Source organism: Streptomyces sp. NPDC021100 (assembly GCF_044333095.1).
Classification (GTDB): domain Bacteria; phylum Actinomycetota; class Actinomycetes; order Streptomycetales; family Streptomycetaceae; genus Streptomyces.
Genome location: NZ_JBIRQH010000012.1, coordinates 99897 through 156620, shown reverse-complemented (window position 1 = coordinate 156620; position 56724 = coordinate 99897). Strand labels below are relative to the sequence as shown.

Genomic DNA, 56724 nt, shown 5'->3' with positions numbered 1-56724 from the left:
GAGGCCGTGCCCGGGCTGGAGTCCGGCGACGGCGACGAGCTGATCTACGCCCTCATCGAGGCCGGCGGCCACGACCAGGAGTGGCTCACCGAGGAGCAGCTCGCCCGCAACCCCGTCCGCATCCCCGCCGCCGACTACAAGCGCTGGTACGACCGACTCCCGGCGGAACTGCGGGAAGCCGTCGAGGAGCACTGGGGGCCCGCCCCCGGCGAGATGTTCCTCGACCGCAGCCGCAACCCCGAGGGCGACATCGTCCTCGCCGCCCTCCGCCGCGGCAACCTGCTGATCCTCATCCAGCCGCCGCGCGGCTTCGGCGAGAACCCCATCGCCATCTACCACGACCCCGACCTGCCGCCGTCGCACCACTACCTCGCCGCCTACCGGTGGATCGCCGCCTCCCGCGAGGACGGCGGCTTCGGCGCCGACGCCATGGTCCACCTCGGCAAGCACGGCAACCTGGAGTGGCTGCCCGGCAAGAACGCCGGCCTGTCCGCCGCCTGCGGCCCGGACGCGGCCCTCGGCGACCTCCCACTCGTCTACCCCTTCCTCGTCAACGACCCGGGCGAGGGCACGCAGGCCAAGCGCCGCGCCCACGCCACGCTCGTCGACCACCTCGTCCCGCCGATGGCCCGCGCCGAGTCGTACGGCGACATCACGCGTCTGGAGCAGCTGCTCGACGAGTACGCACAGATCTCCGCCATGGACCCGGCCAAGCTCCCGGCCATCCGCGCCCAGATCTGGACCCTCATCCAGGCCGCCAAGCTCGACCACGACCTCGGCCTGCAGGACCGGCCCGACGACGACGGCTTCGACGACTTCCTGCTGCACGTCGACGGCTGGCTGTGCGAGGTCAAGGACGCCCAGATCCGCGACGGCCTGCACGTCCTCGGCGGCGCCCCCACCGGCCCCGAGCGCGTCAACCTCGTCCTGTCCATCCTGCGCGCCCGGCAGATCTGGGGCGGTACCTCCGCCCTGCCCGGCCTCCGCGAGGCCCTCGGCCTGGACGAGTCCGCCGCCACCCGCACCACCGCCGACGAGGCCGAGGCGCGCGCCCGCGCCCTCGTCGAGGCCATGGAGGCGGCGGACTGGAACCCGGACGCCGTCGCCGGGGTCTGCGCCGAACTCCCGGAGGGGCAGCGCGACGGCGTCGCCGCCGTCCTCGCCTTCGCCGCCCGCGAGGTCGTCCCCCGCCTCGCCGCCACCACCGACGAGCTCGACCACGCCGTGCACGCCCTCGCCGGCGGCTTCGTCCCGGCCGGCCCGTCCGGCTCGCCGCTCCGCGGCCTCGTCAACGTCCTCCCGACCGGCCGCAACTTCTACTCCGTCGACCCCAAGGCCGTCCCCAGCCGGCTCGCCTGGGAGACCGGCCAGGCCCTCGCCGACTCCCTCCTGGAGCGCTACCGCGCCGACAACGGCGACTGGCCCACGTCCGTCGGCCTCTCCCTCTGGGGGACGAGCGCGATGCGCACCGCCGGTGACGACGTCGCCGAGGCGCTGGCGCTGCTGGGCGTCCGGCCGGTGTGGGACGAGGCGTCCCGACGCGTGACCGGACTCGAAGCCGTCCCCCTGGAGGAGCTGGGCCGGCCGCGCATCGACGTCACCCTGCGCATCAGCGGCTTCTTCCGCGACGCCTTCCCGCACGTCATCGGCCTTCTCGACGACGCGGTACGGCTCGTCGCCGCCCTCGACGAGCCCGCCGAGCTCAACTTCGTCCGCGCCCACGCCCAGGCCGACCTCGCCGAGCACGGTGACGAACGCCGCGCCACCACCCGTATCTTCGGCTCCCGCCCCGGCACCTACGGCGCCGGTCTGCTCCAGCTCATCGACAGCCGCGACTGGCGCACCGACGCCGACCTCGCCGAGGTCTACACCGTGTGGGGCGGCTACGCCTACGGCCGCGGCCTGGAGGGCAGGCCGGCCCGCGCGGACATGGAGAGCGCCTACAAGCGGATCGCCGTCGCCGCGAAGAACACCGACACCCGCGAGCACGACATCGCCGACTCGGACGACTACTTCCAGTACCACGGCGGCATGGTGGCCACGGTGAAGGCCCTGCGCGGCAAGGCACCGGAGGCGTACATCGGCGACTCCACGCGGCCGGAGACCATCCGCACCCGCACCCTCGTCGAGGAGACCTCGCGCGTCTTCCGCGCCCGGGTCGTCAACCCCCGCTGGATCGAGGCGATGCGCCGCCACGGCTACAAGGGCGCCTTCGAACTCGCCGCCACCGTCGACTACCTGTTCGGCTACGACGCCACCACCGGCGTCGTCCCCGACTGGATGTACGACAAGCTCACCCAGGCGTACGTCCTCGACCCCGAGAACCGCGCCTTCCTCCAGGAGGCCAACCCCTGGGCGCTGCACGGCATCGCCGAGCGGCTGCTGGAGGCCGAGAGCCGCGGCATGTGGGCCAAGCCCGACGCCGAGACGCTGGCGGCCCTGCGCCAGGTGTTCCTGGAGACGGAGGGCGAGCTGGAGGGCGGCGCGGACGGGGAGTAGTCCCATCCGCGGGGTCCCGGGGCGAACGGCCGCCCCGGGGCCTCCGCACGGCCGGGCTCCCTCATCTCGCGTCCCTATGACGCCCGTTACACCTACAGTCCCTTCATGGACGGAAAGAGGCAGCGGCACGACCCGGCGCTGGGCGTCACCTTCACCCGGCTGGCCGGTGAGCCGTTATGGAAGCGGCTGCTCGACGAGGGGCGGACGCGCCGGCACCGGGCCGGTGAGACGCTGCTGCGCCAGGGCGACACGGGGACGCACGTACTCGCCCTGGTCGAAGGGGTGGTCAAGGTGACCCGGGTGGAACGCGACGGCCGCATACGGGTGTTGGCGTTCCGGGGCGCCGGTGACGTGGTGGGCGAGGCCGCGGTGCTGGAGGAGAGCGAACGGCGGCTGGCGTCCGTGTCGGCCATAGGGGACGTCACGGTCGTCGTGGTGGAGGGGCGCCGGTTCCGGGGCTTCGTCGAGCGGCACGATCTGTCGCCGGTCCTCACCCGGCACGCCCTCACCCGGCTGCGGCAGTCCGACCGCGCCCGCGGGGGCTGCTGTTCGCGGGAGCGGGTCGCCCAGGCGCTGCTCGCCCTCGCCGAGGCGGCGTACGGCGGACGGACCGGCGACGGGGCGCACGTGTCGGTCACCCGCACCGAACTCGCCCAGTACCTCGGGGTGTCCCGCAACACCGTCAGCGCGGCCCTGTGCGAGATCGGCGACCGGGTGGTCGGCGCCGAGCGCGGCGGTGTCGTCGTCCACGACCTCGGCGCCCTGCGGGCGGCGGCCGCTGTGACGGATGAGCCGTACGCGGACGCGTGACGCCCGTCACGTTTCCTGTGCACTCGTGGTGCACACCGACCAGTGCGACTCCAGAAGGATCCGAGGTGAGCCCGGCACCCCTCCGGGGGGAATGGGGTGCCGGGTGCCACCCCAGCGGATCGTTCCGCCCACCTCACCACCGAGGAGTCGCCCCTATGTCCGTCACGGACACCCCCGCCACCGGCCCGGCCCCCTGGAGCGTCAGCCGCGACCTGCCGCCCTACCGGGGGATCCTCGCCGTGGACGCGAAGGACTTCACCGGCCGGCCCGCCGCCGAACACGCCTCCCTCACCACCGTCATCCCGCAGCTCCTCGGGCAGGCGTTCGTCCGCTCCGGGCTCGAACAGCTCTGGCTGGAGCGGAAGTTCGCCAACAACACCGGCGACGGCTTCGCCATGGGCTTCGACCCCGTCGCCCTGCCCCGGGTCATCCACCCCTTCCTGCACGAACTCCAGGAAGTCCTCACCGACTACAACATCCACGCCACCGCGACCGGCCGCGTCCGGCTCCGGGCCAGCCTCCACGTCGGACCGCTGCCCGACTCCGGCGCCCCCGGCGACGGCAACGGCACCCCGCGCAACGACACCCACCGGCTGCTCGACTCCCGGCCCGTCCGCGCCATCCTCGCGGCGTCCAGCGAGAGCATCACCCAGGTCGCCGCGATCCTCTCGCAGCGCGTCTTCGAGGACGCGGTCCTCTCCGGCTACACCCGCCGCCACCCGGACCAGTTCATCGAGGTGCCGGCCACCGTCGCCGGCAAGAACTTCCAGCAGCTCGCCTGGCTGTACGTGCCCGCGCCCTCCGGCAACCTCTACGACCGCAGAATCCTCGGCGAACGGCCGGAGGACGAGGAGCCGGCGCCCGCGACCGCGCCCGTACCCGAGCGGCGGGACCGGCCCGCGCCCGCCGCGTCCCACGGCACCACCACCATCAACAGCCAGGGCAACCGCGGCTTCCTCAACAACGGCTCGGTGCAGGGCGGCCAGCACGCCTCCTTCGGCGCCGACCCGCGGGACGACGCACGGGGAGCGGGCCGGTGAGCGAATCCGTCCTCGTCGACGAGTCGGAGGCGCCCGCCTCCGACGCGGCGCCGCCGCACGGCGATCCCGCCCCCGCTTCCGAGCCGGCTCCCGGCCCCGACCCCAGCCCCGACCCGGGTCCCGACCTCGGCGAGCAGGCGGCCGAGGAGTTCGGCCGCCGCTTCCAGGTCGTCAACATCTGGGACAACCGCGGCTTCCTGAACATCTCCGACCTGGTCCGCGGCGGCCAGCACTACGACGCCGCCGGCGACGGCGAGCCGGCCGGCCCGCGCGGCGACGGCGTCGAGCCGCGCGAGGGCGACATCCCCGCCGAGCGGACCGCCCTCGCCCTGGAGGGCTTCGCCGAGCCCGCCTGGTTCGCGGACGCCCTCGGCCGGCTGCGCGACGACCGCCTCCTCTTCCTCGCCGGACAGGACGGCACCGGCCGCCGCACCGCCGCCCTCAACCTCCTCCACCGGCAGACCGGCTGCTTCGCGCTCCGGGCCCTCGACTCCGACAGCGACCTCACCACCTGGGCCCCCGGCACCGCCCCGGCCCGCGGTTACCTCGCCGACGGGCTCCTCGAACCGCGGCTCACCGCGCTCGACACCATCGCCCTGGACGGACTGCGCGCCCGGCTCGAACGGGCCGACGCCCGCATGGTCGTCGTCATCCCCTGCACCCCGGCCGTCCTGGCGCACCTCGGCGACACCCTGCACACCCCGCCGGTCCGGGCCCTGCCGCCGGAGCCGCGCGCCGTCCTCGACGCCCGGCTGGCCGCCGTCCTCGGCGGCCCGGCCGACGTCGGCCCGGCGCTGGCGGCCCTGCCGCCCGGGCTGCTCGACGAGACCCTGCAGCCCGGGCTGCGCCCCGCCCAGGTCGTCGAGATCGCCGCCGAGATCGTCCGGGTGGTCCGGCGGGGCGCGGACCCGGAGAGCGTCCGGGAGCACCTGAGCTTCCACGCGGCCGACCGGGCGCCGCGGCTGCTGGACGCGCTGCGCGACAGCCCGGAGGACCTCGCCCTGCTGCTCGCCGCCTGTGTCTTCGAGCACTTCGACCAGACGCTCGTGGAGGAGGAGGCCGGGCGCCTGCTGCGGATCGCCGACGGGCGGCTCGGCGGCACCGCGCCCGCCCCCGACACGGACGCGGAGGAACCGCCCCGGGCCGTCTTCCGCCGGTCCCGCAGCGAACGGCTGGAGGCGATCGGCGCGTACGTGGCCCCCGCCGAGGTGCACACCACCTCCGCCTACAGCTACCTCACCCGGCCCGTGGCGTTCACCCGGCACCTCCAGGGCCGCGCGGTCCTGGAGCACGTGTGGCGCGAACACCCGGAAGCGGCCGTGCTGTTGGTGGAGTGGCTCGGCACCACGCCGTCGGAGCACGGGCGCGGCGACCGCGCCGGGTTCGTCCTGGGCCAGTGTGCCCAGTGGAGCTCCGGGCGCCGGGCGCTCGGCCCGGTCGAGGAACTGGCCGCATCCCCCCGGCCCGCCGACTGGCGGCTGGCCGCCCGCGCCCTGGGCGCCGCCTCCACCGACCCCGTGCTCGCCACCGCCGTCAAGGCCCGGCTGCGCGGCTGGAGCCGGCAGGCGTCGGTCTCCCGGCGCTGTACCGTCGCCCTGGCCTGCGCCACCGAGTTCGGGCTGGCCCGGCCCGGGACCGCGCTCACCCTGTTGCGGACCGTCTGCGACGGGCCGCGCGACGGTACGGGCGCCGTCGCCTCCGCCGTCCGCCGGGCGCTGCTCTCCCTGTTCGCCGAACCCGCGGGCCGGGCCGCCCTGCTCGACGGGCTGGTGCCCTGGTGCCGCGCCGGCGGCGCCACCCGGCAGGCCGCCTGCACCGCCACCGCCCACCTGCTGCGCGCCGCCGCCGCGGCCCGCGAACCCGCCGAGTGGTGGACCCGCCACCTGCTCGGCACCCGGGCCGGCGCCCGACCCGGCGAGGACCCGCCCGGCCTGGAACTGATCCGGTGCGCGCTCGCCGAACCCGACACCTTCCCCGCCGTGCGCGCCGCGCTCCTGGACTGGCAGCGCCGCGCGGCCGACGACCCCCGCCGCGCCCCCTTCGTCGAGCACCTCGCCGACCGGCTGGGCGCCGCGCCGCGCGGCGGCGCGCTGCGGCTGCTCAGCGCGTTCGAGGCGGCCCGGCCGGCCCCCGGCGGACGGCGGGCGGCCGAGGCACTGGCCGCCTGGCGCCAGGCCCTCTGACACTTCGGAACACCAGCAGGAGAGAGACCGGCATGACCCTCACCCCGTACCCGGCCACCGTGACGGACACCCCGCCGTGGCGCCGGGGGACCCGCAGCCCCTTCGGGGAGCTCGTCCGCTTCCGCCTCGCGCAGCCCGGCCAGCAGGCCCTGGTGCTGCTGGACGGCGAGGGCGGTACCGTCTGCGAGCCCGGCGGCCACGGCTCGTTCGTCCGCGCCGCGTTCGGCGGCTACCGCGAGACGTACCTCGTCGACACCGCGCCCCGCACCGGCACCTGGGCGCTGCCGCCGGGCTGTGCGCCCGCGGCCCTCCAGGTCGCCTGGTGGGTCGCCGACCCCGCCCGCGCGGTGCTCGGCGGCGGCCCGCCGGAGGGCTGCTGGGCGGCTGTCGTCGGCCACTTGGACCGGCGGTTCCAGACCCTGGCGGCCCGCGCCGAAAACGCCGCCGAGCAGGCGTCGGCCCAGCACCTCCTCGAACTGCTCGCCCAGCCGCAGCCGGTGGACGCCACCGGGCTGGCCTGCTGCCTCGCCGCCGCCCAGCCCGCGGCCGAGCCGCCGCGCCCGGCGGACAAGGGCGCGCCGCCGCTGCTGTGGTCGCCGCAGCGGCGAGAGGAGTACGAGTTCTACCTCCAGGCCGTCCGCACCGGCCCCGACGCGCTGGCCGCGCTCTGGCTGCTGCACCGCCCCGAGGAGGTGCGGCAGGTCCTGGAGTGGGTGACCGCGCACCCGCCGTCCGGCGACCGGCCCGGCGCGGACGGACGGGACGTCACCCTCGCGCTCCTGGACGGCCTCTCCCCGGAGGAGCGCGAGCAGCTCGCCAAGGCCGTCACCGAGCGGGTGCACGCCATGGCGGCCCCGGAGCCGCCGCCGTGGCAGCCCGGGGCGTGAATCCGTTGTCGGTGCCGGGCCGTAGGGTGTTACCTCGAACATCAGCACTGACAGAAAGCATGAGTGGCACCGAATGAAGCGCAAGCACGGCATCGCCATGACCGCCGTCGGCATGGCGGCGGTCCTGGGACTCTCCGCCTGCGGCAGCGACAGCAAGGACGACAAGGGAGACAAGGGGGACAAGAAGCCCGCCTCGGCGGCCGGTTCCGCGCCCGCCAAGGACGCGCCGTCCGGCAACGGCGTGGAGAAGCTGTCCGGCAAGGAGATATCCGACAAGGCCAAGTCGGAGCTCAGGAGCGCCACCTCGCTCCGGTTCAAGATGTCGGGGACGGAGGGCGGCGAGCGGATGGACGTCGACCTCGCCCTGGACAAGCAGGGCAACTGCGCGGGCACGGTCAAGACGGCCGACACGGGGACCATCGAGCTGATCAAGCTCGGTGACCGGGTGTGGATGAAGGCCGACGAGAAGTTGTGGCGGACGAAGGCCAACCCGCAGGCGGCCGAGCTGTTCAAGGGCCGCTACGTCACCGGTCCCACCAGTGAGCCCAGCCTCAGCAGCATGACGAAGGGGTGCGAGCTGACGGCGCTGCAGACCAAGGTCGGTCAGGACGACGACGGCTCGGTGACGATCACCAAGGGCGCGCCGACCACGGTCGACGGGCAGCAGGCCGTCCCGATCAGCGCCAAGGGCACCACCATCAGCGTCGCCACCACCGGCCGCCCTTACCCGCTGAGGATCGAGGACAGCAAGGACAAGAGCGCCGTGACCCTGACGGACTGGAACAAGCCGGTCCCGGCGAAGGCACCGCCGGCCGATCAGACGATCGACATCACCAAGCTCAAGCAGTCCAAGCAGCAGGGGCTGTGACCGCCGCCGGCTTAGCCCGCCCCCCGGCGGGAGGGACCGGGGGACGGACCGAGGGCACCGGGACGCGCTCCCGGTGCCCTCACGCGCTTCCTGACGCCCCCGCGGTGCCTCCCGCTCCCGCAACTCCCGTTTTGAGTCGGCCGCCTGTGGGTCACTAGGATCTTCGGATGATCATCACAAGACGGCTGGCGGCGGGCGCCTGCGCTCTGCTCGCCGCACTGGCCGGAGGTGTCGTGCCGGCGCAGGCCGCCGACGGGCCCTCCAAGGATTCTCCGAAGGTCGAGCTCGTCCTCGACGTCAGCGGTTCGATGCGGGCCCGCGACATCGACGGCCAGTCCCGCATGGCCGCCGCCCAGCAGGCGTTCAACGAGGTCATCGACGCCACCCCGGAGAGCGTGCGACTCGGCATCCGTACGCTCGGTTCCCGCTACCCCGGGGACGACAAGGCGGTCGGCTGCAAGGACAGCACGCAGGAGTACCCCGTCGGCCGCCTCGACCGGACCGAGGCCAAGACGCGCGTCGCCACCCTGCGCCCCACCGGCTGGACGCCCATCGGCTACGCCCTGCGCGGCGCCGACCAGGACCTCGGCGAGGACGGCGGCACCCGCCGCATCGTCCTCATCACCGACGGCGAGGACTCCTGCGGCCAGCCCGACCCGTGTGACGTGGCGCGCGAACTCGCCGCCAAGGGAACGCACCTGACCATCGACACGCTGGGCCTGGCGCACGACGACAAGACCCGCGAGCAGCTCACCTGCATCGCCGAGGCCACCGGCGGCACGTACACCACCGTGCGGCACACCAAGGAGCTCTCGGGCCGCATCAAGCAGCTCGTCCGCCGCTCCGAGACGCCCGTCGACGACACGCCCAAGCCCACGAAGGGCGCGGACGCCTGCTCCGCGGCGCCCGAGATCGGCGCCGGCGTGTGGACCGACCGTGAGACCTTCGGCGAGCACCGGTGGTACAAGGTCAAGGTCAAGCCCGGCCAGGAGCTCCGCGCCGCCGCGAGCGTCGGCGCCGACCGGCCCGTCGACCGTGACTACGGCATCCTCGTCAGAGCCGTCGGCGACGGCGGCCAGGAGCTCGTCCGCGGCTCCGACGCCGGCAACGGACGCACCGACGTGATGTCCTCCGGCCTGCGCTACCCCGTGAGCAAGGGCAAGAAGGACGCCAAGGACGACGCGCGGACGGTCTGCCTGGAGGTCTCGCACTCCTTCTCCGCCCCGGCCTCCGTCAAGCGCGACCCCGGCCTGCCCGTCGAGCTCGCCGTCGACCTGGTGAAGTCCCCGGACAAGCCGTCCGACATGGCCGCCTTCGGCCTGGGCCGGGGCTGGGTGCTGCTCGCCGTCCTCGTCGGCACCGGCCTGGTCGCCGGTCTGCTGTGGGGCTGGCTGGCCCGCTGGCGCGTCGCGATCTGGAGGGCCAACTGATGAGGATCACACGGGTCGCACGGACCCTGACCGCCGGGCTGCTCGCGGCCGGCGCGCTGTTCACCGTCTCCGGCGCGGCGGCGGCCGACGCCCCCGCCGGGACCAAGGGCCAGAACGGCGACCCCACCGAGGCGGGTACGTCGTTCCGTACCGCCACGGCCGTCAAGCAGGACCAGAAGGCCACCGCCGACGGTACGACCGGTGACTACCTCTACTGGCAGTTCCCGGCCGGAGCCGGACAGCGGCCCACCGCCAAGGCGACGGTCAAGCTGCCGGAGGCGAGCGCCCGGCACGGCGCCGCCACCTGGCAGCTCGACGTCTTCGACGGCCTGCGCCGCCGCCAGGCCTGCGCCGAGGGGGAGCAGACGAAGCGGGTGTCCCAGCAGGACACCACCGTCACCCTGAGCTGCACCCTGCGCGCCGTCCGCCCGTACGCCGAGCGCTGGTCCAACGACCCGCTGCCCGGCGCGTACTACATCCGCCTCACCGTCGCCGACGGGCCCGACCAGGACATGGGCCTGCCCGTGCACGCCGAGGTCGAGGCGACCGCCGAGGACGCCGGCGGCAAGTACGCCGAGGGCGGCGAGCTCGGCGCGCCGCTGCACGCCGGTGCCGTCTCCGAGCCGGAGGACGGCTGGAACGGGAGCTGGTGGTCGGACCGCTGGCTGTGGACCGTCGGCGGTGCCGTGCTCGGCGCGCTCGCGGCCATCGGCGGCTACACGCTGACGCGGCGCCCGCGCCGCGCCTGACTCGCGCGCCGTGCACGGGAAGAGGCCCCCGGGGATCCGTCCCCGGGGGCCTCTTCGCGTCCTCAGCCCGCCGGCGGCTCGCCGTGCACCGCGTCGACGTACAGGTCCAGCAGGTCCTCGGTGAAGTAGGAGCTGTAGGAGATGTCCGGGGTGTCACCGCCCGTGTGGTAGCCGCCGATCACGCCGATCAGCGTGTACCCGCCCGTCGCGCCGCGGATCAGGAACGGACCGCCCGAGGTGCCGCCGACGTACCCGGCGCAGGCGATCTCCAGGAAGTCGCCGGGGGCCTTGGGGTCCGTACTCGTGTAACGGCGGGTGGTGGAGCGGCAGTCGAGGGGCTTGGGGTACTTGGCGTCGCTGTTGCCCGGGTAGCCGATCAGCCGGACGTCGGAGTGCCGGTAGCCGGGGTGGAAGGCGAGGTCGAAGCCGCCCGTCACGCGCTCGACCGGGATGCCGTCCGCGCGGTCGCCGAGCCGGACGACGGTGTAGTCCCAGCGGGCGCCGCCGTCCGTGCCCAGGTCGTAGTAGCGCTGGTCGATGTAGATCGCCTCGACCGGGAAGACGCCGTGCGGCTTGAGCCCGTCGTGGTACTGCGGCACGAACGACAGCCGCCGCTTGGGGTCCGGGCGGCGCAGGCAGTGCGCCGCGCTCACCACCAGGTTGCGGTACGGGCTGCGGACCACCGTCCCGCCGCAGAACCGGCCCTGGCCCTGGCCGTCGGTCCAGAAGAAGGTGCCCACCTGGGGCAGCCCGTCGAAGGGGTGGCTCGGCGGGACGGGCGCCTTGCGGGCGTCGGGTGGGGCGGACTCGGCGCGGCGCGCGGCCTCGGCGGGGAGGGCGGAGGCCATCCGGTCGGCGGTCCAGTAGGCGTCGGCCGCGGCGGCCAGGGCGCGCTGCCCGGGGTCGGCGGCGGCGCGGCCGCCGGGGGAGAGGGCCGTGAGGCCGAGGAGGAGTGCTGCGAGAGCGGTTACGGCGAGGGGTCTGCGCATGGGCGGGTTCCTCTCCGGTGCGCGGGGGCACATACGAGGTGAGCGTGTCATCCTCCACCCGGCGGGAGGGGTGTGGCGAGAGGCGGACGCGACAGGATTCACCAGGACGCCGGAGCGGGCCGCTACCGGCTCCGCCGCCTGCCCAGGGCTTCCTGACCTGCCATCAACCGACGGTTAAGTCCTTCACCCGCTCGTAATCCGGAACGGACTAGTGCTTCGCGTCCGCGCGTGACAGGATGCCCATCGCGACCCTTCAGGGCTTAACCGGCCGTGAGGCGGCCGTGCGAAACCAGGCACCTGGAACGGGGGGACACATGGCGGTCAGGGGGGACAGAGCGACGGGAGACACGGGCAGCCCACTGGCGGGGCGGCTCAACTACCTGTTCGCCAACATGCACCCGCCGGGTGCGCCGTACACCAACGCCCATGTCGCGGAGGAGATCAGCCGCGGCACGGAGGAGTACGGCGGGGTCACGCTCACCGAGCAGTACCTGTCGATGCTGCGCAACGGGAAGCGCGCCAACCCCAGCCCGGACGTGCTGCGGGCGCTGGCGAAGTTCTTCGCCGTGCCGGTCGGCTACCTGATGGGCGACCTGTCCGCGCCGCAGACCGCCCGGGTGGAGGAGGAGGTCCGCTTCCTCGTCGCGATGCGGGACCAGCGGGTACGGGCCATCGCCCTGCGCTCGGTGGGCCTGCCGCCCGAGGTCCAGGACAGCCTGACCACCATCATCTCCCAGTTCCGGCAGCAGATGAACCTGCCGTCGGACCCGCCCGCGGCGGGGGGTGAGGAGCGCCCGTGACCGTCGTGGCGGACGACCGGCTCTTCACCCACTGGCGGCGTACCGAGGATGAGGACGGTGCAGTCATGCGGGTGGGGCGGATTCGCCGACGGTGCAAGCAGCTCATCGCCGAGCTCGCGCTGCCGGCCTCCACCGATCTCCGCGGCCTGTGCGACATCGTCGCCCGCCGCGTGGGACGGCCGATCCACCTGGTGCCGATGAGCCTCGACGGCGTCGTCTCCGGGATGACCGCCACCACCGACGACGGCTACTGGGTCGTCTACGAGCTCAAGACCTCGCCCTGGCACCAGGTCCACATCGTGCTGCACGAGATCGGGCACCTGCTGCTCGGCCACGACCAGGATCCGACCGTCACCGAGGACGCCCTCAAGGTGTGGACGCCGTCCGTCGACGTCGCCACCGCCATGCGCCGGATGGGGCTCACCATGGGGCTGGCCCGGCACCACTGCTACGACAACCTCACCGAGCGCGAGACCGAGATCCTCGGCACCCTCCTCATGGAGAAGGTCGTACCGCCCCCGCCCGGCCAGGAGCAGCCGCTGGAGGGCCCGGCCGCCGAACTCGCCGCCTCCCTCGGCCCCGCGCTCCAGCACGTGCGCCGGGCCCGGGCCGACGACGGCGCCGGCGGAACGGACGGCGGTGGTGGTGCCGGTGTTTGACGCCCTCTACCTCACCTTCTCCGCCGTCACCTGGGTCATCGTCGCCTACAAGGCCCGCGCCTGGTTCCGCGACCGCGGCAACACCGACCTGGGCCTGACCGCGCTCATGACCGCCGGCGTGCCCGTCGTCTTCCTGTTCTCCGCGCCGAGCGTCTACCGCGCCTTCGACCGGCTCACCGGCGTCGCCAACCTGGCGATGGTCTTCCTCTACTCGGCCGTCGTGCTGTTCGCCTCCGGCGCCACCGTGCTGCTGCTCCGCTGGACCAGCCGCGGCGACGCCTCGGCGCACGCCCGCGCGGTCGGGCGGTCCCGGTTCGCGGTGGCCGCCGTGGCGGCGGCCTGGACGGCGGCGATCGTCTGCTTCGCCGTCGGCCGCCCGGACGCCGTCGAGCACCCCCGCGACTTCAGCACCGCCTACGCCGACGCCCCCGGCGTGGTCGCCTTCCTGACGCTGTACCTGGCCATCTTCGGCACCAGCCTCGCCGGGCTCGGCGTCCTGTGCCCCCGCTACGCCGCCACCCTCGGCCCGTCCTGGCTCTCCAAGGGGCTGCGGACGCTCGCCGCGGGCTGCTGGCTGGGACTGCTCTACTGCGCCTGCAAACTCGCCGGGTTCGTCCTCACCTGGGCCGGCCGTGACGTGTACTGGCTGTCCAACGGCGTGGCCCCGATGAGCGCCTCGGTGGCGGCCCTGCTCGTCCTCCTCGGCTTCTCGCTGCCCGCCGTCGGCCCGCGCGCCACCGCCTGGCGCCGGCTGCGCCGCCTCCACCCGCTCTGGGAGGAGGTCACCGCGCACGTCCCCGAGGTGACCATCGGCACCTCCCGCTGGGTCTCCCGCTGGCCGCTGGCCGACCTGGAGTGGCGGGCCAACCGGCAGATGGCCGAGATCCGCGACATCCAGCGCGGCGTCCGCCGCCATGTCGAGCCCGCCGCCCTGGAGATCGCCCACCGCAGGGCGGACGCCGCCGCGCTGGACGAGCGCCGGCTCGCCGCCGTGGTGGAGGCCGCGGCCTTCCGCCGGGGCCTGGCCAACCAGGCGACCGGCCACGTCCCGGTCCCGCACGCCGACAGCGTGGTGGTGACCGTCAGTTCCGACCCGGCGGCCGAGCACGAGCACCTGGCGCTCGTCGCCGACGTCTTCCACGACCAACTGGTCGACGCCGTGCTCAAGGAGTTACGGGAGACCAGTGCGGAGCGCCGTCCCCACTGAGGACGCGCGACCCACAGACGTGGCGGCCATGGACGGGGGTCACGGCCGCCCGCGGCGCGGGCCGGCGCCGGTGCCCGTACTCACGGGACCGATGCCGGCCCGCGCCGAACTCTTTCGACGGGAAGGCGAGGGCCGGGCACCGCGGCCTGCCGCCGCCCCCCTAGGGTCGACGGCATGCGACGACCCATCGACGTGCGCCCCCTCATCGCCGACCCGCACGGCACCCTCGCCGCCCTCCGGGAGGCCGGCCCGGTCCACCGCGTCCAGGGCGCGGACGGCAACCCCGCCTGGCTGGTGACCCGTTACGAGGACGTCCGCCGGGCGCTCGCCGACCCGCGGCTCTCCCTCGACAAGCGCAACGCCAAGCCCGGCAACTACGCCGGCCTCTCCCTGCCCCCGGCCCTCGACGCCAACCTGCTCAACATGGACCCCCCGGACCACACCCGCGTCCGCCGCCTGGTGGTCAAGGCGTTCACCCCCGGCCGGGTGGAGAAGCTGCGCGGGCCGGTGCGCCGCCTCGCCGACGGACTGCTCGACGCCGTCGAACCGGCGGGCGCCGCCGACCTGCTGGCCGTCTACGCCGGCCCGCTGCCCATCATGGTCATGTGCGACCTGCTGGGCATCCCGGAGGAGCGGCGGCTGGACTTCCGGGCCTGGACGGACGCCCTGATCACCCCCGACCCGGCCCGTCCGGAGGCGGCCCGCGAGGCGGTGGGGAGCATGATCCGCTTCTTCGCCGGCCTGCTCGCCGCCAAGCGCGCCGAGCCCGCGGACGATCTGCTGTCCGACCTGATCGCCGTCCGCGACGGCAGTGACCGCCTCTCCGAGGACGAACTGACCTCGCTCGCCTTCCTCCTGCTGTTCGCCGGCTACGAGAACACCGTCCATCTGATCGCCAACTCGGTGCTGGCCCTCCTGGACCACCCCGAGGAGCTCCGCGCCCTGCGAAAGAATCCGGACGGACTCGCGGCGGCCGTGGAGGAGCTGAACCGCTGGGACGGCCCCGGCCCCCTGGCCATCCGCCGCTTCCCGCTGGAGGACGTCGAAATCGGCGGCGTCACCGTCCCGGCCGGCGAAACCGTCCTCCTCTCCCTGGCCTCCGCCAACCGCGACCCCGCCCGCTTCCCCGACCCCGACCGCCTTGACCTGCGGCGCAACAACACCGGTTCGCTGGCCCTGGGCCACGGCATCCACTACTGCCTGGGCGCCGCGCTCGGCCGCATGGAGACCGAAATCGCCCTGGCGGCCCTGCTCGAACGCTTCGAGAAACTGGAACTCGCCGTTCCGAGAGAGGAACTGAAGTGGCGTCCGTCCATTCGCGCGCGTGGCCTGATTTCGCTCCCCGTGCGCTGGTCGGCCGCAAGCCGAACACGTTTTTGATGCATAACCCATCCTTGATGAGGTAGAACTGTCTTCGAGCCCGCCCGGTGTGCATCCCCCGTCGCACCGGGCGGGCCTTCGCATGCCCGGATCCGGGCGCACGACGAACCGGCCCGCCGCGGTGACGGGCCGGAGGGCCGGGGGACGCTCCGCGCGGCGCCGGAGCGCCGGGAGCCGCCCGGGGCGGCGCTCGCTCAGCCGCTGCCCGGGGGGAACTTCAGCAGGGCCACCGCCGCCAGCATCTGGATGCTCACCGCCGCCACCGCCTTGTGGGTCGGCAGGTGGTGCTGGCCGCGGATGAGGAGGGTGGCCAGGGCGCAGCCGAAGACGGCGGAGGCCGCGGCGGTGGCGCGGACGGGGATCGAGGCGCTCGGCAGGCAGGAGTCCAGGACCAGCCGGGGGAGGTCGGTGGTCCAGAAGACGAGGACGAACAGGCTCGCCGTCGGCCCGGGCCGGCCGTTGCCGCCGAGTCGGCGGGCGATGGCGTGGGTGACCAGGCCCAGCAGCACGCTGGCGAGCAGGACGACGCCCGAGCCGATGGCCATGGCCTCCAGGGCGAGTGCGGGGCTCACGTCCCACTGGGCCCAGAACGAGTCCTTGGCCATGGTCCCCAGCGCCCCGCAGAGCAGGCACAGGAACATGGCGGCGCCCCAGACGCTCCGGTCCCGGGCCTCGTCGAGCACTTCGACGGGCCGGTACCAGAGCCCGAATATGAGCCGGTGCCAGAGCAGCTTGCGCCGTCCGGAGTCCGGGGGGCGGGGGGACGTCGTGGTGGTCAGGGGCATGGGGACGATTCTCTCACCGCTCTGGGAGGTGATCCCGGGGCGGGCGTGGCGGGCCTCTGCGGACGCCGCCGTCCGACGGGGCGTCAGGTGGTGCGTCAGGCGGGCGTGGGCTCCACCGGGCCGGTGCCGGCGTCCGGTTCCGGGGCGGCGCCCTCACCCGCGCCCTCATCCGTGTCCCCGCCGGCGCCCGGCAGGTACTCCTCGCTGATCTCCCGCGGTCCGAACGGCCAGACCCGCTCCACCCGCGCCCACAGCAGGAAGGCCAGGCAGCCCGCGGCGAACCAGGCGAGCGACCACTCGATGGGGTGCCGCCCGGGCGAATTGCGGTCCGCGTAGCCGTAGATGACGAGCCACCCGACCAGCGCCACCAGGCTCGGCAGCGGGTAGAGCCACATCCGGTACGGGCGCGGCAGGGCCGGCTGGCGGCGGCGCAGGACGGTCACGGCCGCGATCTGCCCCAGCGCCTGGACCAGCACCATCACCGTGGTCAGCAGCTGGATCAGCGTCGCCAGGTCCGTATGACGGCCGATCAGGAACCCGACGCAGCCGATCGCCCCCATGCTCACCAGGCCGAGGACGGGGAAGCGGTGGCGGGGGTGCAGGGTGCCGAACGCGCGGAAGAACACCTTCTCCCGGGCCGCGTTGTAGGGGATCCGGGAGGCGCCCAGGAGACCGGTGAAGACCGACGCCACGGCGGTGATCAGGACGAGCACGGTGACGGCGTCGGCGGCCCCCCGCCCCCAGGTGCGTTCCAGCACGGCGGAGGCCACGGAGGACGAGGCGACGTTGTCCGCGTCGAGCATGTCCCGCCAGTCCACGACGCCCAGGGTGCCGATCTGCAGCAGCAGGTAGATGCCCATGATGCCGAGGATGGAGTAGATGATGGAGCGCGGGATCGTACGCCCGGGGTCCTTGATCTCGGCGCCCATGTAAGCGGTCGTCCAGTAACCGCCGTAGTCGTAGATGCCGATGGTCAGCCCCGCCGCGAAGCCGATCCAGAAGTGATCGCTCGTCAGCTCGAAGGCGTGCGACGGGTAGGTGAACGCCCGGTCCGGACTGAAGTGGGTGAACGCGGCGGTGATCACCAGCACCACGGCCGCGATCATCACGCCCCAGAGCACCGTCGTGATCCGGGCCATGTTCTCCACCCGTCCCCACAGCAGCGCCACGACGACCACGATGAGCGCCAGCCCCGTCAGGTCCCCCTGCGTCGGGGTCATGCCCGGCCAGAGGTACCCCAGGTACTGCACGAAGCCCATCACGCCGCTCGCCATGGCCAGCGGCACGTAGAGCATGGCCGTCCAGACGAACAGGAACGGCATCAGCCGGCCCGTCCGGTACTGGAACGCCTGCCGCAGGTAGACGTAACTGCCGCCCGCGCCCGGCAGGGACGCGCCGAGCTCGGCCCACACCAGGCCGTCCGCGAGGGCGAGCAGCGCGCCCGCGAGGAAGCCGATGACGGCCTGCGGGCCGCCGAAGGCCGCGACCATGAGCGGGATGGTGACGAACGGGCCGATCCCGCACATCTGGCTCATGTTGATGGCGGTGGCCTGGAACGGTCCGACGCGGCGGACGAATCCGCCCTGACCGTCCGGCCCGTCGGCTCTCTCGCCCGCTCTCTCCGCCATGGCGGCCACCCTTCCCGTCGGCGCGATACCTGCACTCGTACACCGGCCCGCCCGGCCCGTCCATCACCCCGGACGGGGCGGGCCGGACCGGTGCGCGGCCATCGCCCGAACAGCGCACGGGAGTTGGGGCCCGTGGGCCGGACGCGATGCTGGGTGACTCTGGCCGGGCGCTCCGCGCCGAGTCAAGACCCGGGGCGCACGGGACCGGAGCGCGGCAGGGGACGGAAGCCGGTACCGCAACCGGAGCGCCCCCTGAGGCAGGACATGACAATCACCACTCTCGGTGCATCCGCACTGGCAGGGGCGTTACAGTGACCCGGCCGTGGTGTTCGGGAAGACCGGTGCAGGACCCTCCCAGGGGGATCCGATTCCGGAGCGGCCCTCGCCACTGTGATCGGGGAGTGACCGTCCCGTTCCGCGCGCCACCGGGCGCGGGGAGCCACTGGCCGCAGCCGGCTGCCGGGAAGGCGGGGGCGGACGCGAACGAACCCGTCAGCCAGGAGACCGGCCACGGCATCTCAGTGAACCGATCCACGAGGTGCTGGAGCGTGAACCCCCAAATGACCCTGCCCACCGACGCGCCCACCGGCGTGTCCGCCCAAGCCGCCGCCGGGCCGTCCGCCGCCTTCCGCTGGCGCCGCGAGGACACGATGCGGACCGCCGGCCTGCTCGCCGTCATAGCCGCCCTGCACGTCGTCGCCTTCGGCGTGCTCTTCCTGCTCGTCGTCCCCAACGACTACCACGTGGGATCCAAGGTGTACGGCGTCGGCCTCGGCGTCACCGCCTACACCCTCGGCATGCGGCACGCCTTCGACGCCGACCACATCGCCGCCATCGACAACACCACCCGCAAGCTGATGGCCGACGGCAAGCGCCCGGTCTCCGTCGGCTTCTGGTTCGCCCTCGGCCACTCCAGCGTCGTGGTCGTCATGGCCGCCCTGGTCGCCGGCGGCACGCACATGGCGAGCACGCTGATGGACGAGGAGTCGTCCACCCACCAGACGCTCGGTATCGTCGGCACCAGCGTCTCGGGCGGCTTCCTCTACCTCATCGCCGCCCTCAACCTCGTCGCCCTGGCCGGCATCCTGCGCATCTTCCGCGCCATGCGCGAGGGCCGCTACGACGAGACCGAGCTGGAGAAGCAGCTCGACTCGCGCGGTTTCATGAACCGGATCCTCGGCCGGTTCACCCGCTCCATCAGCCGCCCCGGCCAGATGTACCCGCTGGGCTTCCTGTTCGGCCTGGGCTTCGACACCGCCACCGAGGTCACCCTGATGGTGATGGCCGGCAGCGGCGCCGCCGCCGGACTGCCCTGGTACGCGATCCTCTGCCTGCCGCTGCTGTTCGCCGCCGGCATGAGCCTCTTCGACACGCTGGACGGCACGTTCATGAACTTCGCCTACCAGTGGGCGTTCTCCAACCCGGTCCGCAAGGTCTACTACAACCTCACCATCACCGGCCTGTCGATCGCCGTCGCCTTCCTCATCGGCACCATCGAACTGGTCGGCGTGCTGCACGAGAAGCTGGACATGGACGACGCGGTCACCGGCTGGATCGCCGGCCTGAACCTCGACAACGTCGGCTTCGTCATCGTCGGCCTGTTCGTGGTGGTCTGGGCCGCGGCCCTCGCCTACTGGCGCCTCGCCAAGGTCGAGCAGCGCTGGGCCGCGCGCGGCGCGACGGCCCCGGCGGCGGAGGGCTGACGGCCGGGCCCCGGCGGCATCCCCCCTCCGTCCCCCGCCCGGCCGGTCTTCCCCGGGGCCGGGACGGGAGGACACCGCCGGGGCTACCGTGAGAACGGAAGCGTCCGCCCTTCGGCGAGGAGGCCCATGGACCGCGAGAAGATCACCCTCACCGGCGTCCAGGAAACCCTCCTCGCCACCCTCTACGCCCGCGCCCTCGACAGCCGCTCCCGCCACTCCCTCCTGCACGACGAGACGGCCCTCGACACCGTCCGGCGCCTCGACTACGACTTCCGCGGGATGGGCACGACGTCCGTGGACGCGGCCGGCGTCGCCCTGCGCGCCCACTGCCTGGACGGCTGGACGGCCGAGTACCTGGCCCGGCGCCCCCGGGCCACCGTGCTCCACCTGGCCTGCGGGCTCGACACCCGGGCGCACCGCCTCGCCCGGTTCCCGGAGACCCGCTGGATCGACGTCGACCTCCCCGAGGTCGTCGCCCTCCGCGACCGCCTCCTCCCGGCCCCCGGCGGCGACCACCGCACCCTCGCGGCCTCCGTGACCGCCGACGGCTGGCTGGAGGAACTCCCCGCCGACCGGCCCGTGGTGGCGGTCTTCGAAGGGCTCTCCATGTACCTGCGGCCGGACGAGGGCGAGCGCCTGATCCGGCGGATCACCGCCCACTTCCCGGGCGGACAGCTCCTGTTCGACTGCTTCAACGGCCTGGGCATCCGCATGCAGAGGCTGGTGCCCTGCCTCCGCAAGACCGGCGCGCGGGTGCACTGGGGCATCGACGACCCCCGCGCCCTGGAACGCCTGCACCCCGGCCTGACCTGCCTCGACGCCATCCGCGGCTGCGACCTCCCCGACGTCCGCCGGGTCGCGCCGCTCGCCCGCCTGGAAGCGCGCCTGACGAGCCGTGTCCCCGGACTGCGGGACGTCCTGCGGATGACGCGGTTCGAGTTCCCGGGGGCGGCGGGCTGACGGGGGTCAGAGGGCCCCCGCCGCCCCTGCGGGCAGGTACCGGCCGAAGAAGGAGCGCACCAGCCCCCGCACCGCCGGAACGGACCGTTCCGGCCCGGCCGGGCCGACGAGGGCGTTCCGGTCCCGGGCCGGCATCAGGGCCGCCGCCTGGAGCCGGGGCGCCAGGGCCGCGTAGTCGGTGAACACCCAGTGCGCGGCGCCGTGGAGGAGGCGGCGCCGGGCCCGGCCGCCCGAGCGGGCCAGTACGGCCGGCCAGGAGCGCTCGAACCGCTCGTTCCGGAAGCCGTCCGTGCCGGCCAGCAGCAACGGCCGGTCCGTACCCTCCCGCGCCACGGGGAACAGTTCCCCGGGCCGGCCGTCGGCGGCCGGCGGGTGGTCGAGGTACCCCTCCAGGTTGACGGCGGCCCGGATCCGGCGGTCCGCGCGCAGGGCCTCCGTCACCGCCGTCCCGCCCAGAGAGTGCCCGTACGCGCCCACCCGCCGCAGGTCGAGGGCCGCACCGAGCCCTCGGGGCAGCGGGCGCCCGAGCGCGTCCGGGGACCGCCCGGCCGCCAGGGCGGCCAACTGGTCCAGGACGAACCGGAGGTCGGCGATCCGGGTGTCGACGAGGAGGTCGAAGAGGTCGGGACCGGGCGGTCCGGCGAGGACGGTCGGCCGCACCCGCTCGCGCCCGGGCATGTCGGCCGGGAACTCCACCTCGCCGGCGTCCCCCGGGTGGTCGACGGCGACCACCACGTAGCCGTGGCTCGCCAGGTCCTCCGCGAGCCCGGTGCCCATGGTGCGCGGGTCCCCGCCCCCGGGGCTGTACAGCAGCACCGGCCGGCGCCCGGGGAGGGCGGGCGCGTCGGCGTACGCGTGGGTGCGGGTGGCGGCCCAGTCGACACCCGTCGTCGGCAGGTGGTGCACGTGGACGTCGATCTCCGCGAACAGCGCGGCGGCGCCCGGCGTCATCTGCCGCGCGCGGATCCTGCCCCGGACGGACGCGGCCGGGTGGAACACGGTGACCATCACCTCCCGGACCGGGATCCCCGGCGTCAGCGGGTCCTTCCGGGAACGGTCGACCAGGTACAGCACCGTCGCCCCCACCGGATGCGGACCGGTCGGCGCCGGCAGCCGCAGGGCCACCGGGCCGCTCCCGGCGGCGGCCCGCGCCGGTACGGCGGCGGCCGCGCCCCCGGACAGCAGCAGCCCGGCGGCGGCCGCCGAGGCGATGACGGACCGTCGGCTCACGGTCGCGCCCGGACGTGTGTACGACATGATGCCTGCCCTTCGTTCGACGGCCCCCGCGAACGCGCGGCGGCCACGACCGGCATGCTGGTCGCCGACGGCCGGTCCGGACGAACGTTCAGGCTGGGACCGAAACGCTGGCCCCGAGCAGCAAGCGCCAAGCACCAAGCGCCAAGCACCAAGCGCCAAGCACCAAGCGCCAAGCACCAAGCATCAAGCGCCAAGCGCCAAGCGCCAAGCGCCAAGCGCCAAGCGCCAAGCACGAAGGAGGGGGAACGCGATGCTCCGCGTCCACTTGACGGCGGGCGACCTCGCCCGGGTGCGGTTCGCGCCCCGCCCGGCCCCGCTCCAGGAGCTCAACGCGGCCCTGAGCATGCTCGTCCAGCCGCGCGACGCGCTGCTGTTCGGCCGGTGGCGGCACCGGGTGCTCCGCACCCTGCCGGCCGCCGCCGAACCGCTCGCGGACCTGGCACCACTCGGCGCCGCACCCCGCTTCCTCGACGTCTTCCACGACACCCTCGCCGACGGGCTGGACGCCGTCCGGGCCGCCCCGGGCCTCGTCCGCCCGGAGCTGGAACGCGTCCACGGCGGACGCCCGCCGACGCCGTGGGTGCGGGAGCTGCACGCGGACGCCCCCGCCGCGTGGCGGCTCCTGCGCCGGGCCCAGCGGGCGGCCTTCGACACCGTCCTCGCCCCGGTCTGGCCGCTGGTCCAGGACCTGCACCGGGCCGAGTTCACCCGCCACGCGGTGACCGCCGCCGAGCACGGCACCGGCGCGGCCCTCGCCGCCCTGGTCCCGGGCGGCCGGCTGCGCGGAACGGTCTGGGAATTGCCGTCCTCCGTCGACCGGGACCTCCGCCCGCTCGGCCGCGGCCTGCTCCTCCTGCCCACCTTCCACTGGACGGGCCACCCGCTCGTCGCCGACCTCCCCGACGGCCCCCTCGGCCTCACCTACCCGGCCGGCCCCGGCCTCCCGCTCGTCCCGGCCGGGGCCGAGGACCCGCGGGAGGCGCTGGCCGCGGTCCTCGGGCGGACCCGGCTCGACGTGCTGCTCGTGCTGGCGGAGGAGCACACGACGAGCGGTCTCGCCCGGCGGCTGGGCGTCAGCAATGCCACGGCCTCGGCCCACGCGGCGGCTCTGCGCGGAGCGGGCCTGATCGGGACGGTCCGCGCCGGGCGGGCGGTCCTGCACCGGCGGACGGCTCTGGGGGGTCTGCTCGTGGGTGAGCGGGGCTGAGGAGGGGGCGGGGGGAGCCGGGGGAGTTCGGCCGGGATCAGGCGCGCCGCAGCCCCACGTGCTGCAGGATCGCGAAGCCGCCCACCACCAGCCCCTGCAGCACCGTCCACACCGTGCCGGCCGTCGTGGCGCCGAGGGTGCCCTCCGCGGCCACGACGAGGCTGCCGAGGGCCCATACCGCGTTCAGCGCGGCCACGGTCAGGCCGGCGGCCCGGTTGACGGTCTTCCGGGTGGCCAGCAGGAGGACGCCGACGGCGTACACGGTGAGGAAGGCACCGACCGGGTACTGGACGGCCGTCGAGAAGCCGAGGAACGAGTCGAGGACGCCGGCGAGGGCCAGGTAGCCGATGCCGTTGGCGCCGGTGACGACGGCGTCGAGCAGGAACGCGAACCGGACGAACCGGTCGGCACCGGCGGCCGGGGCCGGTGCGGCGACGGCGGTGGGGTACGGGGTCGTGGCCATGGGCTCTTCCTCTCATGGGCCTCCGGGGTGACTCCCGGAGCGGCGGACGCGGGCCGGGCGGGCGAACAGGAGGCGGCTGCTGCGCGCTCCGTCGGCCCGGCACGGCCGACGCTATGCGGGTGGGGTGCGCGGCGCGATTACCTCGCAAGTAGGGCGGCGGCGACGGCCCGTCCCCCAGGTCCCCGTACCGCCCTCCGACCCGCCGCTCCGGTCGTCCCGCGACACTGCGGCGGTGGGCGTCCGGGGCCCCTTACGCCCCCTACGCCCCCGCCACGCCCGCCTCCCCGATGTGCCGTCGGTAGGCCGCGCCCAGCTCACCCACGTTCACCGAAGCGTGCAGCACCCCCTCCGCCCCCGCCGTGTGCTCCCGTACCAGCGCCAGCACCGCCTCGCTCAGCGCGGCCTTCTGCTCGTCCGTCCGTCCCGCCAGCAGCGCGACCTCGACGTGGACGAGGGACTGCCCGGGCAGGTCCGCCGCCACGACGGCCTCGCAGCGGCGGAAGCGCGTCTTGCAGTTGGTTATGGGGGTGTCCAGGACCTCGGCGGTCAGCGGGTGGAGAGCCTGAGCGAAGGCCCGGCGGTCGAAGACGTCGGCCAGGGATTCCGAGTAGTCGACGGCGAAGTGCGGCATGCGGGGCTCCAAACGTGCGGGGGTCGCGCGCGGACACGGCGATCCGGTGATCATCTTCGCGTCATCCTCTCCTACGGCCCCACCGGTGCCGACTTGCCCGCCCCGTCACCCCCGTCACACTGGAACCATGCCCGAACTGCCGGAAGTCGAGGCGCTCGCGGCCTTCCTCGGCGAGCGGCTGGCCGGCCGTACGGTCGAGAAGGCGCTGCCGGTCGCGGTGAGCGTGCTCAAGACCTACGATCCGCCGCTCACCGCCCTGGAGGGCCGGCCGGTGGCCGGGGTCCGGCGGTACGGGAAGTTCCTGGACATCGCCACCGAGGGCGGCCCCCACCTCGTCCTCCACCTCGCCCGGGCCGGCTGGCTGCGCTGGCAGGACGCCCTCCCCGCCGCCCCGCCGCGCCCCGGCAAGGGGCCGCTGGCCCTGCGCGTCCGGCTGGCCGGCGGCGCCGGCTTCGACGTGACGGAGGCGGGCACCCAGAAACGCCTCGCCGCCTACTGCGTACCCGACCCGTCCGACGTGCCGGGCGTCGCCCGCCTCGGCCCGGACCCGCTGGCCGACGCGTTCACCTTCGACGTCTTCACCCGCCTCCTGCACGGTGAACGCCGGCAGGTCAAGGGCTTCCTGCGGGACCAGAGCGTGATCGCCGGCATCGGCAACGCCTACTCCGACGAGATCCTGCACGCGGCCCGGATGTCCCCGTTCAAGCCGACGTCGGGCCTGGCGGACGAGGAGGCCGCCGTCCTCTACGAGGCGCTGCGGACGACACTCCGGGACGCCGTCGAGCGCTCGCGCGGGCAGGCGGCGGCCGGGCTGAAGGCGGAGAAGAAGAGCGGCCTGCGGGTGCACGGCCGCACCGGCGAACCCTGTCCGGTCTGCGGCGACACCATCCGCGAGGTGTCCTTCAGCGACTCGTCGCTCCAGTACTGCCCCACCTGCCAGACGGGCGGGAAGCCGCTGGCCGACCGGCGGCTGTCACGGCTGCTGAAATAGCGCGCGATCAGTCCTGAGGGACCCCGCGGGCGTCCGCGTGCGCCAGCTCCGAGTGCCGGTACGAGTAGGTGAAGTACACGACGAGCCCGATCACGAACCACACCGCGAACCGCACCCACGTCTGCCACGCCAGGTAGGTGATCAGCCAGATCGAGGCCGCCACCCCGATGCCCGGGACCACCGGCACGCCCGGGCAGCGGAAGCCGCGGGGGAGTTCCGGCCGCTTGTACCGGAGGACGATCACGGCGGTGCAGACGACCGCGAAGGCCAGCAGGATCCCGATGTTGGTGAGCTCCGCGGCCTCCCCGATCGGCACGAACCCCGCGATGAGCGCCGAGGCGACGCCCACGATCCAGGTGACCCGGGTCGGCACGTGCCGCGTCGGGTGGGTGTGCGCGAACCACTTGGGCAGCAGCCCGTCGCGGCTCATCGCGAACCACACCCGCGTCACACCCAGCATGAACGTGAACATCACCGTGAGGATGCCGATGATCGCCCCGACCGCGACGACGTCCGCGATGCCGCCCAGCCCCACCGACTTGAAGGCCGTGGAGAAGCCGCTCTCCTTGTCGATGTCCTTGTAGTTCTGCATCCCCGTCAGCACCAGGCACGCCAGCACGTACAGCACCATCGAGACGCCCAGCGAGTACATGATCGCCCGGGGCATGTGCCGCTGCGCGTCCTTGGACTCCTCGGCGGCCGTGGACATCGCGTCGTACCCGAAGACGGCGAAGAACACGGTGGCGGCCCCGGTGAACGCACCGCTCACGCCGAACGGGAAGAAGGGGTGGTAGTTGGAGCTCTTCACGTGGAAGAAGCCGACGATCACCACCAGCAGCACCACCAGGATCTTCAGCCCCACCACGATCGTCTCGAAGCGGGCCGCGCTCTTGATGCCCAGGGTGAGCAGATAGGCGATCAGCAGGCAGAGCACGGCGGCGAACAGGTCCACCCGGTGGCCGTCCCCGGTGCCGGGCGCGCCCAGCATCCAGTGAGGGAGGTTCGCCCCCGACTCCGTCACCAGGAAGTTGACATAGCCGGAGATGCCGATGGCGACGACGGAGACGATGGCCGTGTACTCCAGCAGCAGGTCCCAGCCGATGAACCACCCGCCGATCTCGCCCAGCACCGCGTAGCCGTAGGTGTAGGCGGAGCCGGCCCGTGGGATGAGGCCCGCGAACTCCGCGTACGAGAACGCCGCCGCCGCGCTGGCCAGGCCCGCGATGAGGAACGAGACGAGCACCGCGGGCCCGGCCGTGCCGTTGGCGATCGTGCCGGCGAGGCTGAAGATGCCGGCGCCGATGATGCCGCCGACGCCGATGGCCGTGAGCTGCCACAGGCCGAGGGTGCGGGACAGGTGCTCGCCGTGCGCCTCCGCCGTCTCCGCCTCTTCGATGGTCTCGATCGGTTTGCGGCGCAGCATGCCGTGACCGGCCCGGAGCCCTGCCATGTCCTGTCCTCTCGTCGCCCTGTCCTCGTGTCGGCGGGACGCTGACGGCGGCTCATGATGGTGCACCGGAACCGGTGACGGAAGGCGCCGCTCCGGTGACGTCCGGCCTTCAGCCGATCCGTCCTCGGCCGATCCTTTCCCGGCTCCTCAGCCGATCAGTCCCCGGCCGACGGCGGGCACCGCCGCCGACCGCCCGGTGCCCCACCGGCCCGGCTTCGGGCCGACGGTCAGCTCCAGCCGCTCCGCGCGCCGGAGCGCCGCCGTCGTCAGGTATGTCCGGTCGAAGGCGGTGCCGTCCAGCCGGGCGGTCTGGATGTAGCGGTCGGCGGCGGAGGTGCCGGGCGCGGTCACGGTGAACCGGCCGTGCGGGTACCAGTGCTGGTCCAGCCGCAGTTCGACGCGGTCGAAGACCGGGGTGCTCAGCCCCCACACGTCCGTCCCGGGCCTTACCGGGTAGACGCCGATGGCCGAGAGGACCATCCAGGACGACATCGTGCCCAGGTCGTCGTTGCCGGTCATGCCGTCGGGCGCGTCCGTGAAGAGGGTCAGCGCGGCGTGCACGACGTCCGTGGTCTTCCAGGGCCGGCCGGTGGCGAGGTAGGTGTAGGGGGCGATGAGGTCGGGCTCGTTCTGCGGGTTGTACTTGTCCGCGTTGTAGTAGTCGTACGGGCCGTGCACCCACACCTCGCGGGCGGTGCGGGCCGGGTCGGCGAGCAGCTTGTCGTAGGCGAAGAAGGAGTCGAGCCGCTTCTCCGCCGCCTCCCGGCCCCCGATCAGCTCGATCATCCCGGGCAGGTCCTGGGGGACCAGCCACTGGTACTGCCAGGCGGTGCCCTCGTGGAAGCCCGGGCTCTTCGCCGGGTCCGCGGAGCCCGTGAACGCGCCCTTGGCGTCGCGGGGCCGGAAGAAGCCCGTCGCCGGGTCGAACAGCTTCCGGTAACTGCGGGAGCGTTCCGCGTAGCGCTTGGCGTCGTCGTGGTGGCCGAGCGCCTCCGCCGTCTCCGCCAGCACACCGTCGGCCAGCGCGTACTCCAGGGTGGCGGAGGCGCCCTGCTGGAAGTCGGAGTCGCCGGGCTTGTGCCGGGACAGCTCGGGCGCCAGCGGAACGTAACCGTCCACCAGATAGCGCTCATTGGCCTCGCGGCCCATGGACGGGGAGTCGGCGGGCGGCACCCCGTCCGCGTTCCGCCGCAGCGCCCGGTACGCCTCCTCCTCGTGCCCCGCGAGCAGCCCCTGGCGGTAGGCGTTGGTGAGGTACGGGGTGACGGGGTCACCGGTCATGATGTTGGTCTCGACCGGCCCGTACCCCCACTTGGGCAGCCATCCGCCCTCGGCGTCGATCCGCAGCACGGACAGCGCCATGTCGCGGGCCTCGGCCGGCGCCAGCAGGGACAGGAGCTGCGCCTGGGTACGGTAGGTGTCCCACAGCGACCAGTTCTGGTAGTACGTGAACCCCTTGGCCTCGTGCGGCTTCCCGTCCCAGCCGAGGTAGCGGCCGTCGGTGTCGCTGCCGGTGTTGGGGGAGAGGAACGACCGGTAGAGCGCCGAGTAGAAGGTGCGGCGCAGCGTCCGGTTCCCGCCCTGGACGGCGACGTCGCCCAGCCGCTTCTCCCACGCGGCGCGCGCCGCCTCCGCCGTCCGGTCGAAACCGGCCTCCTCGGCGGCCAGGTTGCGCCCGGCGCCGTCCGCGTCCACGTAGCTGACGGCGGTGGTCGCCTCGACCCGCTGCTCCTTGCCGGTGTCGAAGCGCACCCAGGCGCCGTTCCGCCCGGTCCCCGAGGACGCCCGGGAACCGCTGGTCACCCGCTCGCCCTCCCAGGTGCCGTAGGCGGTGAACGGCCGGTCGAAGCGGGTCAGCGTGTGGACGGTGTACGGCCGGGTGTCCTGGCAGAAGCCCCGCCCGGTGACCGTCGCCCGCACGGTGCGGTCGTCGACGATCTCCACCTTGCTGGAGACGCCCCGGTGCAGCGACTGGCCGGCGTTGATGAGGACGTTGGCCTTGTCGGTGGCGGGAAAGGTGAAGCGCTGACGCCCGGTGTGGGTGGTGGCGGTGAGCTCGGCGGTGACGCCCGAGCCGAGCTTGACGCGGTAGTAGCCGGGCCGGGCGGTCTCGTCGGCGTGCGAGAACGCGGCGGCGTACTTGGCGTTGTCGGTCTCGGTCACCTCCCCCGTGGTCGGCAGGACGGGCAGGTCCCCGCCGATCCGGCAGCCGACCCCGGAGAGGTGGACGGCCGAGAAGCCGCGGATGCGGGTGTGCTTGTAGTCGTAGCCCATGGGGTGGCCGGTGTCGGGGGAGAGCTGCACCATGCCGAACGGGACGGCGGCGCCGGGAAAGGTGTTGCCCTCGTTCTTGGTGCCGATGAAGGGGTTGACGAGGTCGGTGAGGCGCTCGGCGGCGGAGTCATGGGCCGGGAGGGTGTCGGCGGGGGCGGCAGGGGCTGACGGTGCGTCGGCGGGGGCCGGTGGCGTGTCGGCGGGGGCCGGTGGTGCGAGGGCGGCCGTACCGCCCAGGGCCGCCGCCAGGGCGAGGAGGGCGACCCTGGTGCGCAGCCGCGGATGTCCGGTCCGTCTCCGTCTCATCGTCGGATGTCCGGTCCGTCTCCGTCTCATCGTCCACGTCCCTCGCGTGCCGGCGGAAGGGGGTCGGCGCGCTCCCGGCGCCTCCGCACCACTCTCAGGGGAGGCTCGTCGCCGAGGGGCGGTGAGTCAAGGATGCGCCGCGTGGTGGGCGTGGTGTTCCGGCCGCCCGGCGGGCCGCACCGCGACGGGCGGTGACCGGCGGGCGCGGGGGAGGTGCGGGACGGGCGAACTGCCGGTGTACGGCGAGGAATGCCGGTGCCTCGGGAGGTGGCGCCGGTGTACAGTACCGGCGACCAGTTCGAACAATTGACGGAGCGTCGGCTCCGTGCGGGGACGATGTCCCTCCACACGGGAACGGCGTCCTCGTCCGACGACAACCGAATGAGCGGCGCACTCGGGGAAAGCCGGTGGAAGACCGGCGCTGACCTGCAACCGTGAGCGGAGCCCAGCCGGGCGGTCATCTCGAAGACCGGCTGACCCGCGAGCCGGACCGCCCGGCGCGCCGCGGTACCGCTTCCCACTGTCACGGTCTGCAGCGTGGAGCCCTGAGCCCTCGATCCTCCGGCTTCCGGCCCGGGTCCGGTCTCCGTCCGGACCACCGGCGGGGCGCCGCGCGGGCCCGGGGGCCCGGGCGCGGGCCCCAACGAAGGGCGTTTGATGGCCGGTCGGATACGCGCGTCGGTGGCCGCACTGGCGCTGGCCGCCGCTTCCGTCGCCTCGGGGCTCGCCACCGCGGGCGACGCCGCCGCCGTGGACACCGGCCGCGGCAGGCCGGGCTTCTGTCCCGACGGCGACGGGGTCACCGTCGTCGTCGACTTCCAGGGGCTCGGCGGCAGCACGATCGTCCGCTGCGCGCCCGGCGGGCAGTCCACCGGCCTGACCGCCCTGAAGAACGCCGGATTCCGGATCGCCGGGACCCTCCGGTGGGGCGAGGGCTTCGTCTGCCGCATCGAGAGCAAGCCCGAGCCGCGCCGGGAGTCCTGCGCGGACACGCCGCCCGCCAGCGCGTACTGGTCCTACTGGCACGCGCCGAACGACGGCCGCTGGACGTACAGCCAGTGGGGTGTCGCCAACCGCACGCCGCCCGCGGGGAGTTTCGAGGGCTGGTCGTTCTCGCTGGACAAGGAGGCGGGCGGAGCGCCCGCGCCCCGGGTGGCGCCCCGGCGCCCGGGAACGCCCGTACCGCCGCAGGGGGAGCCCCAGCGGCCTCAGCGGCAACCGCAGCCCCAGCCGGGCGGCGGTGACCCGGGACGCCCGGCGGGCGGCGGGGGAGGCGGCGCCGGTGCCCCGGGTGGCGGCGGCCCGGGCAACGGCGCTCCGGCCAACGGGAGTCCGGGTGGCGGGCGTTCCTCCGGAACCGGTGGTTCCGGCGGAAGTGGCGGTTCCGTAGGCGGCGGCGGATCGGCGGCCGGGAGCGGTGGCCCCGGCGACCGACGCGACCCGGGCCGGGAACAGGGCCCCGGCCGTCCCTCCGCACCCGGCGGCGGCCCCACCGGCCCGGCGGGCCCGGCCCCCTCCGGCCCGGCCACACCCGGGGCGGCGGACGAGCGCACCCCGGGCCCCCAGGACACGCCCACCGAGGCCGCCGACTGGACCGGCGGTGAGGACGACGGCAAGCGCACGTCCGCCGACAGCCCGCGGACCGTCGCGCACAGCTCGGACGGCGGCGGTGGCGTGCCCGTCGGCACGATCCTGGTGGCCGCCGCCGCGGCCGGACTCGCCGGTTCCGCGTCCGTCACCGCCTGGCGCCGCAAGCGGGCCGCACGAGGTGACAGCGCATCGTGACGTCCGCACGCCCTCGCGGCGTCCTCCGCGCTCCGCTGGTCCTGCCGCGCGCCCTGCACCCGGGCGCGTGGTGGCTGTGGGCCCTGGGCCTGGCAGCCGCCGCCGGACGCACCTCCAACCCGCTGCTGCTGGCGCTCCTCGTCGCGGCGGCGGGCTGCGTCGTCGTCCGCCGGCGCGGGGACAACCCGTGGGCGCTCGCCTTCCCCATGTACCTGATGCTCGGCGCGTTCATCGTGGTCTCGCGCGTCGTCTTCCGCGTGGTCTTCGGCGGCGGCCAGGGGGAGCACGTCCTGTTCACCCTGCCGGAGGTGCCGCTGCCGCACTGGGCCGCCGGCATCCGGCTTTTCGGCCCGGTGGCCGCCGAACAGGTGCTCGGCGGCGTCTACGACGGGCTGCGGCTCGCCGCCATGGTCATCTGCGTCGGCGCCGCCAACGCCCTCGCCAACCCCAAACGGATGCTCAAGGCGCTGCCCGGTGCCCTGTACGAGATCGGCACCGCCGTCGTCGTGGCCCTGACCGTGGCACCCCAACTCGTCGAGAGCGTCCAGCGCGTCCGCCGCGCCCGGGCCCTGCGGGGCGGCCGGCAGCGCGGGCTGCGCGCTCTGCGCGGCATCGTCATCCCGGTCCTGGAGGACGCCCTCAACCGCTCCCTGGCCCTGGCCGCCGCCATGGCCTCGCACGGCTACGGCAGCACCGGCCGCGCCGGCCGCGCCGCGCCGGGGCCCCGCCGGCTGTCCGGCGCCGTCGTCGTCGCCGGGCTGCTCGGCGTCTGCGCGGGGCTCTACGGCGTCCTCGGTTCCGACACCCCGCGCCGGCTGGGCGTGCCGCTGCTGCTGGGCGGACTCGCCGTCGCCGTCCTGGGCTTCGTCCTCGGCGGCCTGCGGGCGGGGCGCAGCCGCTACCGGCCCGACCGCTGGCGGGCCGCCGAGTTCCTCGTCGCCGGCTCCGGCATCGCCACCGGCGCCCTGCTGTACCTGGCGTCCCGCGCGGACGCCGCCGACCTCTACCCGTCGCTCTCCCCGCTCACCTGGCCGGAGGCGGGCCCGCTGCCCGTCGCCGCGATCCTCGTCGGCGCCCTCCCCGCGTGGCTGGCACCGGCGGCGCCGGGGGCCGTCCCGCGGGAACCCGGGCCGGAGTCCGGGTCGGTGCCGGGCGGTGGCGAGCGGACGAGCGGCCCGGATCCGTCCGAGGGCCGGGCGGTGGCCGAGGGCGAGGCGGCGAGGGGAACGGCGCCCGGTCGGGGCCGGTCCGCCGGGGAACCCGCGAGGACGGACGGGCCCGCGGCGCCGGGTGGGCCTGCGGCTACGCCCGGGCCTGCGGCGTCGGACGGGCCTGTGGCGTCGGACGGGCCTGTGGCGTCGGACGGGCCTGTGGCGTCGGGTGGGCCTGCGGCGACGCCCGGCGGAGCGGTGTTCGGCGGAGCGGTGTCCGGCCGAGCGGTGTCCGGCCGAGCGGTGTCCGCTGCGCGGATTTCCCTCGACGAGGTGTCCGGTGCGCACGAGGCGTCCGCGCCGGCGGTGGGCCTCGATGACCCGAGGATGACGGCCGGTCAGGGAACGGCGGTCGCGAGGGCTGCCGTCGGCAAGGCGTCACCGGAGAGCGCGGTGCCGGCGGTGACGGCAGTGCCGGAGGTGACGGCGGTGCCGGATTCCGTCGGCGAGGCGGAGGTGCCCGCCGCCCGAGAGGGCGCCGTGAACACCGTCACCGACAAGGCGTCCGTCCCGCGTGAGCCGTCGGCCGCGAGGCACGGCGTCGGTGAGCCGGTGGCCCCCCACGGGGAGCCCGCCTCGGAGGCCGCGCCCGCCGAGGCGCGCGAGGACGCCCGGGCGGCGACCCCGGGGATCTCCGGCGGTGACCCGGACGTGACGATCACCCAGACGGTCACCCAAGGGGCGTCCGCCGGGAACGCCGCCGCCTTCACGGCACCGCATGCGCACCAGGCGCCCGGCCCACGCGAGGTGTCCGCCGAGCGTGCCGCCGCCGGAGGCGGGCCTTCCGCGCGGGAGGCGCTCGCGTGATCACCTTCGACGACGTCACCGTCACCTACGCCGGGGCCGACCGGCCCACGCTGCGCGACGTCCGCCTGCACCTGCCCGAGGGGGAACTCTGCCTGGTCACCGGCCGTACGGGCGTCGGCAAGTCCACCCTCCTCGGCGCCGTCAACGGCCTCGTCCCGCACTTCACCGGCGGGCACCTGAGCGGTGAGGTGACCGTCGCGGGCGTCTCCACGCGGGAGGCGCCGCCGCAGGAACTCGCGCACCTCGTCGGCGTCGTCGGCCAGGATCCGCTCGCCGGGTTCGTCACCGACACCGTCGAGGAGGAACTCGCCTATGGAATGGAACAGTTGGGCACCCCGGCCGACGTGATGCGCAAACGTGTCGAGGAGACCCTCGACCTGCTCGGCATCGCCCCCCTGCGGCACCGCGCCCTCCGCACCCTCTCGGGCGGGCAGCAGCAGCGGGTCGCCCTCGGTTCCGTCCTCACCCGGCACCCGCGCGTCCTCGTCCTCGACGAGCCGACGTCGGCGCTCGATCCCACCGCGGCGGAGGAGGTCCTGGCCGCGGTCACCCGGCTCGTCCACGACCTCGGCACCACCGTGCTGATCGCCGAGCACCGGCTGGAGCGCGTCCTGCAGTACGCCGACCGGGTCGTCCACCTGCCCGGCGACGGCCGGGTGACCGTCGGCACCCCGGCCGAGGCCGTCCGCGACGCCGACGTGGCCCCGCCGGTGGTCCGCCTCGGCCGCCTCGCCGGCTGGGACCCGCTCCCCCTGTCCGTCCGCGACGCCCGCCGCCTGGCCGGACCACTGCGGGAGCGCCTGGCCGGACGGGCGCCGGGGGCGGTCGAGGCGCCGGACGCGGTCGACGCGTCGGGCGCCGGGGGAGCCGACGCCGTCCGGGAGACCGTCCTCGCGGCCCGGGACGTCGTCGTCGGCTACGGATCCGTGCGGGCGGTCAGGGGAATGTCCGTGGACCTGGCGGCCGGTGAGGTCGTCGCGCTGATGGGCCGCAACGGATCGGGCAAGTCCTCGCTGCTGTGGGCCCTCCAGGGGTCCGGCCCCCGCCGCTCCGGCCGGGTCGACGTGGACGGCACGGACCCGGGCCGCGTCCCGGCGCGGAAGGCGCGCGGCCTGGTCGGGCTGGTGCCGCAGACGGCGAGCGACCTGCTGTACCTGGAGAGCGTGGACGCGGAATGCGCCCAGGCCGACAAGGAGTCCGGCGCCGCGCCGGGCACCGCGCGCGCCCTCCTCGACGACCTGGCCCCCGGCATCCCCGGCACCCGGCACCCCCGCGACCTGTCCGAAGGGCAGCGGCTCGCCCTCGTCCTCGCCGTCCAACTCGCCGCCGCGCCGCGCGCGGTGCTGCTGGACGAGCCGACGCGGGGGCTCGACCTGCCCGCGAAGGAACGTTTCACGGCCCTGGTGCGGCGCCTCGCCGACGAGGGCCGCGCGGTGGTCGTCGCCACCCACGACGTCGAGTTCGCGGCCCGTACGGCGGACCGCGTCCTGATCACGGCCGAGGGCGAGATCGTCGCCGACGGGCCGACGGCCGACGTGATCGTCGCCTCCCCGGCGTTCGCGCCGCAGGTGGCCAAGGTGCTGGCGCCGCAGGCGTGGCTGACGGTGGAACAGGTGGCGGACGCTCTGGCCTTCGCCGAACGGCCGCCGGTGGCGGAGGTGGGGGTATGAACGTGCGCGGTGGGGACGAGCCGGTCCGCGCGGCCGCCGGCTTGGAGGGGAGCGGCGTTTCCGCCGGTGGCGTCGCGGGCGGAAGCGCCGCCGGTGGCGACCGCGGTGGCCGGGGCACCCGGAGTGGTGCGCCCGGCGGTGCGGGGGAGCGGCCGGAGGGTCGGGCCGCCGGCCTTGACAGCCGGGGCCGGACGCCGTCCGGCCGGCGGCCGACGTCCACCGGACCGTACGACGAGCCGGCGGGCGTCGGGGCGGGAGACCGGACGGCGGACGGTGGCACGGCTGAGGGCAGCACCGTCGGGGCTGTCGGGACTGTTGGTGCGCGGGGCGATCGGCGGCCCGGCCGCGCGGTTGCCGAGCTTTCCGCGGACACCGGCGCGCCGGTGGCGGACGGTTCGGCGGGCGGCTCGGCAAGCGGTTCGACAGGCGGTCAGGAACCGGCCGTTCCGCGGGACGGTTCCGGTTCGTCGCCGACGCTCGCGGACCCTGCGCGGGAGTCCGGCGGGCGCGCGGAGCCGACCGGCGGGACGCGCGCCGCCGCCGGGCCCGCCCGCAGCGCAGGTCCGACCTGCGTCGCTGGTCCGGCCCCCACTGTTGGTCCGACCCGCGTCGCCGGTCCGGTCCGCACGGCCGGTCCGGTCCGCGCCGCCCGTCCCGCCCGCCGCGTCCCCGTCATCCGCATCAAGTTCCGCAGCGGCCTCGTCCTGGCCCTGGCGAGCCTCGCCGGGCTCGCCATGTTCTTCTGGCCGCTGTTTGGCTCGGCCGAACCCCGCACCGGAGGCATGGCGCACACCGCCGACGCGCCGCTGGTCTTCGTCGTCGCGATGCCGGTGCTGCTCGCCGTCGTCCTGGCGGAGATGGCCTCCGGGGGCATCGACACCAAGGCGCTCGCGATGCTCGGCGTCCTGTCGGCCGTGAACGCGGGGCTTCGCCCGCTGGGCGCGGGGACGGCGGGCATCGAGACGGTGTTCTTCCTGCTCGTGCTCGCCGGACGGGTCTTCGGGCCCGGCTTCGGCTTCGTCCTCGGCGCCACGTCGCTGTTCGCGTCGGCGCTGCTCACCGCGGGCGTCGGGCCGTGGCTGCCGTTCCAGATGATCGCGTCCGCGTGGATCGGGCTCGGTGCCGGGCTGCTGCCCAGGCGGGTCACCGGGCGGGCGGAGATCGCCATGCTCGTCGGGTACGGGATCGTCGTCGCCTACGGGTTCGGCTTCCTGATGAACATGTGGTTCTGGCCGTTCACGGCCGGGCCCGACACCCAGCTGTCGTTCCAGCCGGGTGCCCCGCTCCTGGACAACCTCCACCGCTTCGCGGCGTTCACGCTCGTCACGTCCACCTTCGGCTGGGACACCGGCCGAGCCGTCACCAACACCGTCGCCATCCTGCTCACCGGTCCCGCCGTCCTCACCGTGCTGCGCCGCGCCGCCCGCCGGGCGGCGTTCGACGCACCGGTCACTTTTACTCCGGCGTCCCGCCGATGAATTCCCGAGGAGAGAACCGCATGACACAGTCCGTACGTTCGGGCAGAGGCGCCGCCCTGCCGCTGGCACTGGTGGGAGCGGCGTTGCTGTCCACCGGTACGGCGGGGCTCGCTTTCGCCGGTGAGACGCCGGCGGAGGGCCGGACGGGCTCGCAGGTGCCCCTGCCCGTCGCGGCCGAGGCCGCCGCCGCGTGGGCGGCGCACCAGTTGGACGCGCGCTCCAATGCCCAGTGGGACCACGGCTTGACCGCCGACATCGTCATGGGACTGGCCTCCACCGGCACCGCCGGGAAGACGGCCGAACGGGCGACCGACTTCCTGGAAGACACCGCCGGGCAGTACATCCACACCGCCGGCAAGGACAAGGTGAACGCCGGGGGAACGGCCAAGCTGCTGCTGGTCGCGGAGATCATGCACCGCAGGCTCAAGGACTTCGGCGGGTACGATCTTCCTGCCCTGCTGCAGGGTGCTCTGCAGAAAAACGGCCGGTTCAAGGGTCACGACGGCGACTACTCCAACCAGTTCACTCAGTCTCTGAGCGTTCTCGCCCTGCAGCGCGCCGGCGGCGCGCCCAAGGAGGCGGTCGACGTCATCGCGGCGAGCAAGTGCAAGAACGGCGGCTTTCCGCTCGCCCTCAAGGACAAGCCCAACCCCGACACCTGCACCCCGCACACGGATGCCACCGGCATGGCCGTGCAGGCCCTGTTCGCGGCGGGGCGGACGGCCGAGGCCGAAGAGGGGCTGAAGTGGCTCGTCGAGGAGCAGCAACTGCCCAATGGTGGTTTCGCCGACGCCAGTCTGACGCCGGGCAAGCCGAAGAAAGAGTGGGAGGCCAACGCCAACTCCACCGCGCTGGCGGTTCAAGCCCTGCTGGCCGGAAGGCGCACCACGGAAGCCGACCTGGGCATCGACTGGCTGCGCAGCGTCCAGGTGGGCTGTGAGACCAAGAACATCTACGACCGCGGAGCGGTCGGGTGGAAGCAACGCGGCGTCGACGGAAGCACCCTGCGCGCCACCGCGCAAGCCATCCCCGCGCTGGCGCGGCAGCCCTTGGCCAACATCAACGGTGGGCACATGAAGAGCGGCACAGCCCCGCTGACCTGTGCTGGGGACACCGGCAACACCGGTTCCAACGGTGGGCACACGACGTCACCCAGCCCTTCCCAGTCCGCCACGACGGGCAACAGCCCGTCGCCCGAAGCATCGACCGCCGCTCCGACCGGCACCGCGACCGCGACCGCCACGGCGACACCCACCGCGAGCGCCACGGCCGACACCACCACGGGCGGTTCGGACGGTTCCACGGGGACCAGCGGATCCACTGGCACCGGCACGTCGTCCGGTACCGGCACGACCACCGGCACCGGCTCGTCCGGGACCGACAACGCCAGCGGCAGCCTCGCGCGCACCGGGGCGAACACGGCGTACCCCGTCGCCATCGGCGCGGGCGCGTTGCTGCTCGCCGGGTCGGCCGCCGTCGTCGTCTCGCGGCGCCGCCGCCGGGACGACGCGGTCTGAGCCCCCCACAGTCCTCCCCCACCCCATCACGAAAGGTACGTTCCATGCTCGCTCCGCTCACCCGCAAGGCCCTCGTCGCCACCGCCGCCCTCGGTCTGGCCCTCGCCGCGCCGGCCACCGGCGCCGTGGCCGCCACCCCCAAGGCCGCCGCCCCGGCGCCCATCACCGTCAACCTCACGGTGAAGGGCTCCAACGGCGTCCTCTTCAGCGGTGACATCAAGACCACCGGCCACGACGTCACCACCGCCACCGGCGGCACCCACAAGTGCGACGGCACCAACAACAAGGCGAACCCGACCCCGGGCGCCACGCCCACCGCCGCCCTCGACGACGCCTCCAAGAAGAAGGGCTTCACCTGGGACGGCACCTGGTACGCGTCGTTCGACGACTACTTCGTCAACCGCATAGCCAAGGACACCGGGAACGACGAGTACTACTGGAACATCGCCGTCAACGGGACCCCGACCACCGTCGGCGGCTGCCAGTACAAGCTCAAGCAGGGTGACAAGGTGGCCTTCACCTGGACCGCCCTCTGATCCGCCGCTGACCCGCCCGCCTCCGCACCCCTGAGGACCGTACGCCCCATGCACCTCACCGAACTCGCCGCCGTAGGCCCCTTCTTCGCGCTCCGCACGGATGGCGACGAGCTCGGCGGCCCCGGCCCCGGCGGCTACCTGCCGCTGGGGGAGGAGGCCGTGCGGCTGCGGGTGGAGACCGTGGGGCGGCGGTTGGGGACGGGGGAGGAGCGGGTGGCGGCGTCGGTGGCGTTCCAGGGGGTCGCCGGGCGGCTGCTGTCGGTGGCGCTCGGTGCCGCCGTGCTCGTCGGGCGGGTGCCGGACCTCGCCGGTGACGGGCTCCGGTGGCACCCGCTGCTGACGGCGCCCGACGATCTGCGGCTGCCGGACGTGCCGTTCCTGCCGTCCGGCACGGATCCGGTGGCCGGGATCGCCGCCACCGTCGTCGAGGGGCGCCTCGCGCCGCTGCACGATCTGTTCCGGGACGCCGTCCCCGTCTCGTCACGGGTGCTGTGGGGCAACGCGGGGTCGGCGCTCGGCGGCGCCCTGCGGGTGCTGCACACCTGGTGTGCGGAGCGGGGGCGGGGCGAGGAGGCCGAGCGGGCCCTCACCCGCGCCCGCGCGCTGCTGGAACATCCGCTGCTGGCGGGCACCGGGCGGCTGGCCGCCACGGCCGCCGGGCCGGAGTTCGTCCGTACCACCTGCTGCCTGTACTACCGCGTGCCCTCCGGCGGCATGTGCGGCGACTGCGTCCTGCGCCACCCGCCCCGGGCCGCCGCCGGGGCCGCCCGCGGCTGACGCGATCGTGTCCCGTCAGCCGTCAGCCGTCAGCCGTCAGCCGTCAGCCGTCAGCCGTCAGCCGTCAGCCGTCAGCCGTCAGCCGTCAGCCGTCAGCAGCCCCGCCGCGGGCGCGCGGCCTGGCGCGTACGTGCATCCGCTCGCCCTGCCGCCCGAAGATGCTGAGCATCTCGACCGGCCCCTCCCCGGTGGTGCCGAACCAGTGCGGCAGCCGGGTGTCGAACTCGGCGGCCTCACCCGGGCCGAGGACCAGGTCGTGGTCGGCCAGCACCAGGCGCAGCCGGCCCGAGAGGACGTAGAGCCATTCGTACCCCTCGTGGGTGCAGAGCTCCGGGGTCTTCCTGCTCGCGGGCAGGACGGACTTGAAGGTCTGGAGGGGGCCCGGCTGCCGGGTGAGAGGGACGACGACCTGCCCGTTCGCGCGCCGGGGCGTCATCCGGACGCGGGGGTCGCCGACCTCGGGGGCGCCGACCAGCTCGTCCAGTGGCACCTGGTGCGCCTGTGCGATGGGCAGCAGCAGTTCCAGGCTGGGCCGGCGTTGGCCCGACTCCAGGCGCGACAAGGTGCTCTTGGAGATGCCGGTGGCCTCGGACAGCGCCGCCAGGGTCACCCCGCGCCCGGTGCGCAGGCGCTTGAGGCGCGGGCCGACCTCGGACAGGGCGCGGGTGATGGCTGGTGAGTGGTCCACACCCGCATTGCTACCCGGTCGTCCCGGCGGTGGCAACAAGGGTTGCCATGATCGGGAAGCGGGGCAGGACGGCGGACGTGGTCACTTCCCCTTCTTCCCGTTCTTCCCGCAGAGCGCCGCGCCGAGGAAGCGGAAGGCGTCGGCGCCCGCCTTGTCGTTCTTGGTGATGTCGGGGTCGCTGTTGAGGACGAGCGTCACCTGCCGCCGGCCGTCCGCCGTGCCGAAGCTGAAGGTGGCGTACCCCGGCACGCTGCCCGTGTGGCCCAGCATGAGCGTGCCGTCCGCGCAGACGGTGGTGTTGCCCTCCAGGCCCAGCCCGTAGAACCGGCCCTTGCGGTCCCCGCCGTCCGGCGTCAGCGTACGCATCTCCTTGTTGAGCCGGGCGGGCAGCAGCCGGCCGGCGCCGAGGGCGCGGTAGAAGGTGTTGAGGTCGTGGGCGTCGGAGACGACGTTGCCCGGGCCGCGGAAGACGTCCGGGTCGTACTCGGTGATGTCGGTGTACGGCGCGGTCGGGCGGGGGAACCGCTCGTAACCGTGCAGGTGGCGGCCGGCCAGTCGCGCGTCGGACGGGACGCCGGTGTTCTTCAGGTGCAGCGGCCGGACGACGCGCCGGTCGATCTCGTGGCCGAGCGAGTGGCCGGTGAGGCGTTCCACCAGCAGCCCCAGCACCACGTAGTTGGTGTTGGAGTACTCCCACTTGCCCTTCTCCCCGGGCTCGAAGGGGGAGGTCTCGGTGAGGGCCAGGGCGATCAGCTCGCGCGGGGTCCAGTGGCGGGTCCGCAACTGGCCGAGGTCGCCCCCGATGCTCTTGACCAGGGCGTCGGTGTAGTTGGGCAGGCCGCTGGTGTGGTGCAGGAGCTGGCGTACGGTGATCTGCTTGCCGTGGCGGCCGGCCGGGATGACGCCCGGCAGGCTGCGGTCCACCGGGTCGTCCAGGCCGACGCGCTTCTCGGCCACCAGTTGCAGCACCACCGTGGCGACCAGGCTCTTGGTGACGCTGCCGGCGCGGAACCGGTCGTCGGCGGACGGCGGCCGCCCGGTGCGGAGGTCCTCCACCCCGGCCGTGCCCCGCCAGACGCCGTGCTCGTCGCGGACCTCGGCGACCGCTCCGGGTATGCCGTCGGCCACCACCGCCCGCAGCGCCTCCCGCAGATCGGCCCGGTCGGCGGCGCCGTGCCCGCCCGTCCCGGCCGGGGCGGCGAGCGCGGGCGCCGTCGAGGCGAGCAGGGCGGTGGCGAGGAGGGCGGTGACGGTGCCGGTGCGGCGGCGGTGCTGGGCGATCATGGAGGCGCAGGGCCTTTCGGGGGGTCGCGGGCAGTGGCCACTCCAAGAGTCGGCGGCCACTGGGGGAAGCGCATCGGTGCGCGATCACCAAGCTTGGCGCCTGCCCCCGCCTTGTTGATCATGCCCGGGGAGGACACCGCCCCTAAGGAACCCCTAGGGGGACCCTGAGGGGCCCTAGGAGGAGGACCCGCTCGCGAACAGTCCGTCCAAGTGCCGGTCGACGGCGGTGAGCACCGCCTCGGGCGTGACCACGCGCAGTTCGAGGAGGGTGGTGAAACCGGTGAGGGCGAGGAGCAGGTCGGTCTCGACCGCCGGATCGCGCTCGGGGGCGATGTGGCCGTCGTCGATGGCCTGGCGCACCAGGCGTTCCACCATGTCCCGCCCCTGGAGGAGCCCGCCGCGCGCCCGCGCGTGGACGTCCTCGTCGTGGAGCGCCTCCAGGACGTAGGCGGCGCTCATCCGGCTGTTCGCGCGGGCGTCGGGGTGCAGGGGGAGGGTCTCGGTGAGCATCACCCGGAGGACGTCGCGGGGGTGCGGGTGCTCGCCCAGTTCCGCCAGACGGCGGCCGACGCGCAGCGCGGTCTGCTCGGACGCGAAGTCCATGGCGAACGAGAGCATCGCCTCCCGCGAGGCGAAGTAGTGCTGGAGCGACCCGTGGGAGAGTCCCGCCTCCCGTGCGACCTCGCGCAGCGTCGCCTGGGCGACGCCGTGCCGCTCCACCACCCGCCACAGGGCGCGGGCGATCGTCTCGCGGCGTTCGCGGTGGTCCACCTGCTTCGGCATCGTCGGCTCTCTCCCCGGGATCGCGTTTTCTTACAGTTGACATAATACAGCTGGCCGATAAAACTCGAAAGCGCCGAAGGGCAAGCGAGCGAAGGGGAGGCGCCATGACGGACCGGCCGAAGGTGCGTACGACGGAGGGCCTGGTGGAGGGGCGGTGGCGGCAGGGGAGCGCGGAGTTCCGGGGCATTCCCTACGCCGAGCCGCCGGTGGGTGAGCTCCGGTTCGCCGCGCCGGTCCCGGCGCGCGGAGGGGAAGGGGTGCGGCAGGCCGTGGAGTTCGGCCCCACGGCCCCGCAGTCCGGCCCGGTCCGGACGCGGGGCGACGGCGGCACGGACTGGCTGACGCTCAACGTCAGCACCCCCGACCCGGGCGCGGCGGGGCTGCCGGTACTGGTGTGGATCCCCGGCGGCGGCTATATGACGGCGGACGCGAGCGACCCCATGTACGACCCGGCCGCCCTGGTCGCGGCGGGGATCGTGGTGGTGAGCGTCAATTACCGCGTGGGCGCGGAGGGTTTCGCGCTGCTGGACGGCGTCCCGGCCAACCGCGGGTTCCTCGACCAGATCGCCGCGCTGCGCTGGGTCCGGCGGAACGTCGCCGCCTTCGGCGGGGACCCCGGACTGGTCACCGTCGCCGGCCAGTCCGCGGGCGCCGGTTCGATCGCCGCCCTGCTGACGATGGAACGGGCGCGGGGCCTGTTCCGGCGGGCCATCGCCCACTCGGTGCCCGGCATCCACTGCACCCGCGCACTGGGCGAACGCGTCGCGCGGACGCTCGCGCACCGGCTCGGCGCGACGCCCACCGCCGCGGCCCTGGCCGCCGTCGACCCGTGGCGCCTGGCGGCGGAGGTCACCGCCCTCGGCGCCGAGCTCCCCGGGCCGTACGGAGAGTGGGGACGGCTCGCCCGCCTCGGGGCCGCCATGGGTCCCGTCGTCGACGGTGACGTGCTTCCCGAGTCGCCGTGGGCCGCGCTCGCCGGAGGGCGCGCGCCCGGCATCGAGCTGCTCGTCGGCCACACCCGCGACGAGTTCCGGCTCTTCAGCGTGATGAGCGGACGGGCGGGCACCTTCACGGACGAGGAGGCGCGTACCGCCCTGGACCTGTTCGCCCCACGGCCGGGCGGGGCCGACGCCTACCGCGCGACCTTCCCCGGGGCCACCCCGGAGGAGGTGCTGGAGACGGTCTACTCGGACGCCCTCTTCCGGATGCCGTCCCTCTGCCTGGCCCGGGCGAACGGGACGGCGGGCGGTGTCTCGTTCCTCTTCGAACTCGCCCTCGAAGTACCGGCCTTCGGCGCCTGCCACAGTCTCGACGTCCCCCTGGCGTTCGGCACCCTGGACAGCCCCAACGGCGTCGGGCTCCTCGGCGAGCACCCCACCGCCGCCGCCCGCGCGGTGTCGCGCGAACTCCTGCGCGCCTGGACCGGGTTCGTCACCTCGGGCGACCCCGGCTGGCCGGCCGCCCGCCCCGACGCGTGGACGACCCGCGTCCTGGACGCCGGTTCCCGTACCGCTCCCTATCCCGAGGAGGCGTCGGCCCGCATCTGGGAACGGCACCGGCCCACCCCCTTCGACCTCGGCGAGTAGCCCGGACGCCCCCCAAAGCCGCTCGCCGTCGCCTGTGACAGGCTGATCCGGTCACGTACCCGGCAACACCCGGCCCCCGGAGGACCGATGGCCACCCTGCGGACGATCCACGGCGTACCGGTATGGATGTGCGCCGCCGACGGCGCGGCGATCCGCGGCGAGGCCGACGTCCTGGACCTCATAGGCGACGCCGGATACCACGGCGCCCGGTGGGTCGCCCTCCCCGCCGAGCGGCTCGACGAGGCGTTCTTCCGGCTCCGTACGCGCTTCGCGGGCGACGTCGTGCAGAAGTTCGCGAACTACCGGCTCGGCCTCGCCGTCGTCGGCGACATCTCCCGCCACACGGCGGAAAGTTCCGCGCTGCGCGACTTCGTCCGCGAGTGCGACCGCGGACGGCAGACGTGGTTCCCCGCCGACCTCGGGGAGCTGGAGGAGCGGCTGAAGGGCTGACGGTCCGGGCGCCGGCCCGGCCCGGCGACGTCGGGCCGACGCCCTCACGTGCCGCGCGTTACGGCGTCAGCACGACAGGCCGATGCTGTACGAGCGGTCGCCCGAGTCGATGTCACTCGCGTCGTCCGTCCAGTACGGGCCCTTCTGGTGGAACTTGAAGGCGACCGTATGTGCGCCATTCCGCGCGCGCCGACGCACCCGGGCGCCGGGACGGCGTGCCGTCCACCGCCCCGGGCGCAATGACGACCCGGCCTCCGCGCCGCGGCCGCTCACCCGGCGGCGTGTCGGACGGGCCGTGCGCCGATGCGCGTACCCCGTTCGACAGGATGGCGCGGTGACGGGCGGGCGGCCCGCACGGCCGGAAGCGCTGAAAGCGGCAATCAGTCGCCGTCCTCCAGGCGGAACCCGACCTTCAGGCCCACCTGGTAGTGGCCGACGCCGCCGCCGTCGGCGAAGTGGCCGCGTACCTGGACCACTTCGAACCAGTCCAGGTTCCTCAGCGTCTGCGACGCGCGGGCGAGGCCGTTGCGGATGGCCTGGTCCACGCCCTCGGGGGACGAGCCGACGATTTCGGTCACGCGGTACGTGTGGTTCGTCATGGGTGATGGTCCTCCCGGCGGCGCGGTCGTACTGACCCCACCACCGTCCGTCACACTGCGCGTCGGCGCGAGGCGGGCGCCGCCGTTGGCGTGGTCGCGGAGGCAGCGGGTCAGGCGCGGTGGTGGCCAGGGCGCCCAGCGGGCCGCGGAGATACCAGCAGGCGAGCTGGAACATGGCGGTGTTGCCGAACGGCGTGTCTGTCCCGACCGCCGCCCCCGGCGGCAGCACCCCCCCCGGTACGCGCTGACCAGAGCCGCGCCGGCCAGCGCGGGGACGCAGCCGACCAGCACCGCGAGGCCGGCGCCGCCGCGTCCGGCCGCCCACGTCACCGCCGCGCCGGCCGTCGGCCCGGGGACCAGCAGGGCCCTCGGGACGGCGGCGTGCCACAGCGCCAGGACGGACATCGGCCATCGCCTCCGCTACGGCACGACCGTCACCGGCCACCTCCCCGCCTTCACCAGGCGGATCGCGACCGAGCCGATGATGCGGTGGCCCGCCTGCTCCGACGCGCCGACGACCACCGCGTCGGCCTTCAGATCGTCGGCCGCCTGCGCCAGGCCCGAGTACGGGTCGCCGCGGAAGGTGTGGAACTCCCAGCGCATGGCGTGCGGATAGAGCCCGCGCAGCCGGTCCGTCGTCGCGCGGATCTCCGCGAGCAGCTCCTCGGCGACCTCCTCCGTCACCTCGGCCACCGGAGCACCGAAGGCCGCGCCGCCCACCAGGACGGGCTGCACGTAGACGATGGCGAGCAGAGCGTTCTGCCGGCGGGCCAGGCCGGCGGCGTAGGCGGCGGCTCGCCAGGAGGAGTCGGAGCCGTCCACGCCGACGACGATGATTTTGGGGCCGTCGGTGCCGCGTTCGAAGCTTCCGGGGAGGCTGTCGGGGTTGGGCGTGGGCTGCTCTTGGTTCACGGGGTCAGGTTACCGGGGGGTGTTTCGCCCCGGCCCCACCCCTTCGCCGTTTCTTGCAGGGGCTACGCCCCCGCACCCCCGAAACCGCGCTCCGCGCGGTTGTCCTCAAGCGCCGGACGGGCTGAAATCAGCCCGTCCGGCGCTTGAGGACGAGCGGCGAAGCCGCGACAAGCGGGGTCTGGGGCGTCAGCCCCAGGAAACGGCGAAGGGGCGGGACCGGGGCACAGCCCGCCGCAGGCGCCCCTACGGCACCGAGAGCGACAGCGCGAAGCGCCCCGCGCCGTCCGTCCACCAGTGCCTCAAGTCCAGCCCGGCGGCGGCGAGTTCCGCCCGGACCCCCTCGCGCCGGAACTTCGCCGAGACCTCTGTGCGCAGCTCCTCGCCGGAGGCGAAGTGGACGGTCAGGTCCAGGGCCGGGATCTTGGCCAGGACGGGCCGGCGGGCGCGGAGACGCATCTCGATCCACTCGTGCCGGGCGTCCCAGAGGGCGACGTGGACGAAGTCGGCGGGGTCGAAGTCGGCGCCCAGCTCGCGGTTGAGGACGGCGAGGACGTTCTTGTTGAAGGCGGCTGTGACCCCGCGGGAGTCGTCGTACGCCGAGACCAGCACCCGTTCGTCCTTCACGAGGTCCGTACCGAGCAGCAGGGCGTCGCCGGGGGCCATGCCGGCCCGCAGGCCGGCCAGGAACTCGGCCCGTTCCGCGGGCAGCAGGTTGCCGATGGTGCCGCCGAGGAACGCGAGCAGCCGCGGCCCGGGGGTGTCCGGGAGGGCCAGACCGTACTGGAAGTCGGCGACGAGGGCGTGCACCCGCAGCCCCGGGTGTTCGTCGAGCAGTGTCGCCGCGGCCCCGGACAGGGCGCTCTCGCTGACGTCCACCGGCACGTAGTGGTCCAGCAGGGGCAGGGCCCGGATGAGGTGGCGGGTCTTCTCCGAGGAGCCGGAGCCGAGTTCCACGAGCGTCCGCGCGCCGGTGGCGGCGGCGATGGCGGCCGCGCGGGCGCGCAGGATCTCGCGTTCGGCGCGCGTCGGGTAGTACTCGGGCAGCAGCGTGATCTCGTCGAAGAGCGCGCTGCCCCGCGCGTCGTAGAACCACTTCGGCGGGAGCTCCTTGGGCGACCGGGTCAGCCCCTCGGCGACGTCGGCGCGCAGGGCGGCGGCGGTCGCGTCGGACGGGAGGGTGCGGGAGAGGACGAACTGGCTCACGGGCAGGGCTCCTTGCGCGTGCGGCGGGGCAGGGGGAAGGGATGCGGAGCTCGAGGACGTAGAGAGGTGCTGCGAGGTGACACGAGGTGCTACGAGGTTGCTACAGGGACGTGAGGGCGACCCGCGTGCGGTCCGCCGACAGCAGGCTGCCGTCGGGCACCTCGGTCCAGCGCGGATCGTCGTCGTACGGCTCCGAGGCCACCGCGACCCGCTCGCCGGGGCCGGCCAGGTACCACAGGGAGTCCCCGTACGCGGTGGCCGTGACCGAAGCGCCGTCGGTGAGCAGCAGGTTCAGCCGGGAGCCGGGCGCGGCCTCCGCGAGCGCGGTGACGGCGTACGCGAGCGCCCGCCCCGGCGGATCGCCCTCGTCCAGCAGCCGGTGCGCCACCAGCGCCCAGACGAACGCCGCGTCGCAGCGTGCCTCCAGACGCAGCAGGGCCGCGGCGGGCAGCAGCGGGACGAGGGGCGCGGCCGAGCCGGGCCAGCCGGTGAGGGCGCCGTTGTGGCTGAACAGCCACGGGCCCGCCGTGAAGGGGGCCGCGGCGGCCTCGCCGTCGGCGCTCGGCCCGGTCGCGTCCCGCACCGCCGCCAGCAGCGCCCGGGCCCGTACCACCCGGACCAGGTCGGCGAAGGACGGATCCGCCCACACCGGGCCGGCCCGGCGGTACCGGGCGGGTCGCGGGTCGCCGTCCGCGTACCAGCCGATGCCGAACCCGTCCGCGTTCACCGTCCCGTGCCGCTGCCGGCGCGGCGCCCACGACTGCCGGACGAGGGCGTGCGGCGGGTCGGCGACGGACGCGCCGAGCGGGGCCTCGGGGCCCAGGACGGCCAGGTGCCGGCACATCAGCACGGCTCCGGGTCGCGGGCCGTGCGGAAGCCGGCGAGGATCTGCCGGCGCACCGGCAGGTCCCAGTTGCGGAACGTGCCCCGGCAGGCGACCGGGTCCACCCCGAACGACCCGCCGCGCAGCACCTTGTACGCGCTGCCGAAGAAGACCTCCGAGTACTCGCGGTAGGGGAACGCCCGGAACCCCGGGTACGGCAGGAAGTCGCTCGCCGTCCACTCCCACACGTCGCCGATCAGCTGCCGGACGCCCAGCGGGGACGCGCCGCGCGGATAGGCGCCGACGGGGGCCGGGCGCAGGTGGCGCTGGCCGAGGTTGGCACGGTCGGGCGTGGGGTCCTCGTCGCCCCACGGGTAGCGGCGGGATCGGCCGGACGCCGGGTCGTACCGGGCGGCCTTCTCCCACTCGGCCTCGGTGGGCAGCCGCCGCCCGGCCCAGGCGGCGTACGCGGCGGCCTCGTACCAGCTCACGTGCAGCACCGGCTCGTCCGGCGGCACCGGCTCCACCACGCCGAAGCGGCGCCGCAGCCAGCCGCCCGGCGCCCCGCCGTCGCGCCGCCAGAACAGCGGCGCCGTCAGCCCGTGCCGGCGCACCTGCGCCCAGCCCTCGGGGTGCCACCAGCGGGGGTCGCGGTAGCCGCCGTCCTCGACGAAGTGCCCGTACGCCCGGTTGCTCACCGGCAGGGTGTCGAGGAAGAACGGCGCCACCACGCGTTCGTGCGCGGGCCGTTCGTTGTCCAGCGCCCAGGGCTCGGCCGAGGTGCCCATGGTGAACGGTCCGCCCTCGACGAGGACTTCGACGGACAGCCCGGCCGTGTCCGGGGCGGCGGGCGGCGGCTCCGGCGCGGTGAGCGCGGCCGGGCCGGCCCGCAGCTGGTGGGTGATCAGCATGGTCTCGTCGTGCTGCTGCTCGTGCTGGGCGATCATCCCGAAGGCGAACGCCGCCCGGACCAGCGGCCCGCCGCCGTCGTCGTCGACCGGTGTCCGGTCGAGGACGTCCAGCGCCCGGCCGCGGACGTCCGCCACATAGCGGCGGGCCTCGTCCGGGGGCAGCAGCGGAAGCGCGGGGCGTTCGGCGCGCGGGTGCTCGAACGCGTCGTAGACGGAGTCCAGTTCCGGCCGCAGCGCCGCGTGCCCGCCCACGGCACGCAGCAGCCACAGCTCCTCCTGGTTGCCGATGTGCGCCAGGTCCCACACCAGCGGCGACATCAACGGCGAGTGCTGCGCGGTGAGTTCGGGGTCCGGTACGCAGCCCGTGAGCGCGGTGGTGCGCTCACGGGCCGCGAGCAGGACGTCCACGGCGCGCCGCCGGAGCGCGCCGGGGTCCGTGCCGTCGTAACCGTCGTGCTCCCGCCCGGTGGCCCCGCGGCCCGTGGCGGTCACGACCCGCACTCCGCGCCCACGGACCGGTCCGCGACCAGGTCCAGCAGGTCGTCGGCCGGGCAGCGGCCCCGGTCCACGTACCGGGCGGTGAACTCGTCCACCGCCTCCAGGACCCGGGGCGAGGCCCCGAGCCGGGGGAGCGCCTCGCGCGCCGCCGCGAAACAGCCGGCCGCCGCGGCGTGGAGCTCCGGATCGGACAGGCCGTGCCGGGCGGCCCGGCACCACAGCGGGTTGCGCGGGGTGGGCTCCCCGCCCGCCGCGTCGGCCAGCGGCTTCACCGCGCGGTACGCGGTCTCGGCGGCCGTCGGGTCGTCGAACAGCGCCGCCGTCACCGCGAGCGGCACCAGCCAGCCGTCCTCGCCCGGCTGCGCGTCGATCATGCGCATCTCCAGGTGGCCGCGCGGCCGGATGGGCGGGAACAGCGTGGTCAGGTGGTAGAGCACATCGCCCGCGGTGACCGGCCGCGGCTCGCCCGTGCGCAGCCACTCGCGGAGCGGCAGGCCCTGTACGGGCTGCCACGGTCCTTCCTCGCGCCGGATGAACATCACCTCCGCGTCCAGCGCGTACTCGGCCCAGGCCGCCCGCGGCTCCAGGTGCTCGGCGGGGGCGAGGGTGCGGCCCGGGTCCATCCGGGCGTAGGTGGCCTGGCGGGTGGAGCGCCAGCCGGTGGGCCGCCCCAGGTGCAGCGGCGAGTTGGCGAACGCGGCGGCCAGCACCGCGCCCAGCAGGTGCGCGTACCGCCAGCGGCGGTCGAACCCGAGCGGGCCCGGGCCCTCGCCGCCGGCGTCGACGCAGACCTGGACGGACGCCGTCCGGCACATGATGGTGCGGCCGGCCCCGTTCCAGCGGTCGTAGTAGACCTCCATCGCGCTGTAGCGACGGGTCTCCACCACCCGGTCCGGATGGGTCCAGGGCTCCTTGCCGTAACCGGCGAGGAAGAGCCCGATGTCCTTCAACTCGGCCCTGGCCAGGTCGAGATCGGCGGCCACCTCGTCCACGCAGGCGGTGAGGGAGCCGGCGGGCTGCGAGCTGAACTCGATCTGGCCGCCGGGCTCGATGGTGAGCAGCGAGCGCAGCGGAAGCTTGCGGAGCCGGTCGGCGGCGGCGTTCAGCCGGGCCGCTTCCACCGGACGGGTCGGTTCGCGCAGGTCGTGGACGAGCCATTCCAGCTCGACGCCGAGGAGGCGGGGCGGGCCGGTCTTGAAGCAGATGCCGCGGACCAGTGCCGCCGCCTCGTCCATGTCGACCGTCCGGGTCGCGCCTTCGCCGTAGGCGATGCTCTCGTCGGTCACTCCGGGTGCCCTCCTGTCGGTCAGCCCCCTTGCCCTGTACCCCCAAACGGAGGGCGAAACGCGCGGGCCGGCGCCGGGAACCGGTCATGCCTGGAAGGCGTGCCGGGAGGCGCCAGGGAAAGGCGTAGACCACTGGGACGGGGGCGACGGGCCCGCCGGGACCGGTCGCTCCGGGGACGGCGTACGGGCTGTGGGCAGCGGCCGCCCGGGCCCGGGAGAGCGGCTGCGCGGCCGGGCGCTGGGAGGTCGCGGACGGTGGACGGGCGCGGACGCCGCGCCGCCCCCGCCCGGCGTCGTCGCGGACGCCGGGGGTGGGGCGGGGACGAGGGGGGACGGAGGGCGGCCGACGGAATCTGGCCGGAACCGAGCGGCGCGTCCGTCAGACCGCGAACAGATTCGTGAACGCGTCGGTGGAGTCGCCGACGTAGTGCCCGAAGGGGGTGTCGAAGTCCCAGATGAGGAAGAGGAGGAAGGCGATCAGTGCGCTGTAGAGCCCGGCGAGGAGCAGTTCGCGCGGCGACCGCCGGATCTGCAGGGTGTAGATCAGGCCCACGGCCACCAGCGCCCCGCCGATCAGACCGAACCACACCACCCCCGGCATGGTGTCCCCGGCGCTCAGCGCACGGGCGTTGCGCGCCGCGTCCGCCGCCCCGGCCTGGTCCAGCAGCGGCTGGTACGACTGGCTCTCGCGGTCGTTCCTCGGCTCGTAGGACGTGATGTCCGCCCGCACCTTGTCCAGCAGCTCCTTCCCCTTGTCGGTGAGCTGTCCGTCGTCCAGCATGCCCGGCCACTCCTTGTGGACGACGTACTGGACGTAGGTGTCGACGTCCGCCCGCACCTGCTCCCGGGCCGCCGGTGCGAACGCCTGCACCCGCTCCTGGATCTCGTGCAGCGCCTGCGCCTCGGCCTGCACCGTCGCCTGCGCGGAGTTCCGCGCCTCCCAGACGCCGGCGATGGCCAGCCCGAGGACGATGGCGTAGACCACGCCGATCATCATCGTCATGTACTCGATGACGTCGGGCGTCTCGGAGGGATCCTCGCCGGTCCTCACCCGCCGCCCGCGCAGCAGGATCACGGACACGACGACCACGATCACCGCGATCATCGCGAGGACCAGCACCACCCACTCGTCCACGGCATCCTCCGGATTCGCCCACAACGGCGCGAGGGCGCGCCACGGAGATACTGCGGCGTGTGTCACCCGTTCAGCCGGGATGCGGGGCGGTTTCCTCCGATGGGATGAGGGTGTTCGAGGGGGCGAAGTGGATGTTCGGACGCGCCGGACGGGGCCGGTCGGGCGGGCGGACGGAGGGCTTCCGTTTTCTCGGGCGCAGGGTGTGATCGCCCCGCCGCGGACGGGCACGCGCGCTGACGTCACCACAACGTCAGGTGCCTGCTCCCGGGCCGGGCCGCTCGCCCTGTTCCTGTCCGATCGGCTCGGCTTCGGAGCCTGACGGGCGTGCCCGGCGGGCCGGGTGCCTAGCCCGCGTCCTTCACCACCGCCCGCGCCAGCACCCCGCCCAGGTCCGCGCCCGGCGGGAGGGTGCCGAAGGCGCCGCCCCAGTCGCCGGCCAGGCGGGAGGCGCAGAAGGCGTCGGCCATGGCGGGGGTGGAGTGGCGGACGAGGAGGCTGCCCTGGAGGACGAGGGTGAGCTGTTCGGCCAGGCGGCGGGCGGTGAGCTGGGCGTGGTGGGGGTCGTCGAGGGTGGTGAGGAGGGAGCGCAGGCGGGCGGTGGCGGCGTCGAGGCGGGGGTCCGCGCCGGCGGCCGCGCCGACCTCGGCGAAGTAGGCGTCCAGCGCCCCGCGTTCGCGGGTGAGGGCGCGGAGGACGTCCAGGGCGGCGACGTTGCCGGAGCCCTCCCAGATGGAGAGGAGCGGCGCCTCGCGGTAGAGGCGGGGCATGCCCGACTCCTCGACGTAGCCGTTGCCGCCCAGGCACTCCAGCGCTTCCGCCGCGTGTGCGCTGCCGCGTTTGCACACCCAGTACTTGCCGGCCGCCAGCGCGAGCCGCCGCAGGGCGCGTTCCGCCTCGTCCCCGGCCTCCGACCGGTCCAGGGCCGCCGCCAGGCGCATCGCCAGGGCCGTGGCCGCCTCCGACTCGACGGCGAGGTCCGCCAGGACGTTGCGCATCAGCGGCTGGTCGATCAGCTCGGCGCCGAAGGCGCGGCGGTACGTGGTGTGGTGCAGGGCCTGCCGCAGCCCGGCGCGCATGCCGGCGGCCGAGCCGATGACGCAGTCGAGGCGGGTCATGTTGACCATCTCGACGATCGTGCGCACCCCGCGCCCCGGCTCGCCCACCGGCCAGGCGACGGCCCGCTCGTACTCGATCTCGGAGGAGGCGTTGGAGCGGTTGCCGAGCTTGTCCTTCAGCCGCTGGAGGCGCATCGCGTTGCGGGTGCCGTCCGGCAGGACGCGCGGCATGAGGAAGCAGGTCAGGCCCTGCTCGGTCTGGGCCAGGACCAGGAAGACGTCGCTCATCGGGGCGGAGGTGAACCACTTGTGCCCGGTGATCAGGTAGGTGCCGTCGCCCGCCGGGACGGCCGTGGTGGTGTTGGCCCGCACGTCCGAGCCGCCCTGCTTCTCCGTCATCGACATGCCGGCGATCAGGCCGCGCTTGCCCAGCGGCGGCCGCAGCCCGTAGTCGTACACCGGCGACGCCAGCAGCGGCTCGTAGACGGCGGCGAGGTCGGGCTGGGCGCGGAGGGCGGGGACGGCGGCGTTGGTCATGGAGACCGGACAGCCGTGGCCGGGCTCGGCCTGCGCCCAGACATAGAACTTGGCGGCGCGGATCAGGTGCGCCCCCGGCCGGCCGTCCGCCCAGGGCGCCGCGTGCTGGCCGCTCTCCACGGCCGCCGTCATCAGGTGGTGCCACGCCGGGTGGAAGTCGACCTCGTCCACCCGGTGGCCGTACCGGTCGTGGGTGCGCAGCACCGGCGGGTACGCCTCGGCCTGCCGCGCCCACTCCTGCACTTCCTCCGAGCCGGCCCGTGCCCCCAGGGCCCGGACCTCCTCCTCGCCCCGGGCGCCGCCGTCCCGGCGGAGGGCCTCCAGCAGCGCGGGGTCGTCGGCGGTGGTGAAGCCGGTCAGGGGCGGGGCCTGGTTGAGGACCTCGTGCGTGCTCATGGCGACCTCCGGATCGCTGGTGACCGTGCATGTCGAGGGGTGTCGAGGGGCGTCGACGGGTGCCGAGGTGGCTGTGGCGGGCGGGGTTGATGGCGTACGGACAACCGGCTGGCCATTATCCCGTCCCGGCTCTCACGGCGGGGGCTCTCCGTGAAGAAAGTGAGGCGGGAGGTGCCACAGGGGCCCGAGGTGAATATGAGCAATCGGTGACAGTTCCCCGGACGGGGTCCCATCCGGCGCGTTGGTGTGATGATCGGATCGATACTGTCCCTATGTCACGCGTGCTTCTGATCGAGGACGACCGAGCGGTGCGGGAAGGGGTCACCCTCACCCTGCGCCGCCGCGGCCACGAGGTCGAGGCCGCGGCGACCGGTGAGGCCGGGCTCGCCGCGCTCGGCGCCTTCCGGCCGGACCTGGTCCTCCTCGACCTGATGCTCCCCGACGTCAGCGGCTTCGAGGTCTGCCGCCGGATCCGCGCCACCCAGCAGCTCCCGATCATCATGCTCACCGCCCGCGGCGACGACATCGACGTCGTCCTCGGCCTGGAGGCGGGCGCCGACGACTACATCGTCAAGCCGGCCCGAGGCGAGGTCCTGGAGGCCCGCATCCGCGCGGTCCTCCGCCGCGCCGCTCCCGCCGACGGCGGTCCCGAGGCCGCCGCCCGGCCCGCCGAGGTCCACGGCGACCTGGTCGTCGACCGGGCCGGCCTGGTCGTCACCAAGCACGGCAAGGACCTCGCGCTCGCCCCTTCCGAGATGAAGCTGCTGCTCCACCTCTCCGCCACCCCCGGCCGCGTCCACAGCCGCCAGCAGCTCCTGGAGCACGTCTGGGAGCACAGCTACCACGGCGACGCCCGGCTGGTGGACGCCTGTGTGATGCGGCTGCGCACCAAGGTCGAGGACTCCACGCGCTCGCCCCGCTACATCCAGACCGTGCGCGGCTTCGGCTACCGGTTCGGCCCGTTGTGAGACGTCTTGGCGTGCGCCGCCCCGTCGGCAGGCGCCGCCCTCCCGGGGCGCGCAAGCCCGCCCTGCGCACCCTCGTCCGCGGCCTGCGCGCCCGGCTCGTCGTCGCGTTCCTGCTCGTCGCCGCGCTGAGCGCGCTGGCCACCGCGGCGCTCACCTTCCGCGAGGCGCGCACCGCGATCCTCCAGCGCACCCAGGACACCGCCGTCGACGCCCTGCGCGGCCAGGTCAACTCCCAGGCCCCCGACCTGCGGTACCCGCCCGGCACGGCAGGTCTCTCCAAGTTCGCGACGAACCTCAACCGGGCCGGCGAGGCGGCCCAGCACTGGGTCGTGCACGTCCGCTTCGGCGACGGACCCATGGTCCCGTCCCTCCGCCCCGGCGAGGACGCCGCCATCAGCACCGGCGTGCGCAAGAAGGTGCAGGCCGGGATCCCCGCCGTGCAGCGCGTCGAGACCGACGGCCGCCCGTGGCTCGTCATCGGCCTCCCCGTCACCTTCAGCAACGACCAGCGGAAACCGTCCGGCGTGGAGGTCTTCGCCCGGATCCCGCTGCGCGAGGACGAGGCCAACGTCCAGGCCCTCGTCGACGCCGCCCAGAGCGGCGCCCTGCCCGCCGTCGCCCTCGCCGTGGTGCCCGCCCTGATCGCCGCCGGCGGCGTCCTCCGGCCCGTACGCGAACTGCGCCGCGGCGCCCAGCGGATCACCGAGGGCGCGCTCGACACCCGGCTGAAGGTCACCGGCCGCGACGAACTCGCCGAACTCTCCCGGACGTTCAACGGCATGGCCGCCGCCCTGGAGGAGAACGTCGCCGAACTCCGCCGCATGGAGGCCAACGCGCGCCGCTTCGCCGCCGACGTCTCGCACGAACTGCGCACCCCGCTGGCCGCCATGACGGCCGTCGTCGACGTCCTCGACGAGGACGCCGCCACCCTCGACCCGGACACCGCCTACGCCGTCCGGCTGATCAGCGAGGAGACCGGCAAGCTCGCCCGCATGGTCGAGGACCTGATGGAGATCTCCCGCTTCGACGCGGGCGCCGCCGCCCTCCACCTCGATGAGGTCGACGTCGCCGAGACCGTCCGCAAGACCCTCCAGGCCCGCAACTGGCAGGACGAGGTGACCGCCGACCTCCCGGACGGCGTCCGCGCCCGGCTCGACACCCGGCGCATCGACGTCGTGGTGGCCAACCTCGTCGGCAACGCCCTGCGGCACGGCGGCGCCCCCGTCCACGTGACGGTCCGCGCGACGGAAGGCGACGAGGCGGCCGTCCGCGCGACGGAAGGCGGCAGCACCTCGGGGCCGACGCCCGGGCGGCTGCTCATCGAGGTCGCCGACCAGGGCCCGGGCATCGACCCCGAGGTGCTGCCGCACGTCTTCGACCGCTTCTACAAGGCCGACGCCGCCCGGGTCCGCTCCGAGGGCAGCGGCCTCGGCCTCGCCATCACGCTGGAGAACGTCCGGCTGCACCACGGAACCATCCGGGCCGCCAACCGGCCCGGCGGAGGCGCGGTGTTCACCGTCGACCTCCCCCTGCGCACAGGAGGTGACGAGGAGTGAGGGCACGACGCGCGTCGGCCGCGGTGCTCCTGCTGGGCACGCTCGCCGGCTGCGGCATCGAGCCGACGGAGGTCATCGAGTTCGGCCAGCCCGCCACCGGCGTCCACCAGCCGGGCGCGCCCGGCTGGGAGGCCCGGCTGTACTTCGCCGTGGTGACCGGCGTCATCGGTACCCCGCGTCCGGCGGACGGCCCGGTGACCGCGGAGGACGCCGTACGGCTGATGCTGAGGGGGCCCAACGAGGCGGAGCGCACGCGCGGCCTCTACAGCGACATCGGCGTCCGCCCCGAAGCGGGCGTGCACGTCACGACGGCCCCCGGGCTGGTGGAGATCGCGCTGCCGCTCGACGTCAGCCGCATCTCGCGGACCGCCCGCACCCAGCTGGTGTGCACCGCGGCCCACAACCAGGTGCCCGGCGGGCTGCCGTGGAACCGGGTGAGGGTGACGCTGTCCGGCGAGGGGAAGCGGCTGGACGGGCTGGAGTGCGACCGCGTCTAGAGCGCGGGTGGGCGCCGGCCCGGGCCGGATCGGGTGTCGGGGCGGCGCCGGGCGGGGGCGGGGCCGGGCTCGGTGTCGGACGAGGGCTCGGGGGCCGGCGCGGGGTTCGGGGCCGGAGGCGGCTCGGGGCTCAGGGCCGGGGGAGAGCCTGGGACTCGGACGTCCCGCCGCGTACGACGACGACGGTCTTCGAGGCGTCGCCGCCCGCCGGCCGGCCGTCCTGGGCCCGGCCGGCCGGGCCGGTACCCGCGTCGGCCTCCGTCGGCAGGCCCGCGGCGGCGCTGCGGCCGACCGCCTCGGCGGTGACCGCCGCGGTCAGGGTGCCCGCGAAGCCGAAGACCGTGACGGCGACCAGGGCCGTGATCCTGTTCCTGTACAGCTGGGGCAGCGCCATGGCGTCGCACCCTCTCTTCTGTGCTCTCGAGTCCGTGTTCTTGCGTTCGTCACCCGGAGAGACGCGCCGGGTGGTGCGGGGGATCCCGCTGTTACGGATTCATCACGAGCCTGACACCGCGCGGTGGCCGGGGGGGGGGGGGTGGGGCCCCCCCGGCCCCCCCCGGGGGCCCCCGGGGGGGGGGGGGGGGGGCGCGGGGCCCGACGACCCGGACCCCCCCCGGGTT

General features: G+C 74.5%; 48 protein-coding genes and 2 riboswitches (1 of these 50 cut by a window edge). Of the genes, 28 read left to right on the top strand and 20 right to left on the bottom strand.

The genetic code is table 11. The annotated features are described in order from the left end of the window. The 8 genes from cobN to ACH4PU_RS22100 form a co-directional block, all read left to right on the top strand. Positions 1–2499 carry the 3' portion of a cobaltochelatase subunit CobN gene (cobN, locus tag ACH4PU_RS22135; protein ID WP_398274566.1) on the top strand. Its footprint begins 1131 nt before the window's first position, so only the last 2499 of its 3630 coding nucleotides appear in the window; its start codon lies off the left edge, out of view; the stop codon is at positions 2497–2499. A 105-nt stretch (positions 2500–2604) separates the two neighbouring features. Next, positions 2605–3309 (top strand): Crp/Fnr family transcriptional regulator, encoded by a 705-nt coding sequence (locus ACH4PU_RS22130; RefSeq protein ID WP_398274563.1) that lies wholly within the window; start codon positions 2605–2607, stop codon positions 3307–3309. Positions 3310–3464: 155 nt separating this feature from the next. Further along, complete coding sequence (locus tag ACH4PU_RS22125; protein ID WP_398274560.1) at positions 3465–4349, top strand: hypothetical protein; 885 nt, start codon at positions 3465–3467, stop codon at positions 4347–4349. Continuing rightward, positions 4346–6532 carry a hypothetical protein gene (locus tag ACH4PU_RS22120; protein WP_398274557.1) on the top strand — a complete coding sequence of 729 codons (2187 nt, stop codon included), beginning with the start codon at positions 4346–4348 and terminating at the stop codon, positions 6530–6532. Before ACH4PU_RS22125 ends, ACH4PU_RS22120 begins: the two co-directional genes overlap by 4 nt. A gap of 32 nt (positions 6533–6564) precedes the next feature. After that, on the top strand, positions 6565–7419 hold the full coding sequence (locus ACH4PU_RS22115) for a hypothetical protein (protein WP_398274554.1): 855 nt from the start codon (positions 6565–6567) through the stop codon (positions 7417–7419). A 73-nt stretch (positions 7420–7492) separates the two neighbouring features. Continuing rightward, entirely contained in the window at positions 7493–8287 is a 795-nt protein-coding gene (locus tag ACH4PU_RS22110; protein WP_398274551.1) for a hypothetical protein, read from the top strand. 167 nt (positions 8288–8454) lie between these two features. After that, on the top strand, positions 8455–9717 hold the full coding sequence (locus ACH4PU_RS22105) for a VWA domain-containing protein (RefSeq protein ID WP_398274548.1): 1263 nt from the start codon (positions 8455–8457) through the stop codon (positions 9715–9717). Continuing rightward, a complete protein-coding gene (locus tag ACH4PU_RS22100; protein WP_398274545.1) occupies positions 9717–10466 on the top strand; it encodes a hypothetical protein in 750 nt (249 codons plus the stop codon). The genes ACH4PU_RS22105 and ACH4PU_RS22100 overlap by 1 nt, the downstream gene beginning before the upstream one ends. A 62-nt stretch (positions 10467–10528) precedes the next feature. Here ACH4PU_RS22100 and ACH4PU_RS22095 read toward each other — a convergent pair whose 3' ends face one another. Continuing rightward, positions 10529–11455 (bottom strand): trypsin-like peptidase domain-containing protein, encoded by a 927-nt coding sequence (locus tag ACH4PU_RS22095; protein ID WP_398274542.1) that lies wholly within the window; start codon positions 11453–11455, stop codon positions 10529–10531. 314 nt (positions 11456–11769) lie between these two features. Between ACH4PU_RS22095 and ACH4PU_RS22090 the strand changes: the two genes are divergently transcribed. The 4 genes from ACH4PU_RS22090 to ACH4PU_RS22075 all read left to right on the top strand — a co-directional run bounded on the left by ACH4PU_RS22090 (position 11770) and on the right by ACH4PU_RS22075 (position 15501). Beyond that, a complete protein-coding gene (locus ACH4PU_RS22090; protein WP_185942760.1) occupies positions 11770–12255 on the top strand; it encodes a helix-turn-helix domain-containing protein in 486 nt (161 codons plus the stop codon). Continuing rightward, a complete protein-coding gene (locus tag ACH4PU_RS22085; RefSeq protein ID WP_398274539.1) occupies positions 12252–12914 on the top strand; it encodes a hypothetical protein in 663 nt (220 codons plus the stop codon). The genes ACH4PU_RS22090 and ACH4PU_RS22085 overlap by 4 nt, the downstream gene beginning before the upstream one ends. After that, entirely contained in the window at positions 12907–14121 is a 1215-nt protein-coding gene (locus ACH4PU_RS22080) for an MAB_1171c family putative transporter (RefSeq protein ID WP_398274726.1), read from the top strand. The genes ACH4PU_RS22085 and ACH4PU_RS22080 overlap by 8 nt, the downstream gene beginning before the upstream one ends. A 174-nt stretch (positions 14122–14295) precedes the next feature. After that, complete coding sequence (locus tag ACH4PU_RS22075; RefSeq protein ID WP_398274536.1) at positions 14296–15501, top strand: cytochrome P450; 1206 nt, start codon at positions 14296–14298, stop codon at positions 15499–15501. 194 nt (positions 15502–15695) lie between these two features. On the opposite strand, the gene ACH4PU_RS22070 is transcribed toward ACH4PU_RS22075, so the two are convergent. Next, positions 15696–16286, bottom strand: a complete 591-nt coding sequence (locus ACH4PU_RS22070; protein ID WP_398274531.1) for a YIP1 family protein — start codon at positions 16284–16286, stop codon at positions 15696–15698. A gap of 95 nt (positions 16287–16381) precedes the next feature. Continuing rightward, positions 16382–17914 (bottom strand): APC family permease, encoded by a 1533-nt coding sequence (locus tag ACH4PU_RS22065; protein WP_398274528.1) that lies wholly within the window; start codon positions 17912–17914, stop codon positions 16382–16384. Between the two features lie 306 nt (positions 17915–18220). Then, positions 18221–18442: riboswitch (cobalamin riboswitch) on the top strand. Positions 18443–18474: 32 nt separating this feature from the next. On the opposite strand from ACH4PU_RS22065, the gene ACH4PU_RS22060 reads away from it, so the two are divergent. Together ACH4PU_RS22060 and ACH4PU_RS22055 are read left to right on the top strand one after the other, a co-directional pair. Next, entirely contained in the window at positions 18475–19617 is a 1143-nt protein-coding gene (locus ACH4PU_RS22060) for a HoxN/HupN/NixA family nickel/cobalt transporter (RefSeq protein ID WP_398274723.1), read from the top strand. Positions 19618–19743: 126 nt separating this feature from the next. After that, complete coding sequence (locus ACH4PU_RS22055; protein ID WP_398274526.1) at positions 19744–20577, top strand: class I SAM-dependent methyltransferase; 834 nt, start codon at positions 19744–19746, stop codon at positions 20575–20577. Between the two features lie 6 nt (positions 20578–20583). Here ACH4PU_RS22055 and ACH4PU_RS22050 read toward each other — a convergent pair whose 3' ends face one another. After that, a complete protein-coding gene (locus tag ACH4PU_RS22050) occupies positions 20584–21834 on the bottom strand; it encodes an alpha/beta hydrolase family protein (RefSeq protein WP_398274523.1) in 1251 nt (416 codons plus the stop codon). A gap of 250 nt (positions 21835–22084) precedes the next feature. Between ACH4PU_RS22050 and ACH4PU_RS22045 the strand changes: the two genes are divergently transcribed. Continuing rightward, positions 22085–23041, top strand: coding sequence for a helix-turn-helix domain-containing protein (locus ACH4PU_RS22045; protein WP_398274520.1), 957 nt, complete (start codon positions 22085–22087; stop codon positions 23039–23041). Between the two features lie 37 nt (positions 23042–23078). On the opposite strand, the gene ACH4PU_RS22040 is transcribed toward ACH4PU_RS22045, so the two are convergent. Together ACH4PU_RS22040 and ACH4PU_RS22035 are read right to left on the bottom strand one after the other, a co-directional pair. Continuing rightward, positions 23079–23504: a hypothetical protein gene (locus ACH4PU_RS22040; protein WP_398274517.1), complete on the bottom strand. Its 426-nt coding sequence runs from the start codon at positions 23502–23504 to the stop codon at positions 23079–23081. Between the two features lie 259 nt (positions 23505–23763). Then, positions 23764–24135, bottom strand: coding sequence for a 5-carboxymethyl-2-hydroxymuconate Delta-isomerase (locus ACH4PU_RS22035; protein ID WP_398274514.1), 372 nt, complete (start codon positions 24133–24135; stop codon positions 23764–23766). Between the two features lie 127 nt (positions 24136–24262). On the opposite strand from ACH4PU_RS22035, the gene ACH4PU_RS22030 reads away from it, so the two are divergent. Beyond that, positions 24263–25126 carry an Fpg/Nei family DNA glycosylase gene (locus ACH4PU_RS22030; protein ID WP_398274511.1) on the top strand — a complete coding sequence of 288 codons (864 nt, stop codon included), beginning with the start codon at positions 24263–24265 and terminating at the stop codon, positions 25124–25126. Between the two features lie 7 nt (positions 25127–25133). On the opposite strand, the gene ACH4PU_RS22025 is transcribed toward ACH4PU_RS22030, so the two are convergent. Together ACH4PU_RS22025 and ACH4PU_RS22020 are read right to left on the bottom strand one after the other, a co-directional pair. Further along, positions 25134–26576: an amino acid permease gene (locus tag ACH4PU_RS22025; protein WP_398274508.1), complete on the bottom strand. Its 1443-nt coding sequence runs from the start codon at positions 26574–26576 to the stop codon at positions 25134–25136. Between the two features lie 147 nt (positions 26577–26723). Next, on the bottom strand, positions 26724–29156 hold the full coding sequence (locus tag ACH4PU_RS22020) for a GH92 family glycosyl hydrolase (RefSeq protein WP_398274505.1): 2433 nt from the start codon (positions 29154–29156) through the stop codon (positions 26724–26726). Between the two features lie 397 nt (positions 29157–29553). Continuing rightward, positions 29554–29648: riboswitch (cobalamin riboswitch) on the top strand. Positions 29649–29813: 165 nt separating this feature from the next. Between ACH4PU_RS22020 and ACH4PU_RS22015 the strand changes: the two genes are divergently transcribed. The 7 genes from ACH4PU_RS22015 (at position 29814) to ACH4PU_RS21985 (ending at position 38937) form a co-directional block, all read left to right on the top strand. Next, a complete protein-coding gene (locus ACH4PU_RS22015) occupies positions 29814–30941 on the top strand; it encodes a hypothetical protein (protein ID WP_398274502.1) in 1128 nt (375 codons plus the stop codon). Next, entirely contained in the window at positions 30938–32959 is a 2022-nt protein-coding gene (locus tag ACH4PU_RS22010; RefSeq protein WP_398274499.1) for a CbiQ family ECF transporter T component, read from the top strand. The genes ACH4PU_RS22015 and ACH4PU_RS22010 overlap by 4 nt, the downstream gene beginning before the upstream one ends. After that, on the top strand, positions 32956–34629 hold the full coding sequence (locus tag ACH4PU_RS22005; protein WP_398274496.1) for an ABC transporter ATP-binding protein: 1674 nt from the start codon (positions 32956–32958) through the stop codon (positions 34627–34629). The genes ACH4PU_RS22010 and ACH4PU_RS22005 overlap by 4 nt, the downstream gene beginning before the upstream one ends. A gap of 674 nt (positions 34630–35303) precedes the next feature. After that, complete coding sequence (locus ACH4PU_RS22000; RefSeq protein ID WP_398274720.1) at positions 35304–36107, top strand: ECF transporter S component; 804 nt, start codon at positions 35304–35306, stop codon at positions 36105–36107. Between the two features lie 20 nt (positions 36108–36127). Further along, on the top strand, positions 36128–37624 hold the full coding sequence (locus ACH4PU_RS21995) for an LPXTG cell wall anchor domain-containing protein (protein WP_398274493.1): 1497 nt from the start codon (positions 36128–36130) through the stop codon (positions 37622–37624). 44 nt (positions 37625–37668) lie between these two features. After that, on the top strand, positions 37669–38160 hold the full coding sequence (locus ACH4PU_RS21990; protein ID WP_398274489.1) for a DUF4430 domain-containing protein: 492 nt from the start codon (positions 37669–37671) through the stop codon (positions 38158–38160). Positions 38161–38208: 48 nt separating this feature from the next. Next, positions 38209–38937: a (2Fe-2S)-binding protein gene (locus tag ACH4PU_RS21985; RefSeq protein WP_398274486.1), complete on the top strand. Its 729-nt coding sequence runs from the start codon at positions 38209–38211 to the stop codon at positions 38935–38937. Between the two features lie 85 nt (positions 38938–39022). Here ACH4PU_RS21985 and ACH4PU_RS21980 read toward each other — a convergent pair whose 3' ends face one another. From ACH4PU_RS21980 to ACH4PU_RS21970, 3 genes are all read right to left on the bottom strand, one after another. After that, positions 39023–39625 (bottom strand): helix-turn-helix domain-containing protein, encoded by a 603-nt coding sequence (locus ACH4PU_RS21980; protein WP_398274483.1) that lies wholly within the window; start codon positions 39623–39625, stop codon positions 39023–39025. A gap of 81 nt (positions 39626–39706) precedes the next feature. After that, a complete protein-coding gene (locus ACH4PU_RS21975; protein WP_398274480.1) occupies positions 39707–40909 on the bottom strand; it encodes a serine hydrolase domain-containing protein in 1203 nt (400 codons plus the stop codon). Positions 40910–41083: 174 nt separating this feature from the next. Next, on the bottom strand, positions 41084–41692 hold the full coding sequence (locus tag ACH4PU_RS21970; RefSeq protein ID WP_398274477.1) for a TetR/AcrR family transcriptional regulator: 609 nt from the start codon (positions 41690–41692) through the stop codon (positions 41084–41086). A gap of 104 nt (positions 41693–41796) precedes the next feature. On the opposite strand from ACH4PU_RS21970, the gene ACH4PU_RS21965 reads away from it, so the two are divergent. Beyond that, positions 41797–43278, top strand: coding sequence for a carboxylesterase/lipase family protein (locus ACH4PU_RS21965; protein WP_398274474.1), 1482 nt, complete (start codon positions 41797–41799; stop codon positions 43276–43278). Between the two features lie 87 nt (positions 43279–43365). Further along, entirely contained in the window at positions 43366–43728 is a 363-nt protein-coding gene (locus tag ACH4PU_RS21960) for a DUF4180 domain-containing protein (protein ID WP_398274471.1), read from the top strand. Between the two features lie 380 nt (positions 43729–44108). Here ACH4PU_RS21960 and ACH4PU_RS21955 read toward each other — a convergent pair whose 3' ends face one another. The 8 genes from ACH4PU_RS21955 to ACH4PU_RS21920 form a co-directional block, all read right to left on the bottom strand. Continuing rightward, positions 44109–44327, bottom strand: coding sequence for a dodecin (locus tag ACH4PU_RS21955; protein ID WP_398274468.1), 219 nt, complete (start codon positions 44325–44327; stop codon positions 44109–44111). A gap of 420 nt (positions 44328–44747) precedes the next feature. Further along, complete coding sequence (locus ACH4PU_RS21950) at positions 44748–45239, bottom strand: universal stress protein (protein WP_398274465.1); 492 nt, start codon at positions 45237–45239, stop codon at positions 44748–44750. A 243-nt stretch (positions 45240–45482) separates the two neighbouring features. Beyond that, complete coding sequence (gene egtD / locus ACH4PU_RS21945; protein ID WP_398274462.1) at positions 45483–46442, bottom strand: L-histidine N(alpha)-methyltransferase; 960 nt, start codon at positions 46440–46442, stop codon at positions 45483–45485. A gap of 100 nt (positions 46443–46542) precedes the next feature. Then, positions 46543–47286, bottom strand: a complete 744-nt coding sequence (egtC, locus tag ACH4PU_RS21940) for an ergothioneine biosynthesis protein EgtC (RefSeq protein WP_398274459.1) — start codon at positions 47284–47286, stop codon at positions 46543–46545. Then, positions 47286–48668 carry an ergothioneine biosynthesis protein EgtB gene (gene egtB, locus ACH4PU_RS21935; protein ID WP_398274456.1) on the bottom strand — a complete coding sequence of 461 codons (1383 nt, stop codon included), beginning with the start codon at positions 48666–48668 and terminating at the stop codon, positions 47286–47288. The genes egtC and egtB overlap by 1 nt, the downstream gene beginning before the upstream one ends. Beyond that, the gene (gene egtA / locus ACH4PU_RS21930; protein ID WP_398274717.1) at positions 48665–49909 is read right to left on the bottom strand and encodes an ergothioneine biosynthesis glutamate--cysteine ligase EgtA; all 1245 of its coding nucleotides are present in this window, start codon (positions 49907–49909) and stop codon (positions 48665–48667) included. The genes egtB and egtA overlap by 4 nt, the downstream gene beginning before the upstream one ends. Before the next feature lie 430 nt (positions 49910–50339). Beyond that, positions 50340–51095, bottom strand: coding sequence for a hypothetical protein (locus ACH4PU_RS21925; RefSeq protein WP_398274453.1), 756 nt, complete (start codon positions 51093–51095; stop codon positions 50340–50342). Positions 51096–51439: 344 nt separating this feature from the next. Next, on the bottom strand, positions 51440–53083 hold the full coding sequence (locus ACH4PU_RS21920; RefSeq protein ID WP_398274450.1) for an acyl-CoA dehydrogenase family protein: 1644 nt from the start codon (positions 53081–53083) through the stop codon (positions 51440–51442). A 272-nt stretch (positions 53084–53355) separates the two neighbouring features. On the opposite strand from ACH4PU_RS21920, the gene ACH4PU_RS21915 reads away from it, so the two are divergent. Genes ACH4PU_RS21915 through ACH4PU_RS21905 form a run of 3 tightly spaced genes read left to right on the top strand, consistent with a single transcriptional unit; the run spans position 53356 to position 56104 of the window. Next, entirely contained in the window at positions 53356–54051 is a 696-nt protein-coding gene (locus tag ACH4PU_RS21915; RefSeq protein WP_398274447.1) for a response regulator, read from the top strand. An 11-nt stretch (positions 54052–54062) separates the two neighbouring features. After that, positions 54063–55607, top strand: a complete 1545-nt coding sequence (locus ACH4PU_RS21910; protein ID WP_398274444.1) for an ATP-binding protein — start codon at positions 54063–54065, stop codon at positions 55605–55607. After that, the gene (locus ACH4PU_RS21905) at positions 55604–56104 is read left to right on the top strand and encodes a hypothetical protein (RefSeq protein WP_398274439.1); all 501 of its coding nucleotides are present in this window, start codon (positions 55604–55606) and stop codon (positions 56102–56104) included. Before ACH4PU_RS21910 ends, ACH4PU_RS21905 begins: the two co-directional genes overlap by 4 nt. A gap of 130 nt (positions 56105–56234) precedes the next feature. On the opposite strand, the gene ACH4PU_RS21900 is transcribed toward ACH4PU_RS21905, so the two are convergent. After that, positions 56235–56498 (bottom strand): hypothetical protein, encoded by a 264-nt coding sequence (locus ACH4PU_RS21900; RefSeq protein WP_398274437.1) that lies wholly within the window; start codon positions 56496–56498, stop codon positions 56235–56237. Positions 56499–56724 lie beyond the last annotated feature (226 nt).

What these genes read in the sequence shown, in the direction of transcription:
- ACH4PU_RS22110 (WP_398274551.1), top strand. Translation starts at nt 7,493, where the DNA reads ATGAAGCGCAAGCACGGCATCGCCATGACCGCCGTCGGCATGGCGGCG.
- ACH4PU_RS22030 (WP_398274511.1), top strand. Translation starts at nt 24,263, where the DNA reads ATGCCCGAACTGCCGGAAGTCGAGGCGCTCGCGGCCTTCCTCGGCGAG.
- ACH4PU_RS21900 (WP_398274437.1), bottom strand. Translation starts at nt 56,498, where the DNA reads ATGGCGCTGCCCCAGCTGTACAGGAACAGGATCACGGCCCTGGTCGCC.
- ACH4PU_RS21920 (WP_398274450.1), bottom strand. Translation starts at nt 53,083, where the DNA reads ATGAGCACGCACGAGGTCCTCAACCAGGCCCCGCCCCTGACCGGCTTC.
- ACH4PU_RS22035 (WP_398274514.1), bottom strand. Translation starts at nt 24,135, where the DNA reads ATGCCGCACTTCGCCGTCGACTACTCGGAATCCCTGGCCGACGTCTTC.
- ACH4PU_RS21960 (WP_398274471.1), top strand. Translation starts at nt 43,366, where the DNA reads ATGGCCACCCTGCGGACGATCCACGGCGTACCGGTATGGATGTGCGCC.
- ACH4PU_RS22065 (WP_398274528.1), bottom strand. Translation starts at nt 17,914, where the DNA reads ATGGCGGAGAGAGCGGGCGAGAGAGCCGACGGGCCGGACGGTCAGGGC.
- ACH4PU_RS22105 (WP_398274548.1), top strand. Translation starts at nt 8,455, where the DNA reads ATGATCATCACAAGACGGCTGGCGGCGGGCGCCTGCGCTCTGCTCGCC.
- ACH4PU_RS21990 (WP_398274489.1), top strand. Translation starts at nt 37,669, where the DNA reads ATGCTCGCTCCGCTCACCCGCAAGGCCCTCGTCGCCACCGCCGCCCTC.
- egtA (WP_398274717.1), bottom strand. Translation starts at nt 49,909, where the DNA reads ATGGACGAGGCGGCGGCACTGGTCCGCGGCATCTGCTTCAAGACCGGC.
- ACH4PU_RS22040 (WP_398274517.1), bottom strand. Translation starts at nt 23,504, where the DNA reads ATGGCCACGACCCCGTACCCCACCGCCGTCGCCGCACCGGCCCCGGCC.
- egtC (WP_398274459.1), bottom strand. Translation starts at nt 47,286, where the DNA reads ATGTGCCGGCACCTGGCCGTCCTGGGCCCCGAGGCCCCGCTCGGCGCG.
- ACH4PU_RS22070 (WP_398274531.1), bottom strand. Translation starts at nt 16,286, where the DNA reads ATGCCCCTGACCACCACGACGTCCCCCCGCCCCCCGGACTCCGGACGG.
- ACH4PU_RS21915 (WP_398274447.1), top strand. Translation starts at nt 53,356, where the DNA reads ATGTCACGCGTGCTTCTGATCGAGGACGACCGAGCGGTGCGGGAAGGG.
- ACH4PU_RS22055 (WP_398274526.1), top strand. Translation starts at nt 19,744, where the DNA reads ATGGACCGCGAGAAGATCACCCTCACCGGCGTCCAGGAAACCCTCCTC.
- ACH4PU_RS22115 (WP_398274554.1), top strand. Translation starts at nt 6,565, where the DNA reads ATGACCCTCACCCCGTACCCGGCCACCGTGACGGACACCCCGCCGTGG.
- ACH4PU_RS21955 (WP_398274468.1), bottom strand. Translation starts at nt 44,327, where the DNA reads ATGACGAACCACACGTACCGCGTGACCGAAATCGTCGGCTCGTCCCCC.
- ACH4PU_RS22125 (WP_398274560.1), top strand. Translation starts at nt 3,465, where the DNA reads ATGTCCGTCACGGACACCCCCGCCACCGGCCCGGCCCCCTGGAGCGTC.
- ACH4PU_RS22050 (WP_398274523.1), bottom strand. Translation starts at nt 21,834, where the DNA reads ATGTCGTACACACGTCCGGGCGCGACCGTGAGCCGACGGTCCGTCATC.
- ACH4PU_RS21970 (WP_398274477.1), bottom strand. Translation starts at nt 41,692, where the DNA reads ATGCCGAAGCAGGTGGACCACCGCGAACGCCGCGAGACGATCGCCCGC.
- ACH4PU_RS22095 (WP_398274542.1), bottom strand. Translation starts at nt 11,455, where the DNA reads ATGCGCAGACCCCTCGCCGTAACCGCTCTCGCAGCACTCCTCCTCGGC.
- ACH4PU_RS22090 (WP_185942760.1), top strand. Translation starts at nt 11,770, where the DNA reads ATGGCGGTCAGGGGGGACAGAGCGACGGGAGACACGGGCAGCCCACTG.
- ACH4PU_RS21975 (WP_398274480.1), bottom strand. Translation starts at nt 40,909, where the DNA reads ATGATCGCCCAGCACCGCCGCCGCACCGGCACCGTCACCGCCCTCCTC.
- ACH4PU_RS22100 (WP_398274545.1), top strand. Translation starts at nt 9,717, where the DNA reads ATGAGGATCACACGGGTCGCACGGACCCTGACCGCCGGGCTGCTCGCG.
- ACH4PU_RS22015 (WP_398274502.1), top strand. Translation starts at nt 29,814, where the DNA reads ATGGCCGGTCGGATACGCGCGTCGGTGGCCGCACTGGCGCTGGCCGCC.
- ACH4PU_RS21985 (WP_398274486.1), top strand. Translation starts at nt 38,209, where the DNA reads ATGCACCTCACCGAACTCGCCGCCGTAGGCCCCTTCTTCGCGCTCCGC.
- ACH4PU_RS22130 (WP_398274563.1), top strand. Translation starts at nt 2,605, where the DNA reads ATGGACGGAAAGAGGCAGCGGCACGACCCGGCGCTGGGCGTCACCTTC.
- ACH4PU_RS21965 (WP_398274474.1), top strand. Translation starts at nt 41,797, where the DNA reads ATGACGGACCGGCCGAAGGTGCGTACGACGGAGGGCCTGGTGGAGGGG.
- ACH4PU_RS22020 (WP_398274505.1), bottom strand. Translation starts at nt 29,156, where the DNA reads ATGAGACGGAGACGGACCGGACATCCGCGGCTGCGCACCAGGGTCGCC.
- ACH4PU_RS22025 (WP_398274508.1), bottom strand. Translation starts at nt 26,576, where the DNA reads ATGGCAGGGCTCCGGGCCGGTCACGGCATGCTGCGCCGCAAACCGATC.
- ACH4PU_RS22075 (WP_398274536.1), top strand. Translation starts at nt 14,296, where the DNA reads ATGCGACGACCCATCGACGTGCGCCCCCTCATCGCCGACCCGCACGGC.
- ACH4PU_RS22045 (WP_398274520.1), top strand. Translation starts at nt 22,085, where the DNA reads ATGCTCCGCGTCCACTTGACGGCGGGCGACCTCGCCCGGGTGCGGTTC.
- ACH4PU_RS21995 (WP_398274493.1), top strand. Translation starts at nt 36,128, where the DNA reads ATGACACAGTCCGTACGTTCGGGCAGAGGCGCCGCCCTGCCGCTGGCA.
- ACH4PU_RS22060 (WP_398274723.1), top strand. Translation starts at nt 18,475, where the DNA reads ATGACCCTGCCCACCGACGCGCCCACCGGCGTGTCCGCCCAAGCCGCC.